The organism is Allobosea sp. P2_A10 (assembly GCF_056405115.1).
In genome coordinates, this window is record NZ_JBFUCS010000016.1 from 1 (window position 1) to 53,502 (window position 53,502).

Annotated in this window: 62 protein-coding genes and 2 pseudogenes (1 of these 64 only partly in view); 35 read left to right on the forward strand and 29 right to left on the reverse strand. The window is 64.9% G+C overall.

Annotated elements, in window-relative coordinates:
• The first annotated feature begins 154 nt into the window (after positions 1-154).
• Both AC1DZY_RS20110 and AC1DZY_RS20115 read left to right on the forward strand, forming a co-directional pair.
• Positions 155-550: a hypothetical protein gene (locus tag AC1DZY_RS20110; RefSeq protein ID WP_476821928.1), complete on the forward strand. Its 396-nt coding sequence runs from the start codon at positions 155-157 to the stop codon at positions 548-550.
• On the forward strand, positions 543-1,205 hold the full coding sequence (locus AC1DZY_RS20115; protein ID WP_476821929.1) for an SOS response-associated peptidase: 663 nt from the start codon (positions 543-545) through the stop codon (positions 1,203-1,205). The genes AC1DZY_RS20110 and AC1DZY_RS20115 overlap by 8 nt, the downstream gene beginning before the upstream one ends.
• 169 nt (positions 1,206-1,374) lie before the next feature.
• Here AC1DZY_RS20115 and AC1DZY_RS20120 read toward each other — a convergent pair whose 3' ends face one another.
• From AC1DZY_RS20120 to AC1DZY_RS20150, 7 genes are all read right to left on the reverse strand, one after another.
• The gene (locus AC1DZY_RS20120; RefSeq protein ID WP_476821930.1) at positions 1,375-1,662 is read right to left on the reverse strand and encodes a hypothetical protein; all 288 of its coding nucleotides are present in this window, start codon (positions 1,660-1,662) and stop codon (positions 1,375-1,377) included.
• Positions 1,659-1,793, reverse strand: coding sequence for a hypothetical protein (locus tag AC1DZY_RS20125; RefSeq protein WP_476821931.1), 135 nt, complete (start codon positions 1,791-1,793; stop codon positions 1,659-1,661). Before AC1DZY_RS20125 ends, AC1DZY_RS20120 begins: the two co-directional genes overlap by 4 nt.
• Positions 1,786-2,169, reverse strand: a complete 384-nt coding sequence (locus AC1DZY_RS20130) for an A1S_2505 family phage non-structural protein (protein WP_476821932.1) — start codon at positions 2,167-2,169, stop codon at positions 1,786-1,788. Before AC1DZY_RS20130 ends, AC1DZY_RS20125 begins: the two co-directional genes overlap by 8 nt.
• Positions 2,169-2,495 (reverse strand): hypothetical protein, encoded by a 327-nt coding sequence (locus AC1DZY_RS20135; protein WP_476821933.1) that lies wholly within the window; start codon positions 2,493-2,495, stop codon positions 2,169-2,171. Before AC1DZY_RS20135 ends, AC1DZY_RS20130 begins: the two co-directional genes overlap by 1 nt.
• 81 nt (positions 2,496-2,576) lie before the next feature.
• The gene (locus AC1DZY_RS20140) at positions 2,577-2,810 is read right to left on the reverse strand and encodes a peptide chain release factor-like protein (RefSeq protein ID WP_476821934.1); all 234 of its coding nucleotides are present in this window, start codon (positions 2,808-2,810) and stop codon (positions 2,577-2,579) included.
• Positions 2,810-3,214, reverse strand: coding sequence for a hypothetical protein (locus AC1DZY_RS20145; protein ID WP_476821935.1), 405 nt, complete (start codon positions 3,212-3,214; stop codon positions 2,810-2,812). Before AC1DZY_RS20145 ends, AC1DZY_RS20140 begins: the two co-directional genes overlap by 1 nt.
• 5 nt (positions 3,215-3,219) lie before the next feature.
• Positions 3,220-5,274, reverse strand: a complete 2,055-nt coding sequence (locus AC1DZY_RS20150; RefSeq protein WP_476821936.1) for a DNA cytosine methyltransferase — start codon at positions 5,272-5,274, stop codon at positions 3,220-3,222.
• 240 nt (positions 5,275-5,514) lie between these two features.
• Between AC1DZY_RS20150 and AC1DZY_RS20155 the strand changes: the two genes are divergently transcribed.
• The 3 genes from AC1DZY_RS20155 to AC1DZY_RS20165 all read left to right on the forward strand — a co-directional run bounded on the left by AC1DZY_RS20155 (position 5,515) and on the right by AC1DZY_RS20165 (position 6,901).
• Complete coding sequence (locus AC1DZY_RS20155) at positions 5,515-5,730, forward strand: alkylphosphonate utilization protein (protein ID WP_476821937.1); 216 nt, start codon at positions 5,515-5,517, stop codon at positions 5,728-5,730.
• Between the two features lie 249 nt (positions 5,731-5,979).
• Positions 5,980-6,522, forward strand: a complete 543-nt coding sequence (locus AC1DZY_RS20160; protein WP_476821938.1) for a hypothetical protein — start codon at positions 5,980-5,982, stop codon at positions 6,520-6,522.
• A 163-nt stretch (positions 6,523-6,685) separates the two neighbouring features.
• On the forward strand, positions 6,686-6,901 hold the full coding sequence (locus AC1DZY_RS20165) for an alkylphosphonate utilization protein (RefSeq protein ID WP_476821939.1): 216 nt from the start codon (positions 6,686-6,688) through the stop codon (positions 6,899-6,901).
• Positions 6,902-6,921: 20 nt separating this feature from the next.
• Here the strand turns inward: AC1DZY_RS20165 and AC1DZY_RS20170 are convergent, their stop codons facing one another.
• Entirely contained in the window at positions 6,922-7,209 is a 288-nt protein-coding gene (locus tag AC1DZY_RS20170) for a hypothetical protein (RefSeq protein ID WP_476821940.1), read from the reverse strand.
• A 269-nt stretch (positions 7,210-7,478) separates the two neighbouring features.
• Between AC1DZY_RS20170 and AC1DZY_RS20175 the strand changes: the two genes are divergently transcribed.
• From AC1DZY_RS20175 to AC1DZY_RS20220, 10 genes are all read left to right on the forward strand, one after another.
• Positions 7,479-9,167, forward strand: a complete 1,689-nt coding sequence (locus tag AC1DZY_RS20175) for an ArnT family glycosyltransferase (RefSeq protein WP_476821941.1) — start codon at positions 7,479-7,481, stop codon at positions 9,165-9,167.
• Between the two features lie 87 nt (positions 9,168-9,254).
• Positions 9,255-10,004, forward strand: a complete 750-nt coding sequence (locus tag AC1DZY_RS20180; protein ID WP_476821942.1) for a glycosyltransferase family 2 protein — start codon at positions 9,255-9,257, stop codon at positions 10,002-10,004.
• The gene (locus tag AC1DZY_RS20185; protein ID WP_476821943.1) at positions 10,004-10,348 is read left to right on the forward strand and encodes a lipid-A-disaccharide synthase N-terminal domain-containing protein; all 345 of its coding nucleotides are present in this window, start codon (positions 10,004-10,006) and stop codon (positions 10,346-10,348) included. Before AC1DZY_RS20180 ends, AC1DZY_RS20185 begins: the two co-directional genes overlap by 1 nt.
• Positions 10,349-10,699: 351 nt before the next feature.
• Positions 10,700-11,725 (forward strand): amino acid ABC transporter substrate-binding protein, encoded by a 1,026-nt coding sequence (locus AC1DZY_RS20190; protein WP_476821944.1) that lies wholly within the window; start codon positions 10,700-10,702, stop codon positions 11,723-11,725.
• 166 nt (positions 11,726-11,891) lie between these two features.
• Complete coding sequence (locus tag AC1DZY_RS20195; protein WP_476821945.1) at positions 11,892-12,914, forward strand: amino acid ABC transporter substrate-binding protein; 1,023 nt, start codon at positions 11,892-11,894, stop codon at positions 12,912-12,914.
• 151 nt (positions 12,915-13,065) lie between these two features.
• A complete protein-coding gene (locus AC1DZY_RS20200; protein ID WP_476821946.1) occupies positions 13,066-14,088 on the forward strand; it encodes an amino acid ABC transporter substrate-binding protein in 1,023 nt (340 codons plus the stop codon).
• Between the two features lie 102 nt (positions 14,089-14,190).
• Positions 14,191-15,384 (forward strand): amino acid ABC transporter permease, encoded by a 1,194-nt coding sequence (locus AC1DZY_RS20205; RefSeq protein ID WP_476821947.1) that lies wholly within the window; start codon positions 14,191-14,193, stop codon positions 15,382-15,384.
• 10 nt (positions 15,385-15,394) lie between these two features.
• The gene (locus AC1DZY_RS20210) at positions 15,395-16,774 is read left to right on the forward strand and encodes an amino acid ABC transporter permease (RefSeq protein ID WP_476821948.1); all 1,380 of its coding nucleotides are present in this window, start codon (positions 15,395-15,397) and stop codon (positions 16,772-16,774) included.
• Positions 16,775-16,793: 19 nt separating this feature from the next.
• Positions 16,794-17,585: an amino acid ABC transporter ATP-binding protein gene (locus tag AC1DZY_RS20215; protein WP_476822053.1), complete on the forward strand. Its 792-nt coding sequence runs from the start codon at positions 16,794-16,796 to the stop codon at positions 17,583-17,585.
• A gap of 191 nt (positions 17,586-17,776) precedes the next feature.
• On the forward strand, positions 17,777-18,061 hold the full coding sequence (locus tag AC1DZY_RS20220; protein WP_476821949.1) for a hypothetical protein: 285 nt from the start codon (positions 17,777-17,779) through the stop codon (positions 18,059-18,061).
• A 141-nt stretch (positions 18,062-18,202) separates the two neighbouring features.
• Here the strand turns inward: AC1DZY_RS20220 and AC1DZY_RS20225 are convergent, their stop codons facing one another.
• Both AC1DZY_RS20225 and AC1DZY_RS20230 read right to left on the reverse strand, forming a co-directional pair.
• The gene (locus tag AC1DZY_RS20225; protein WP_476821950.1) at positions 18,203-19,372 is read right to left on the reverse strand and encodes a glycerophosphodiester phosphodiesterase; all 1,170 of its coding nucleotides are present in this window, start codon (positions 19,370-19,372) and stop codon (positions 18,203-18,205) included.
• A gap of 105 nt (positions 19,373-19,477) precedes the next feature.
• On the reverse strand, positions 19,478-19,621 hold the full coding sequence (locus AC1DZY_RS20230) for a hypothetical protein (protein ID WP_476821951.1): 144 nt from the start codon (positions 19,619-19,621) through the stop codon (positions 19,478-19,480).
• A 166-nt stretch (positions 19,622-19,787) separates the two neighbouring features.
• On the opposite strand from AC1DZY_RS20230, the gene AC1DZY_RS20235 reads away from it, so the two are divergent.
• Genes AC1DZY_RS20235 through guaA form a run of 4 tightly spaced genes read left to right on the forward strand, consistent with a single transcriptional unit; the run spans position 19,788 to position 23,383 of the window.
• Positions 19,788-21,092 (forward strand): RsmB/NOP family class I SAM-dependent RNA methyltransferase, encoded by a 1,305-nt coding sequence (locus AC1DZY_RS20235; RefSeq protein WP_476821952.1) that lies wholly within the window; start codon positions 19,788-19,790, stop codon positions 21,090-21,092.
• Between the two features lie 17 nt (positions 21,093-21,109).
• Positions 21,110-21,337, forward strand: coding sequence for a FitA-like ribbon-helix-helix domain-containing protein (locus AC1DZY_RS20240; protein ID WP_476821953.1), 228 nt, complete (start codon positions 21,110-21,112; stop codon positions 21,335-21,337).
• The gene (locus AC1DZY_RS20245; protein WP_476821954.1) at positions 21,330-21,764 is read left to right on the forward strand and encodes a type II toxin-antitoxin system VapC family toxin; all 435 of its coding nucleotides are present in this window, start codon (positions 21,330-21,332) and stop codon (positions 21,762-21,764) included. Before AC1DZY_RS20240 ends, AC1DZY_RS20245 begins: the two co-directional genes overlap by 8 nt.
• Positions 21,765-21,823: 59 nt before the next feature.
• On the forward strand, positions 21,824-23,383 hold the full coding sequence (gene guaA, locus AC1DZY_RS20250; protein WP_476822054.1) for a glutamine-hydrolyzing GMP synthase: 1,560 nt from the start codon (positions 21,824-21,826) through the stop codon (positions 23,381-23,383).
• Positions 23,384-23,410: 27 nt separating this feature from the next.
• Here guaA and AC1DZY_RS20255 read toward each other — a convergent pair whose 3' ends face one another.
• Positions 23,411-24,019, reverse strand: coding sequence for a phosphoribosyltransferase family protein (locus tag AC1DZY_RS20255; RefSeq protein ID WP_476821955.1), 609 nt, complete (start codon positions 24,017-24,019; stop codon positions 23,411-23,413).
• A gap of 132 nt (positions 24,020-24,151) precedes the next feature.
• On the opposite strand from AC1DZY_RS20255, the gene AC1DZY_RS20260 reads away from it, so the two are divergent.
• The 4 genes from AC1DZY_RS20260 to AC1DZY_RS20275 all read left to right on the forward strand — a co-directional run bounded on the left by AC1DZY_RS20260 (position 24,152) and on the right by AC1DZY_RS20275 (position 27,024).
• A complete protein-coding gene (locus tag AC1DZY_RS20260; protein WP_476821956.1) occupies positions 24,152-24,649 on the forward strand; it encodes a peptide deformylase in 498 nt (165 codons plus the stop codon).
• Positions 24,650-24,665: 16 nt separating this feature from the next.
• On the forward strand, positions 24,666-25,013 hold the full coding sequence (locus AC1DZY_RS20265; RefSeq protein WP_476821957.1) for an ArsC family reductase: 348 nt from the start codon (positions 24,666-24,668) through the stop codon (positions 25,011-25,013).
• Positions 25,014-25,084: 71 nt separating this feature from the next.
• The gene (tgt, locus tag AC1DZY_RS20270) at positions 25,085-26,236 is read left to right on the forward strand and encodes a tRNA guanosine(34) transglycosylase Tgt (protein WP_476821958.1); all 1,152 of its coding nucleotides are present in this window, start codon (positions 25,085-25,087) and stop codon (positions 26,234-26,236) included.
• Positions 26,233-27,024 carry a hypothetical protein gene (locus AC1DZY_RS20275; protein ID WP_476821959.1) on the forward strand — a complete coding sequence of 264 codons (792 nt, stop codon included), beginning with the start codon at positions 26,233-26,235 and terminating at the stop codon, positions 27,022-27,024. Before tgt ends, AC1DZY_RS20275 begins: the two co-directional genes overlap by 4 nt.
• Here the strand turns inward: AC1DZY_RS20275 and AC1DZY_RS20280 are convergent.
• Complete coding sequence (locus AC1DZY_RS20280) at positions 26,935-27,918, reverse strand: DMT family transporter (protein WP_476821960.1); 984 nt, start codon at positions 27,916-27,918, stop codon at positions 26,935-26,937. The genes AC1DZY_RS20275 and AC1DZY_RS20280 overlap by 90 nt on opposite strands.
• Before the next feature lie 189 nt (positions 27,919-28,107).
• Here AC1DZY_RS20280 and AC1DZY_RS20285 point away from each other — a divergent pair, with 189 nt between their 5' ends.
• Positions 28,108-28,767: a hypothetical protein gene (locus AC1DZY_RS20285; protein ID WP_476821961.1), complete on the forward strand. Its 660-nt coding sequence runs from the start codon at positions 28,108-28,110 to the stop codon at positions 28,765-28,767.
• A 9-nt stretch (positions 28,768-28,776) separates the two neighbouring features.
• On the opposite strand, the gene eno is transcribed toward AC1DZY_RS20285, so the two are convergent.
• Entirely contained in the window at positions 28,777-30,060 is a 1,284-nt protein-coding gene (eno, locus tag AC1DZY_RS20290; RefSeq protein ID WP_476821962.1) for a phosphopyruvate hydratase, read from the reverse strand.
• Between the two features lie 127 nt (positions 30,061-30,187).
• Between eno and queF the strand changes: the two genes are divergently transcribed.
• Complete coding sequence (queF, locus tag AC1DZY_RS20295) at positions 30,188-30,643, forward strand: preQ(1) synthase (protein WP_476821963.1); 456 nt, start codon at positions 30,188-30,190, stop codon at positions 30,641-30,643.
• A gap of 18 nt (positions 30,644-30,661) precedes the next feature.
• Here the strand turns inward: queF and AC1DZY_RS20300 are convergent, their stop codons facing one another.
• Entirely contained in the window at positions 30,662-31,879 is a 1,218-nt protein-coding gene (locus AC1DZY_RS20300) for an MFS transporter (RefSeq protein ID WP_476821964.1), read from the reverse strand.
• Entirely contained in the window at positions 31,872-32,741 is an 870-nt protein-coding gene (kdsA, locus tag AC1DZY_RS20305; protein ID WP_476821965.1) for a 3-deoxy-8-phosphooctulonate synthase, read from the reverse strand. The genes AC1DZY_RS20300 and kdsA overlap by 8 nt, the downstream gene beginning before the upstream one ends.
• A gap of 262 nt (positions 32,742-33,003) precedes the next feature.
• On the opposite strand from kdsA, the gene clpS reads away from it, so the two are divergent.
• From clpS to AC1DZY_RS20330, 5 genes are all read left to right on the forward strand, one after another.
• Complete coding sequence (gene clpS, locus AC1DZY_RS20310; RefSeq protein WP_476822055.1) at positions 33,004-33,342, forward strand: ATP-dependent Clp protease adapter ClpS; 339 nt, start codon at positions 33,004-33,006, stop codon at positions 33,340-33,342.
• A gap of 61 nt (positions 33,343-33,403) precedes the next feature.
• A complete protein-coding gene (clpA, locus tag AC1DZY_RS20315) occupies positions 33,404-35,923 on the forward strand; it encodes an ATP-dependent Clp protease ATP-binding subunit ClpA (protein ID WP_476821966.1) in 2,520 nt (839 codons plus the stop codon).
• Positions 35,924-35,927: 4 nt separating this feature from the next.
• Positions 35,928-36,206 (forward strand): hypothetical protein, encoded by a 279-nt coding sequence (locus tag AC1DZY_RS20320; RefSeq protein ID WP_476821967.1) that lies wholly within the window; start codon positions 35,928-35,930, stop codon positions 36,204-36,206.
• A 167-nt stretch (positions 36,207-36,373) separates the two neighbouring features.
• Positions 36,374-37,099, forward strand: a complete 726-nt coding sequence (locus AC1DZY_RS20325; protein WP_476821968.1) for an AzlC family ABC transporter permease — start codon at positions 36,374-36,376, stop codon at positions 37,097-37,099.
• Positions 37,096-37,452, forward strand: a complete 357-nt coding sequence (locus AC1DZY_RS20330; RefSeq protein WP_476821969.1) for an AzlD domain-containing protein — start codon at positions 37,096-37,098, stop codon at positions 37,450-37,452. The genes AC1DZY_RS20325 and AC1DZY_RS20330 overlap by 4 nt, the downstream gene beginning before the upstream one ends.
• A 4-nt stretch (positions 37,453-37,456) precedes the next feature.
• On the opposite strand, the gene AC1DZY_RS20335 is transcribed toward AC1DZY_RS20330, so the two are convergent.
• Genes AC1DZY_RS20335 through AC1DZY_RS20350 form a run of 4 tightly spaced genes read right to left on the reverse strand, consistent with a single transcriptional unit; the run spans position 37,457 to position 40,384 of the window.
• A complete protein-coding gene (locus AC1DZY_RS20335) occupies positions 37,457-37,897 on the reverse strand; it encodes an HIT family protein (RefSeq protein ID WP_476821970.1) in 441 nt (146 codons plus the stop codon).
• A gap of 20 nt (positions 37,898-37,917) precedes the next feature.
• Positions 37,918-39,150 carry a GNAT family N-acetyltransferase gene (locus AC1DZY_RS20340; RefSeq protein ID WP_476821971.1) on the reverse strand — a complete coding sequence of 411 codons (1,233 nt, stop codon included), beginning with the start codon at positions 39,148-39,150 and terminating at the stop codon, positions 37,918-37,920.
• Positions 39,147-39,911 carry a glycerophosphodiester phosphodiesterase family protein gene (locus AC1DZY_RS20345; RefSeq protein WP_476821972.1) on the reverse strand — a complete coding sequence of 255 codons (765 nt, stop codon included), beginning with the start codon at positions 39,909-39,911 and terminating at the stop codon, positions 39,147-39,149. Before AC1DZY_RS20345 ends, AC1DZY_RS20340 begins: the two co-directional genes overlap by 4 nt.
• Positions 39,911-40,384 (reverse strand): RidA family protein, encoded by a 474-nt coding sequence (locus tag AC1DZY_RS20350; protein WP_476821973.1) that lies wholly within the window; start codon positions 40,382-40,384, stop codon positions 39,911-39,913. Before AC1DZY_RS20350 ends, AC1DZY_RS20345 begins: the two co-directional genes overlap by 1 nt.
• Before the next feature lie 186 nt (positions 40,385-40,570).
• Here AC1DZY_RS20350 and AC1DZY_RS20355 point away from each other — a divergent pair, with 186 nt between their 5' ends.
• A complete protein-coding gene (locus AC1DZY_RS20355; RefSeq protein ID WP_476821974.1) occupies positions 40,571-41,410 on the forward strand; it encodes a cell envelope integrity EipB family protein in 840 nt (279 codons plus the stop codon).
• Here the strand turns inward: AC1DZY_RS20355 and AC1DZY_RS20360 are convergent.
• Positions 41,367-42,722, reverse strand: a complete 1,356-nt coding sequence (locus AC1DZY_RS20360; protein ID WP_476821975.1) for a DNA polymerase IV — start codon at positions 42,720-42,722, stop codon at positions 41,367-41,369. The two genes, AC1DZY_RS20355 and AC1DZY_RS20360, sit on opposite strands and share 44 nt — an antisense overlap.
• Positions 42,719-43,006, reverse strand: a complete 288-nt coding sequence (locus AC1DZY_RS20365) for a DUF3572 domain-containing protein (RefSeq protein WP_476821976.1) — start codon at positions 43,004-43,006, stop codon at positions 42,719-42,721. The genes AC1DZY_RS20360 and AC1DZY_RS20365 overlap by 4 nt, the downstream gene beginning before the upstream one ends.
• A 143-nt stretch (positions 43,007-43,149) precedes the next feature.
• Between AC1DZY_RS20365 and AC1DZY_RS20370 the strand changes: the two genes are divergently transcribed.
• Positions 43,150-43,518 carry a response regulator gene (locus AC1DZY_RS20370; RefSeq protein ID WP_476821977.1) on the forward strand — a complete coding sequence of 123 codons (369 nt, stop codon included), beginning with the start codon at positions 43,150-43,152 and terminating at the stop codon, positions 43,516-43,518.
• A gap of 18 nt (positions 43,519-43,536) precedes the next feature.
• On the forward strand, positions 43,537-44,913 hold the full coding sequence (locus tag AC1DZY_RS20375) for a PleD family two-component system response regulator (RefSeq protein WP_476821978.1): 1,377 nt from the start codon (positions 43,537-43,539) through the stop codon (positions 44,911-44,913).
• 261 nt (positions 44,914-45,174) lie between these two features.
• Here the strand turns inward: AC1DZY_RS20375 and AC1DZY_RS20380 are convergent, their stop codons facing one another.
• Complete coding sequence (locus AC1DZY_RS20380) at positions 45,175-45,375, reverse strand: hypothetical protein (protein ID WP_476821979.1); 201 nt, start codon at positions 45,373-45,375, stop codon at positions 45,175-45,177.
• Positions 45,376-45,807: 432 nt separating this feature from the next.
• Between AC1DZY_RS20380 and AC1DZY_RS20385 the strand changes: the two genes are divergently transcribed.
• A complete protein-coding gene (locus AC1DZY_RS20385; protein ID WP_476821980.1) occupies positions 45,808-46,020 on the forward strand; it encodes a hypothetical protein in 213 nt (70 codons plus the stop codon).
• 223 nt (positions 46,021-46,243) lie between these two features.
• On the opposite strand, the gene AC1DZY_RS20390 is transcribed toward AC1DZY_RS20385, so the two are convergent.
• A protein-coding gene (locus AC1DZY_RS20390; RefSeq protein ID WP_476821981.1) for an IS630 family transposase occupies positions 46,244-47,310 on the reverse strand; the annotation gives its coding sequence in 2 pieces (ribosomal slippage) (positions 46,244-46,818 and positions 46,818-47,310; 1,068 coding nt in all).
• 132 nt (positions 47,311-47,442) lie between these two features.
• On the opposite strand from AC1DZY_RS20390, the pseudogene AC1DZY_RS20395 reads away from it, so the two are divergent.
• A pseudogene (locus AC1DZY_RS20395) lies at positions 47,443-47,676 on the forward strand (IS3 family transposase); the annotation flags it as partial.
• 143 nt (positions 47,677-47,819) lie between these two features.
• On the opposite strand, the pseudogene AC1DZY_RS20400 reads toward AC1DZY_RS20395, so the two are convergent.
• The 6 genes and pseudogenes from AC1DZY_RS20400 to AC1DZY_RS20425 all read right to left on the reverse strand — a co-directional run.
• A pseudogene (locus AC1DZY_RS20400) lies at positions 47,820-48,585 on the reverse strand (IS5 family transposase).
• 97 nt (positions 48,586-48,682) lie between these two features.
• A complete protein-coding gene (locus AC1DZY_RS20405; RefSeq protein WP_476821982.1) occupies positions 48,683-49,678 on the reverse strand; it encodes an ABC transporter ATP-binding protein in 996 nt (331 codons plus the stop codon).
• Positions 49,675-50,697, reverse strand: coding sequence for an ABC transporter ATP-binding protein (locus AC1DZY_RS20410; protein WP_476821983.1), 1,023 nt, complete (start codon positions 50,695-50,697; stop codon positions 49,675-49,677). The genes AC1DZY_RS20405 and AC1DZY_RS20410 overlap by 4 nt, the downstream gene beginning before the upstream one ends.
• Positions 50,694-51,575: an ABC transporter permease gene (locus AC1DZY_RS20415; RefSeq protein WP_476821984.1), complete on the reverse strand. Its 882-nt coding sequence runs from the start codon at positions 51,573-51,575 to the stop codon at positions 50,694-50,696. The genes AC1DZY_RS20410 and AC1DZY_RS20415 overlap by 4 nt, the downstream gene beginning before the upstream one ends.
• Complete coding sequence (locus tag AC1DZY_RS20420; RefSeq protein WP_476821985.1) at positions 51,572-52,510, reverse strand: ABC transporter permease; 939 nt, start codon at positions 52,508-52,510, stop codon at positions 51,572-51,574. Before AC1DZY_RS20420 ends, AC1DZY_RS20415 begins: the two co-directional genes overlap by 4 nt.
• 14 nt (positions 52,511-52,524) lie before the next feature.
• Positions 52,525-53,502 carry the 3' portion of an ABC transporter substrate-binding protein gene (locus AC1DZY_RS20425; RefSeq protein ID WP_476821986.1) on the reverse strand. The gene runs 609 nt beyond the window's last position, so only the last 978 of its 1,587 coding nucleotides appear in the window; the start codon falls outside the window, past its right edge; it ends in the stop codon at positions 52,525-52,527.

The window sequence follows — 53,502 nt, forward strand, 5'->3', positions numbered from 1 at the left end:
GAGTTGAGTTTGGCGGCGACGCGCTGGCTGCAATCCGCGCTCTCCTGGACGATCAGGCGACGCTCATCGCCGATGCCCAGGAGGCGATCTCGCGCGGCTATTTGCGCGGCCGGTTCGCCGATGGCGCCCGACGCCAGCAGGTAGACGATGAACCGTGAGCGGCAGCGACGATCCGCCGGACCTTGCGACGCAGCTCTACCGCTATCCATGGGTGGTGCTGCGGCTGCGCTGCCATGTCTGCCCGCGCCATGCCGAGGTGCGCCTAGCGGCGCTGGCGGCGCGCTACGGCCATCGCGTGCCGGTTCGGCATGTGCTGCACGCCTTCATGTCGGGCTGCCCGTGGTGCCCGTTCACGGAACTGCGCAAGCCGCAGAAATACGGCATGCGCTGCGGGGCCTATCTGCCGGACCTGAACTCAGGTTGGCCGCCCGATCTCCCTCCGGCGATGGCCGGGCTGAACTTGATCGATGGCGGCAAGGACGACATGCTGCCGGCCGAGCCGAAGCGCGATCAGCGTCGGCGCAGGGTAGGCGGATCGGACGATGTGTAACCTCTACAGCATGACCCGCTCGGTCGACGCGATGCGAAAGCTGTTCGCGAAGTTCGACGCGCCGGACACTAATCTGCCGCCGCTGCCGGGCATCTTTCCGGACTATGCCGCGCCGATCATCCGCAACCAGGGTGAAGGCGTCCCCGCGCTCGCGATGACGCGCTGGGGCATGCCATCGCCGCAGTTCGCGCTCGCTGGCAAGAAGACCGATCCTGGCGTCACTAACGTCCGCAACACCAAGTCGCCGCACTGGCGGCGCTGGCTTGGGGTCGAGAACAGATGCCTGGTCCCGTTCTCGAGCTTCAGCGAGTTCAACAAGGCCGAGGGCGGCGACATCTGGTTCGCCTTCGACGAAAGCCGCCCGCTGGCCTTCTTCGCCGGGATCTGGACGCCGCAATGGAAGAGCGTGCGCAAGGTCCGGGAAGGCGAGGTCGAGGCCGATCTCTTCGCCTTCCTGACGACGGAGCCGAACGCCGAGGTCGGCGCGATCCACCCCAAGGCCATGCCAGTGATCCTGACGACGCCGGAGCAGTGCGAAACCTGGATGACGGCCGAGTGGCCGATCGCGAGCTACCTGCAGCGCAAGCTGCCCGACGAGAGCCTGCAGATCGTCGCGCGCGGCGGCAAGCGGGACGGGGTCCAGCTTATCGGGTGAGCCACACCCCGATCGCCAGCGCGACTGCGGCCATGCCAAGCGCAAGGCCGATGCGGCGCCGTAGGCGTGACCTGATCCCGAATAGGTCAGGATCCGGAAGGTGAGACGCGCGCGGCGGCAGAGGCTCGACCGGGCGAGGGGTGGCTTCAAAATCCATCAGCGTTGATCCTCACCCCTCCTTCACAGGAAGGGCCTCGATGGCGGTGGCGATGCGCTGCTGCGCCGATGCAAACCCTTGCACGAACTCTAGGCCCGGTCCGCCGATTGTCGTTGGCTCCCTCGCCGCCCCCGCCGCATCTCTCAGCGCAGCCGAATAGCCGGCGGCGAAGGTGCTGGGCGCGACAAGGAGGGCATCCGCGATAGCCTCAGCGAATGCCGGCCCCGGCCCCAGCTTCCCGCCGTGGCGAGCATGCCATGCAGCCCATGCCGCTGCGATCATCTCGGGGGTGGCCGTCAAAGCCCCTTCTCCTTCAGCGCGGCGAGAGCGGAACGGGCCATCTCCTGTAACTGATCGCGACTCCTGTTGAGGTTTGCGATATTCTCCAGCGCCTCCACCTCTCCCTCGCCCGCAGGCACGTCGTCAGCCATGTGCTTCGTCCTTCTGCTGGGCGGCGAGGGCTGCCGTGAATTCGTCGGGCAGGATGACGTTGCGAGGGCATGGGGCATCGAACATCCAACCAATGTCGCGTGGCTGATACCCCGCCAACCCACAGCCGATGGGCGTGACCTTGAAAGTCAGATGCGGGTGCGAAAGCGCAAACTCGATGAACGTCACAACGTGATTTGCGATGTCATCGAGCGGCAAGGTGCGGATATTTTTGTCCTTCGTCGGGATCGCGTAGCTTCGCCCTTGCAGGCCTTCACCACGTCCATAAATCGCGCCGTGGTGCTGCCGCGCATGAAGCGCAGCGCCTTTGCCGTGACGCCCGGCGCGGTTGCTTCCGAAGACGAAAATCTCGCTCATCAGTTCTCTCCTCTCGGGATATCGAGCGCAGCCAGGGGCGGGGTGGGGTCTGCGAGAGCCGTCTCAGCCTCGCTCGGTGCCGCGTCTGGGGCATCATCGAATGCCTCAAGAAGTTGCATGAGAATGGCCCGCATGCGCTTGTCGGTGGGCTTCCCACGCGTCACGACGTAGATGGCCCCCTTGCTATCCGACGACATGGTGATGACCTTGGCGTCTCGAAAAGCGAGAGCATCAATCAGAACGTGTTCGGTCGGTGGCATGTAGCCTCGGTTCCATGCGTCGTAATCGACAGGCGACAATACTGGGCCTTGACGCGCACCACTCATCGTCATCCTCCTACGGCCACGTTGGTTTCGTACCGCTCTCGACAGCGCCAAGGGCGAAGACGGAGAGGGCTTGGCGRGGGGTCATGAGCGAAATCTCGGATGCGTGAGAGCCGACAGGATCATGTCCTCAGYGATTGCTTTATTGCGATGCTGCGATCGGCCGACGTTGACGAACGCTACCGTCCCGCTCGGCAGATGTGTTATCCTGACGCCACTGTGCCCGGAGCCGACCTGTTGCCCGCCGCGCCGGTCCATGCCCTCGATTGGGTAAACCTCGATCAAAATATCCTTCGGGTCGATCTCGCTCAGCCCCATCACCGCCGTCCTCCCGCGAGAGCGAAGGAGCCGCCGGAAGCCAAAAGCCGTTCAGGGCATAGGAAGGCAACGCGGCCTTTGGGGTTGTTCCGCCACTGCTTGTCGAGAACCGTCAGCATCTCTGATGAGAGATCGAAGGCAGCCGCAACTTGGTCCAGAAGATCCCCCCAAAGGAGCCCGTCCTCGTGGACGCTCATGCCAAGCTCAAAGGCAAAAATGTTGACGCTGTAGTCGCCAGCCATCCGCAAGGCGACATCGACACTCGTCCAGCCGCGAGCATCCATCTCCTCGGCCAAGAAATATGCGAGTGGCAACCGCCCACCCGCTTCCGGGGAGGGGGAAGGGGTGGGGCCGGACAGCCCACCGGGGGTGGAGGTGTTCGCGTCAGGAATCGGATGCTTCATGGCCGTCACTCCGCAGCTTCGAGGAACAGAGACATCGGGGAAGGGCGCTTGGGGCCGGCCCGATCGCGGGGACGGTAGTTCGCCGCCACGATGTCGCGTGCTTCCGAGGGACAGACGCTGTTCCCGCACATGTAGCCCTGCTGCTCGAGCGTGAAGCTGATGATGGTGCCGTCCTCCAGGATGCCGCGGTCGATCACGTAATCGGGTCGGAAGCCCTGGGCATTGAAGCGCTCGCGCGGGGTCAGCATCCGCATGCCGATATCGACGATCGCGTACAGCACGCCGGCAACGGTCACTGTCACCAGGCCGTGGCGCGGCTTGGTCGAGACGGTGTGCAGCGGCTCGTCAACCGATTGCGAGGGCAGGCCCGTCCCGAAGTATTTGGCCAGGAAGGCGTAGACCGTGGCGGCGTGGTTGCCGCCGGCCGACGAGGTGCGAGACGGCTCCTCGATGCTGGCGTCGCGCCGATCACTGCCCCGCATGTTGAGCATATGAGCGGCGACGATCTGCTGCTGGGCGCCTGCTGTGGCGATCGTCGAAAGCGGCTCTTCTGCCGAGTGCGCCGGAGCGCCTGGGCGCGGGCCGCCATTGTGCTGCGCGAGGAAGGCAGCGACGACCGCCGCCTTGCCCGCGCCGCCGGCAGTGACGGTGCCCACAGGCTCGGCCGCGTCGGCCCCGACAGAGTTGCCGAACTGGCGCGAGATGAAAGCCGACACTACGGCGGCATTTGCACCGCCGGCCGTCATCGTGTGCGTCGGCTCGTCGGCCGCGCTGAAGGGCTTCTGCGCGTTGCGCATCGTGGCGAGGTGGACCGCCGCGAGGCTGCCTTCATTTCCGGTCGGCACGATGACCGGTGCCGGCTCCTCGACAGATCGCGTGCGCGGCTCCTGGCCGGGCCGCTCGCCATAACGGGGCACGAGGTAGGGCGCGACGAGGCAGAGGTCCGCCTTCGCTGTCTGCGTCAGGATCGGCTCGTCACCCGGGCGCGGCTCTGTCTGCGCAGCGCGGCCGCCGCAGCCGACCAGGACAGGGGCGACGATCGCGTTCTGATCCTTCGGCGACGCGCAGATCGTCTGCAACGGGTCGGCCGCATCCCGAACGCCGCCGCCTTGCTGGGCATAGGTGACGAAGGGCGTAACCAAGGCGTCGTCGCGCTTGCCGGTGACGGTGCCGAGCGGCAGGTCGACGTCGCGGTCGCGAGCGTGCGCCCGGCCGGTATAGTTCACCTTGACCACGAACGGCTTGGCCGAGTTGACGACGTAGCGCATCGTGCCCTTGGCGACCCGAGCCATCGTGTTCTCGGCCAGCGGCCGGATCGCGCGGATCCCGAGTTTCACCTTGATCTCCGCCGACGTGTCGAAGATCGAAGGGCAAGGCAGGCTGAAGTCGATGATGTCGGCCGCGGTGCGCCACGGCTTCAGCTGGCCGGCGGCGATCAGCGCGGCGTCTCCAGCATCGTTCGGATTGCCGTGCCGGCGCTCAGGCCAAGCGATCGGCTCGCCATCGCAGCGCATGACCATGTAGAGCCGCTTGCGGATCGTCGCCGCACCGCTCCACCAGGCCCGCCGCTCGCGCCACTCGACGACATAGCCGAGCGCCTCCCATGCGCGGACGAACTCCTTGAAGATCGAGCCCTTCTGTATCGGGCAGCGCTTGCCCTCCGCCGTGAGCGGTGCCCAGTCCTGGAATTCTTCCACATTTTCCAGGAAGACAACGCGCGGCCTCTGCCACTTCGGCATCTTGTTGACCCAGCCGAAGCACGACCAGGCCAAGCCGCGAATGTTCTTGTCGCGCGGCTTACCGCCCTTCGCTTTGCTATGATCCTTGCAGTCGGGCGACATCCACAGCATCCCGACGGGGTTGCCGCCGCACATGCCGATCGCGTCGATCTCCGTGACATCCTCGACCAGGTGCCGCGTGCCCGGATGGTTCATCCGGTGCATCGCCAGCGCGAACCGGTCGTGGTTCACGGCGATATCGGGATCCCTGCCGATCGCGGCCTTGATGCCTTCGCTGGTCCCGCCACCGCCGGCGAAGGAGTCGATCACGATCTCCCTCATGATCCGCGAGCCTCGCGGGAGGGAACGAAGAATCGCGCGCAAGCGTTTCCAACTCGCGCCTCGATCGCCTGGCGTTCGAGGGGCCGCGCAGTTGGAAGCGCCGTTGACGAATCGCAGGAAGCGAAAAGCCTTCTAAGCTGCTGGTCGCTGGTTCGAATCCAGCCGGGCTCGCCACTTCCCCCACGCCTCGGCCTGCCGCGAACGGGCGCCTTCAGGATCGACCATGAGCCGGAAAACCGCATGAGCGACGTCAGAGACAGCAACGGTACGGTGCTGAAGGATGGCGATTCCGTCACTCTTATCAAGGACCTCAAGGTCAAGGGCACCTCGGTGACGCTGAAGCGCGGCACGCTGGTCAAGAACATCCGCCCGACCGCCGAGCCCGGCGAGATCGAATGCAACGCCGACAAGGTCAAGGGCCTCGTCCTGAAGACGGAGTTTCTGAAGCGGGCCTGAGGCAAAGGGATTATCTCGGCATGACGACCGACGGGTCGTCTTTGATGTAGCCTTCTATGAGAGGCCACCAGCAGCGACGCAGCGATTGATCGCCTTGCGCCATATGGGCGTCCGGCATGTGCTCGTCGCCGCGCCAGCTCCAAACCGCTTCGTATAGGTGACCACAGTTCAAGCGTCGTAACAGCCTTGCGTCTGCGCGCGGGCGGCAAATTGCTGTAGAGGCATCTGCGGTTTGTCAGCGAGGTTAACGTGTCAAAGTTCGATTTGAAGGTCGTCTTGGACGACGTGCGGGCGCGAGACACCGCGCTTCTAAACATGATCGTGGCAATCGACAGGCAGGCACTGGCGCTCTTCAGGATCTACGTGACGCTTGCCGTTGCTCTGGGGTCCGCTGCGGTCGCGGGGGCATATTCTTCAACTGCGAATGTGAACAGCTGGATTGTCTGGGGAGCTGGTTCAGCTGCCCTGGGGCTCGCTGTCGGGTGTCACTTCTGCATCACGACGGTCCGCTCAGCCAAACTTGGCGTTCCGGGCAAGAACGCGGATTTTTGGAAGTGGGCGCTTCGTGATGACATCTCTGAAGAGGCCATGGTCGACGCCTACCTCAAATATTCTGATGATGCCCAACAGCAGAACTACCGCGTCAACGATCAATCGACGCGGTCGATGAGGATTGCGAAACGACTCGGGGTCGCTTCGGTGGTCATTGGCGGATCAATCGCAATAGCAGGTGCGACGGGGCTAGCCTCTAAGGCCTGGTCGGCCTTGGCGGCCGTGGCGAATCTCGGGTGATCATTCGATCTGGCGGCGGCGGTGGCGGCGGGGGTGGCGGGGGAGGCGGCGGCTCGTTATTCGACATGCGCTTGCCCTTGATTGCTGCTGTTCAGCATCGACGCGATATCAGCACGCCGCACAGTTGCGAGTCGAGTGGATGGTCGACTGTTCAGGATCGACCATGAGCGACGTCAAAGACAGCAACGGTACGGTGCTGAAGGATGGCGATTCCGTCACTCTTATCAAGGACCTCAAGGTCAAGGGCACCTCGGTGACGCTGAAGCGCGGCACGCTCGTCAAGAACATCCGCCCGACCGCCGAGCCCGGCGAGATCGAATGCAACGCCGACAAGGTCAAGGGCCTCGTCCTGAAGACGGAGTTTCTGAAGCGGGCCTGACGCTGCGTCCTTTGCGAAACTCACTCCTCTCGTCCCCAGTTCCGCAGCTTCCTGATAGCCCCGGCCGGGTCGGTCGGGCGGCGCTTCCATAGCCCGCGCGCCAGCCCAAACGCAAAGAACAGCGCGAAACTCGGCAGTGCGGCCGCGATCGGCGCGGTCACCAGCCCCATGGCGCATCCGCCGGAATCGCCGACACCGCATTTCGGATCGAAGATCATCGCACCGATCACCAGAAGGGCGACGACCAGCGGGCCGAGTAGCAGGCCCCAGAGCCCGGCCCGCAAAGCCGCCAGAAGAAGTTTGCCCATGTCGGCCTCCGCGTTCACGCTCAAGGCTAGCGCCGGCCGCCGCCCATGTCATGCATCCGGGATGCATGCGCCGCGCTTGCGATGGCCGGGCAGGCGGCCTAGAACCGCGCCGGCCATGGCATTTGCGATGGCTTTGCCTTGATCGCGCCCGAAAGGCCCGCCATCCCGGCAGCGTCCCCCTTGCCGGCCTTCGTCGGCGCGCCGGGGCCGATAGCCCCGCCGTTTCGGCATGTCACACGCGCGACCCTTGCCGGTTGCAGGGATAGACCATGGTTTCGCTCCGGCCCGCGATCGACCGCCTGACGGCAATGGCCAGCGCCAGCCATCTGCGGGCCTGCGCCTTCCTGCTGCTGCTTTCGCTTGCCGCGTTCCTGCCGGGCTTCGTCACGCTGCAGCCGCTCGACCGCGACGAACCGCGCTTTGCGCAGGCGTCGAAGCAGATGCTGGAGACCGGCGATTTCGTCGACATCCGCTTCCAGAGCGAGGCGCGGCACAAAAAGCCGGTCGGCATCTACTGGCTCCAGAGCGCCGCGGTCTCGGCCGGTGAAGCACTGGGCGTCGAGCGTGCCCGCACGCAGATCTGGCTTTATCGTCTGCCGTCGCTGGTCGGAGCCGTCGCGGCGGTGCTGCTGACCTACTGGGCTCTGCTCGCCTTCGTCAGCCCACCGCTGGCGTTGCTCGGTGGCGCGTTGATGGCGGCCTGCGTGCTGCTCGGCGTCGAGGCCCGCATCGCCAAGACCGATGCGGTGCTGGCTGCTTGCGCGGTTGCGACCATGGGCGCGCTGGCGCGAACCTGGCTCGATTGGACGCGCTCGCTCGCTTTCGTACCCGACCGCCGCAACTGGCTGGTGTTCTGGAGCGCAACCGCGCTCGGCCTGCTGATCAAGGGGCCGATCGTGCCGATGGTCTGGGGGCTCGCCATCCTGGTGCTGAGCCTGAACCTGCGCTCCTTCCGCTGGCTTAAGCCGCTGCGCTTCGGCTCCGGTCTGCTGCTCTGCCTGATCGTTGTCCTGCCATGGTTTGCCGCCATCGCCGTCAAGACCGGCGGCAGCTTCTTCGCCGAGAGCGTCGGCAACGACATGCTCGGAAAGGTCGCGGAAGGTCAGGAAAAGCACTGGGGGCCGCCCGGCCTCTATCTGTTGATTTTCTTCGGCACCTACTGGCCGGCGGCGGCTTTTGCCGCGATGGCGGTCCCCTTCGCCTGGGTGCGCCGCCGCGAGCCGCAGATCCTGTTCCTGCTCGCCTGGATCGTGCCATCGTGGATCGTCTTCGAGGCGGTCCCGACCAAGCTGCCGCACTATGTCCTGCCGCTCTATCCGGCGATCACGGCGCTGCTTCTGCTGGCCGTCGTCAATGGCGGCGTCGATCGTTTCCGGCGCGGCGCGGTCGCCACCGCCGCTCTGGTGTTCCTCGTCCCGCTCGCGCTGGTGGGTGCGATTCTCTACGGCAACTGGACGCTTGATGCGACGCTGCCCTATGCGGCGTTGCCGGCTTTGGGCCTGGCTTTGATCGTCGCCTGGCTGGTGGTCGCCGCCTTTCGGCGCGGCGACCTCGAAGGCGCGCTCTGGCGCAGCGTGCTGGCGAGCCTGCTGCTCGGCCTCGGCGTCTACGGCTTCTCGGTCGAAAGCCTGCGCTCGCTCAGACTTTCGCCGCGACTTGCCGAGACCGTCGCGGCGGCAGGCTGCGCTGACCCGAAGGTCGTGACGCTCGGCTATCGCGAGCCGAGCCTCGTCTTCGTCACCGGCACCGATCTCGCCATGGCTCCCGACGGCGCGGCGGCCGCAGCGTTCCTGAAAGAGCCTGGCTGCCGCATCGCTTTCGTCGAGCAGCGTTTCGCCGGGCAGTTCCAGACGGCGCTGGCTCAGTCCGCCCTGACGCCGCGGCTGCTCACGACCCTGCGCGGCTTCAACCTCAATGGCGGGCGGCGGCTTGAGATCGCCGTCTTCCTGCGCCAGTAAACCTGCCATGATGGGTGCGATGATTGGTTCTTGCCCTGCTGGCCGGCTTGACGCAGTTTGCGCGCCGCTTCCCCGGATGATGTTTCCTTGACCGATCCAACCGCATTTCAAACGCCGATTCTCAGCGTCGTCGTTCCCGTCCGTAACGAGATAGGCAATGTCGGGCCGCTGCTGGCCGATATCGAGACGGCCTGCGCCGGGCTCGCGGCGTTCGAGGTCGTCTATGTCAATGACGGCTCGAGCGACGGCACCCATGCCGCGCTGGTCGCGCTGGCGGCGAGCAGACCCTGGTTGCGCATCGTCAGCCATGCCCAATCCTGCGGCCAGAGCGCGGCCGTCAGGACCGGCGTGCGCCATGCCCGCTCGGCCGTGGTGGCGACGATGGACGGCGACGGCCAGAACGACCCGTCCTTCCTGCCGGCGATGCTGGAAGCCTTGCAGCAGGCGGGGATGCAGGCCGGCCTCGTCCAGGGTCAGCGCGTCGGGCGCAAGGACACCGGCTTCAAGAAGCTGCAGTCTCGGATCGCCAACGGCGTGCGCGGTCGCCTCCTGAAGGACGGCACCCGCGACGCCGGCTGCGGCTTGAAATGCTTCCGCCGCGAGGCCTATCTCGCACTGCCCTATTTCGATGCGCTGCATCGCTTCATGCCGGCTTTGATGGTGCGCGAGGGATACAAGGTCGTGCATCTCGATGTGCGCGACCGGCCGCGCCTGACCGGCGTCTCGAATTACGGCTTTTTCGACCGCCTCTGGGTCGGCATCCTCGATCTCGCCGGCGTCTGGTGGCTGATCCGTCGCCGTAAGCGCGTGCCGCAGGTGATTTCGGAGACCAGGTGATGCTGATCGACCTTCAGCACAAGATTGGTGGCTATTTCCACGACGTCTTCATCAACAATGTCGACTGGTGGGTGTTGCTGGGCGTCGTCGCGCAGGGGCTGTTCACGATGCGCTTCGTCGTGCAGTGGCTGGCGAGCGAGAAGGCCAAGCGCTCGGTGGTGCCGATGACGTTCTGGTGGTTTTCGATCGGCGGCGGCGCGCTCCTGCTGATCTACGCGCTTTATCGCCGCGATCCGGTTTTCATCGTTGGCCAGGGCTTTGGCCTGTTCGTCTATCTCCGCAACCTCCAGTTCGTGTTGCGGGCGAAGGCGCGGGGCGAGGACACCAGCGCTGGGCCGGGTTGAGGTCTGCCGCCTTCACGCCATGGCGCGCCGGCGAAGTCCAGAGTCGTCGCCACGCGCCAGACTTTGCAGTTGAAGGGCAGCACCGGGATCAGCCGGTGTACGGCTTCGATTCTCGCGCCACGGGTCAGGCTTGACCACCTGTTGAAACTCGCATGTGATGCGATCGGTGGAACGGGGCGCCACCGACGATGCAGCCGTTGCTTGACGCTCAGGAGCGGCTCTGGCAATCGACGTAGCGGAAACGTCGCTCAAATTATGTGCAGTCGGGTCAGGTTTCTGCCCAGGGCTGGCGATGCAACCGGACGGCCCGCCGGCATGGCCCGGCGGGAGACCTCAACGGGAGAGATATCTATGAAGACATTCATTGCAGCCGCGATTGCAGGGCTCGGGCTCGCGATCTCCGCCACGGCGGTGTCGGCGCAGGCGCCCTCGACGCTGTCGCAGGTCAAGTCGCGCGGCACCCTGAACTGTGGCTCAAACACCGGCCTCGCTGGCTTCGGCGTGCCCGACGCGCAGGGCAACTGGGTCGGCCTCGACGTCGATATGTGCCGCGCCGTCTCGGCCGCGATCTTCAACGATCCGGCCAAGGTCAAGTTCATCCCGCTCTCGTCGAAGGATCGCTTCACGGCGCTCCAGTCGGGCGAGGTCGATCTGCTCGTCCGCAACTCGACCTGGACGATGTCGCGCGACACCTCGCTCGGCCTGCTGTTCGCCGGCGTGAACTACTATGACGGTCAGGGCTTCATGGTCCGCAAGAAGCTCGGCGTGACCTCGGCGCTGCAGCTTTCGGGCGCTTCGGTCTGCACCCAGCAGGGGACGACGACCGAACTCAACCTCGCCGACTTCTTCCGCGCCAACAACCTGAAATACGAGGTCGTCGCCTACGCTTCCGCCGACGAGACGATCAAGGCGTATGATGCTGGCCGTTGCGACGCTTTCACCACGGACGCGTCTGGCCTCTATGCCGAACGCCTGAAGCTGACCGCGCCCGACGATCATATCGTCCTGCCGGAAATCATCTCGAAGGAGCCGCTTGGACCTTCGACCCGCAACACCGACGTGCAGTGGTTCAACCTGGTGAAATGGGTCCACTACGCCATGATCAATGCCGAGGAACTCGGCGTGACCAAGGCCAATGTCGACGAGATGATGAAGTCGCCCAACCCCGAGATCAAGCGCCTGCTCGGCACCGAGGGTAAGTTCGGCGAAGGCCTCGGCCTGACCACGGACTGGGTCTACCGCATCGTCAAGAACGTCGGCAATTACGGCGAAAGCTTCGAGAAAAACGTCGGCACTGGCTCGCTTTTGAAGATCGCTCGCGGTCAGAATGCGCTCTGGACCAAGGGCGGCCTGCAATACGCCCCGCCGATCCGCTGATTGAACTTGGCGGGCGCCGGGATCACCGGCGCCCGTCTCGATTTGACGAAACGTAATATTTCTCCACGCCACGAAAGGATAACGATCGGACCGTCTGGCTTGGTCCGGGACTTGCTACATCTTCGAGAACGGGAAGGAACCCGTTCCGCCAACAGGGGAAACAACCATGAAGAAATTTTTCGCCGCTGCTCTCGTAGCGGCTGCAACCACGGTCTGCGTCGGCGGGGCGCAGGCACAGACTGCGACACTGGCTCAGGTCAAGAGCCGCGGCATCCTGCATTGCGGTTCGGGAACGGGCCTTGCGGGCTTCGGCATCCCCGACGCCCAGGGCAACTGGACCGGCCTCGACGTCGACATGTGCCGCGCCGTCGCCGCCGCGATCTTCAATGATCCGCTCAAGGTCAAGTTCATCCCGCTTTCGGCGAAGGACCGCTTCACCTCGCTGCAGTCGGGCGAGGTCGATCTGCTTTCGCGCACCACGACCTGGACTCTGTCGCGCGACACTTCGCTCGGCCTGAACTTCGCCGGCATCAACTATTTCGACGGCCAGGGTTTCCTGGTCCGCAAGAAGCTCGGTGTCGATTCCGCGCTGAAGCTCGCCGGCGGCTCGATCTGCACGCAGCAGGGCACGACGACCGAGCTGAACCTCGCTGACTATTTCCGCGCCAACAAGATGAAGTACGAGGTCGTCGCCTTCGCCAGCAACACCGAGACCGTCAAGGCCTATGAGTCCGGCCGCTGCGACGCCTTCACCACGGACGCGTCGGGCCTCTATGCCGAGCGCCTGAACCTGACGACCCCGGCCGACCACATCGTGCTGCCGGAGATCATCTCGAAGGAGCCGCTCGGCCCGGTCGTGCGCCATGGCGACGATCAGTGGCTCGATATCGTGAAGTGGGCTCACTACGCCATGCTGAACGCCGAGGAGCTCGGCATCACCAAGGCCAATGTCGACGAGATGCTGAAGTCCGAGAATCCGGAGATCAAGCGCTTCATCGGCACCGAGGGCAAGTTCGGCGAGCCGATGGGCCTGACCAATGACTGGGCCTACCGGATCATCAAGCACGTCGGAAACTACGGCGAGGTCTTCGAGAAGAATGTCGGTCAGGGCTCGCTCCTGAAGATCGCCCGTGGCCAGAACGCGCTCTGGACCAAGGGTGGTCTGCAATACGCGCCGCCGATCCGCTGACGCTTTGCGGGAGACGGGCATCGGTGGTTTGCGCCGATGCCCGTCGATCCCGGACACACACGCTCGCGCCCCGAATGGCGCCCGCGTGGTCCGGGACTTGCTATGCGATTTGGCTGCGGGCTCGATCCCGCCGCTGAAACAGGGGAACGTAATGAAAAAATTGGTAAAATCAGCTTTGGTGGTCGCGTCGATCGCGCTCGGCGCCGGCGCGGCTGCGGCGCAGACCACCACGCTGAGCCAAGTCAAGGCGAGGGGCGTCGTCACATGCGGCACCAGCCCGGGCCTTGCCGGCTTCGCCATGCCCGATGCCCAGGGCAATTACTCGGGAATCGACGTCGATCTCTGCCGCGGACTGGCCGCCGCGATCTTCAACGACCCGCTGAAGGTCAAGTTCGTCCCGCTCTCGTCGAAGGATCGCTTTACCGCGCTTCAGGCCGGCGAGGTCGATCTGCTTTCGCGCACCACGACCTGGACGCTGTCGCGCGACACCTCGCTCGGCCTGAACTTCGCCGGCATCAACTACTATGACGGCCAGGGCTTCATGGTCCGCAAGAAGCTCGGCGTCGATTCCGCGCTGAAGCTCGCCGGCGCCTCGGTCTGCGTCGCCCAGGGCACGACGACCGAACTGAACCTCGCCGACTTCTTCCGCGCCAACAAGATGAAGTACGAGGTCGTCGCCTTCGCCGGCGGCGATGAGACGATCAAGGCCTATGAATCGGGGCGCTGCGACGTGTTCACCACCGATTCCTCGGGCCTCTATGCCGAGCGTCTGAAGCTGCAGGTCCCGACCGACCACATCGTGCTGCCCGAGATCATCTCGAAGGAGCCGCTCGGCCCGGTCGTGCGCCATGGCGACGATCAGTGGCTCGACATCGTCAAATGGACCCACAACGCCATGCTGAACGCCGAGGAACTCGGCATCACCAAGGCCAATGTCGATGGCATGCTGAAATCGGAAAACCCCGAAATCAAGCGCTTCGTCGGCACCGAGGGCAAGTTCGGCGAGCCGATGGGCCTGACCAATGACTGGGCCTACCGGATCGTCAAGCATGTCGGCAATTACGGCGAGGTTTTCGAGAAGAATGTCGGGCAGGGCTCGCTCCTGAAGATCGCCCGTGGCCAGAACGCACTCTGGAACGCCGGCGGCCTGCAATATGCGCCGCCGATCCGCTGATGCGTTTCGCCGCGAGAGATTGAGATCATAGAAACGACCGGCGGCGGCGCTGACCTGCCGCCGGTTCATCGGCCGCCGCTAAAACAAAAAAGGGCGTAACAGGTGTCGACCATTCCGACCGAGACGGCTCAGCCAGGCAAAGCCTCGCTGCTCTACGATCCCAAGATAAGGGGCTATATCTACCAGATCGCCCTGCTCGCCATTGTCGGCTTCCTGATCTATTCGGCCGCCTCCAATGCCATCACGAACCTTCGCGCGCAGAAGATCGCCTCGGGCTTCGGCTTCTGGCACAACGCCGCGGGCTTCGACGTCAACCAGAAGCTGATCCCGTTCTCGGCCTCGGGTTCGACCTATGGCGAGGCCTTCTATGTCGGCCTGCTGAACACACTGCTCGTGGCGTCGATCGGCATCGTACTCTCGACCTTCCTCGGCTTCTTCGTCGGCGTGTCGCGCCTGTCAAGCAACTGGGTCCTGTCCAAGCTGGCGATGGTCTATGTCGAGGTCATCCGTAACCTGCCGCTGCTGCTGCAACTGTTCTTCTGGTACAATGCGGTGCTGAAACCGCTGCCCAATCCGCGCCAGTCGATCGAACTGCCGGCCGGCTTCCTGCTCAACAACAGGGGCCTGTATATTCCCGATCCGCAACTCGGGCCGGGCGGCAGCCTCATCGTCTGGACCTTTCTGATCGGCATCGTCGCCTCGATCGTCTTCCGGTTCTGGGCCGCCAGGCAGCAGGAGGCGACGGGCAAGCAGTATCCGGTCGGCTGGGTCGCGCTCGGACTGATCATCGTGCTGCCCTTCTTCGTCTATCTCGTGACGGGGCGGCCGGTCTCGTTCATCTATCCGGAACTCGCCGGCTTCAACCTGCGCGGCGGCATCCAGATCTTTCCGGAGTTCGTGGCGCTGCTGCTGGGCCTCACGACGTATACGGCAGGCTTCATCGCCGAGGTGGTCCGCGCCGGCATCCTGGCTGTCTCTAAGGGGCAGACCGAAGCCGCCAACGCGTTGGGCCTGCGCGCCGGGCCAACGCTCAAGCTCGTCGTCATTCCTCAGGCCATGCGGGTCATCATCCCGCCCCTGACCTCGAATTACCTCAACCTGACCAAAAACTCTTCGCTGGCGGTCGCGATCGGATATCCCGATCTCGTCCAGGTCTTCACCGGCACGGTGCTGAACCAGACCGGGCAGGCCGTCGAGGTCGTCGCCATCACCATGGCGGTCTACCTCACGATCTCTCTGGTGACGTCGATGTTCATGAACATCTACAACAAGCGCATGTCGCTGGTCGAACGGTGAGGGCGCAACGATGACCGACGCAACAATCGAAAACGCCCCCTTCGCCTTCGTCCGCAAGGAGACGCTGCCTCAGGAGACCCCGCCGCTCTCGGTCGCAGGGCCGATCGCCTGGATCCGGAACAACCTGTTCTCCGGGCCGGTCAACTCGCTGATGACGCTGGTGTGCATCTACATCGTCGTCACCAGCGTGCCCGAACTGGTGAAGTTCTACTTCGTCGATGCGGTCTGGAGCGGAACCAACCGCGACGCCTGCCTCGCCGACAAGGTCGGCCGGCCGGTCGGCGCCTGCTGGGCCTATATCGGCGACCGCTTCCAGTATTTCGTCTACGGCTCCTATCCGGTGCCGCAGCGCTGGCGCGTCGACATCGTCTTCGTGATGTTCGCGCTCGGCATCCTCTGGATGCTCTGGGACCGGATGCCGCTGAAGAAGGTCGGCTTCTTCTACTTCTTCGTCCTGCTGCCGATCAGCGCCTATCTGCTGCTGCTAGGAGGCCCCAATGCCGAAGGCTTCCTGCGCTGGCTCATCGGCCTGACGCTCGCACTCATGGTGATGTATACCGTGCTGTCCTTCGCGCCGGGGCTGTCGCGGTTCTGGATCGGCGAGGCCTTTCTCGCTGTCGAGGAGGCCGCGCCGCCGTGGAAGCGGTTCTATCGGCCCAAGCGCCTCGTGCTGCTTTCGCTCGTCCTGTTCGGCTTCATCGCGATCCTGGCTCAGACGGCGGGCCTTCCCCGCGTCGACACCGGGCTCTGGGGCGGCATGATGGTGACCTTCCTGATCGCGGCGGTCGGCATCGTCTTCTCGCTGCCGCTCGGCGTGGTGCTGGCTCTCGGGCGGCGCTCGAAGTTGCCGATCATCCAGCTGATGTCGGTCGTATTTATCGAGTTCGTCCGCGGCGTGCCGCTGATCACCGTGCTGTTCATGGCCAACACCATGCTGCCGCTGTTCGTGCCGCAGGAGTACTCGCCGGATCGCCTGCTGAGGCCTCTGGTCGGCGTCGCCCTCTTCGCCGCCGCCTATATGGCGGAGGTCATCCGCGGCGGCCTGCAGGCCATGCCGAAGGGCCAGTACGAGGGCGCGATGTCGCTGGGCCTCGGCTACTGGCAGATGATGCGGCTGATCATCCTGCCGCAGGCGCTCAGGATCGTCATTCCCGGCATCGTCAACACCTTTATCGGGCTGTTCAAGGATACGACGCTGGTCACCATCGTCGGTATCTTCGACTTCCTGCGCACCATCGAGGCGACCCTGGTCGATCCGACCTGGGCGACGCCGACCACCCGCGCGACAGGCTATGCCTTCGCCGCGGTCTTCTATTTCCTGTGTTGCTGGGGCATGTCGCGCTACTCGATCTCGGTCGAGAAGCGGCTTGCCGCCGGTCAGAAGCGCTGAGAGGACCAAAAACATGGCCATGGCAGAAACCACACCTCACGCCCGTCCCGCGGCGCTGAAGCAGACCTCGCTGAACACGCCCACCGCCGTCGAGATGATCGGCGTCAACAAGTGGTATGGCGAATTCCACGTGCTGCGCGATATCAACCTGAAGGTCTCGCGCGGCGAAAAGCTCGTGATCTGCGGGCCGTCGGGCTCCGGCAAATCGACCATGATCCGCTGCATCAACCGTCTGGAAGAGCACCAGAAGGGCAACATCATCGTCGATGGCACCGAGCTCACCAACGACCTCAAGAAGATCGACGAGATCCGCCGCGACGTCGGCATGGTGTTCCAGCACTTCAACCTGTTCCCGCATCTGACGATCCTCGAGAACCTGACGCTGGCGCCGATCTGGGTCCGCAAGATGCCCAAGAAGGATGCCGAGGAAATCGGCATGCACTATCTGCGGCGCGTCAAGATCCCCGAGCAGGCGCTGAAATATCCGGGCCAGCTCTCGGGCGGCCAGCAGCAGCGCGTCGCGATCGCCCGCTCGCTCTGCATGAGCCCCAAGATCATGCTGTTCGACGAGCCGACCTCGGCGCTCGACCCGGAAATGGTCAAGGAGGTGCTCGACACCATGGTCTCGCTTGCCGACGAAGGCATGACCATGCTCTGCGTCACCCACGAGATGGGCTTTGCCCGTCAGGTCGCCGACCGCGTCATCTTCATGGATGCCGGCCAGATCGTCGAGATGAACGAGCCCAACGCCTTCTTCAAGAACCCGCAGCACGAGCGCACCAAGCTCTTCCTGAGTCAGATTCTGCACTGATCCATCGCTGATCTTCGCTGGATTCAAGACGGCGCGCCGGGCATTCCGGCGCGCCGTTTGTTTTGCGGTTTAAACTTCCGGTTATTGCCTCTGTACGAGCTGTTCATTGCGTCAAGCAGCGGCCTTGAAATGGCCTATCGGGAACAATGCGGTCGCGAAGCGGTTTCCTCTCCAACTTGGAGGACAAAACCATGAAACGCCTGATCCCCGCTTTGATCGCCGTAACCCTGCTCGGCGGCACTGCCTATGCCCAGTCGATCAACATCGGCCCCGGCGGCGTCGGCATCGATACGCGCAGCCCCGGCGAACGCGCGGTCGAGCGCGATATCCGCCGAGACGAGCGCGCCCGCGAACGTGACCGTCAGGATCGCCGTGACCGTCGGGTCGAGCGCCGTGGCGACGACTGCCGCACGATCACCACCCGCGAGGAAACCCCGCGCGGCGTCGTGCGCCGCGAGACCCGCGTCTGCGATTGACGCCTATCGCGAGGACGACCGCTTCCGCCCTGGCGGCGTAGCTGATCCGATACTCGCCGTGACAAAAAAGCCCATCCGGCACACGCCGGATGGGCTTTTGGATTTCTGGAGGCCGAACCGCTTCCGCAATGGGCCGGTCCGCTATTTCCCGTCGCGCGCCTTCACGGCCGCGTCGGGAAAGTCGGAGAACAGTCCGTCGATGCCGAGGTCGAAGAACGCCTTGTACTCCGCGGCCGGGTCGCCTTTGTAGTTGGAGGCAAGCCGCTTGGGCTCGCTACGGAACGTCCAGCTATGGACGGAGAGGCCGACGGCGTGGGCGTCCCTGACGACGTTCGTCGGTGCGATCAGCACGCGGTCCCGCTCGTCGATGACGCCGTCCTTGTTGAGGTCCTGCGGCTTGCCGTCATCGCCGAGCATCTGCCTGCCGGCCATGATGTAGGGTTTCCACGGCGCGATGATATCGGCATAGGTGCTGACCTCTTTCAGCCCTTCCGGCGTCACCAGATCCTTGAAGGTGCGCTTGTCGCCGGTCACGATGAAGTCGTAGGGCTTGTCGAACGGCGCGGCGAGCACGATGCCGCCATCCTTGTCGACATCGTCGGCATCGACGAGTTGGCTCAGGCGCAGCTGCGTCTTGCCACGCAGATAGCGCAGATTGGCGGTCTCGAAACTCTGGATGATGACCGGGGAGGTTTTTTCGGTCCAGCCGGCAGCCTTGAGCTGGTCGAGCAGCCGGTCCTCCAGCGGAAGGCCGATCGCGGCATGGAAGATCGAATGCTTGGTCTCCGGATAGATGCCGATGACGCGGCCGACCCTGGCGCTTTCGGATTTGGCGAGATCGATGATCTCCTGGAAGGTCGGGATCTCGCATTTGCCGTTATGAGACTGGTCGCGGTCTGCGAAGGCCTGTTTGGCGCGCAGCGTCTTGATCTCGGCCAGCGTGAAATCGCCGGCGAACCAGTCGGTCGTATCGACGCCGTCGATTTTGCGCGTGGTCTTGCGGCTGGCGAATTCGGCCCGGGTCGAGACGTCCGTCGTGCCGCTCATGATCGGCTCGTGGCGCGCGATCAGGACACCGTCCTTCGTCGCGACCAGATCGGGCTCGATGAAGTCGGCCCCTAGCTCGATGGCGAGCTTGTAGCTTTCGAGCGTATGTTCGGGCCGGTAGCCGCTGGCGCCGCGATGCCCGACGATCAGGGCCTTCTGGCCCGAGAGCGTGGGGGCGGCGGTTTGCGCCAGCGCGATATGCGGAGTCGCCATGGCAAGTCCGAGGCCGGCCGCCAGGCCGGCCGAGAGCAGGGTCTTCATCATCGCATCGATCCTTGGTCGCGTTGTTTCGGGCGCGACCCTGATCGGGCGATGTGACAGGCGGTTGAAGCTGCGCCGCCTGGCATCATGAAGCGATGGTCGTTCGCCTCAGCGGCGCGGGCCGTTCTCGAGCGTGGACTTGGCGTCGAGGCGCTTTGCCGGCGGCGGGGTCAGATCCTGCTGCGGGGTGGCGCAGGCGGCAAGGCCCAGGGCGAAGAGGCCGGCGAGAACAAGACGGCTGGCGCGCAGCATGGAACGATACCTTTTTGTCGTAGCGTGGCTGTTGCCACGTCTTTCGGCTTGTGGAAGGACCGCGTCAAGAGCTTCGGGCAGGGTCGGCCATGACCCTCCGTCATGATCGAACTGGTCCAATGCGAGATCGCGTCCCCGTGCCCAACCTCAATACTGCCTCAATCCAATGACACCTGCCGCCCGCATCAGCGCCGCCGTCGAGGTGCTCGACGACATCATCCAGCGCCGCCGGCCGGCTGCCGATGCCCTCAAGGACTGGGGGCTGTCGCGGCGTTTCGCCGGCTCCAAGGATCGCGCCGCGATCGCCTCGCTGGTCTATGACGCGCTGCGCCGCAAGGCTTCCTCCACTTACGCGATGGCGTCGGAGACGCCGCGTGCGCTGGTGCTGGGCATGCTCGGCCGGGTGCGCGGCATGAGCGCCGACGAGATAGCGAGCCTCTGCTCTGGCGAAAACCATGCGCCGCCGCCGCTTGATGCCGAGGAACAGGCCAGGCTGGCGGCCTTTTCGCTCGACGGCGCGCCCGACTGGGTGCGCGCCGATGTTCCCGAATGGCTCTGGTCGGCGTTTTCGACGACATTCGGCGCGGATGCGATCGGCGAGGGACAGGCGCTGGCCGGCCGGGCGCCTGTCGATATCCGCGCCAACCGCCTGCGCTCGAGCCGCGAGGCGCTGCTGCACGATCTCGCCCATCTCGCGCCGGAGAGCGGGGCGTGGTCGCCAGACGCGCTGCGTTTCCAGCCCGGCCATGACGGGCGCGGGCCGTCGTTGCAGACCGAAGCGCCGTTCTTCGCCGGCGCCTTCGAGATCCAAGACGAGGGCTCGCAACTCGTCACGCTGCTTTCGGGCGCAAAACCCGGCCAGATCGTGATCGATCTCTGCGCCGGCGCAGGCGGCAAGACGCTCGCACTGGCGGCGCTGACGAACAATGAGGGGCGCATCTTCGCGACCGACCTCGACAGCCGTCGCCTCGCGCCGCTGCATGATCGCCTGGCGCGTTCGGGCGCGACCCATGTCGAGATCCGCATCCCGCGCTCGCGCGGTCATGAGCCTCTGGCCGATCTTGCCGGTCAGGCCGATCTCGTCCTCGTCGACGCGCCCTGCACCGGCTCGGGCACCTGGCGGCGCAATCCCGACGCCAAATGGCGCGTGCGGCCAGGCGCGCTGGCCGCACGCATCAAGGATCAGGCCGAGGTGCTGGCCCGCGCCGCGCGACTGGTTAAGCCCGGCGGTCGCATCGCCTACATCACCTGCTCTGTGCTACCCGAAGAAAATGACGGGGCGGTGGCTGCGTTCCTCCAGCGTCACGCTGGCTTCGCTATTATGCCGTTGGCCGAGCTGCTCTCATCCGGCCAGGGTGATTTCGGGTTGCTGGCGCGCTTTGCCACAGAGTTCGGCATGCAGTTTTCGCCGCGGCGGACCGGCACGGATGGTTTCTATCTGGCCGTATTGCGGTACGATGGCTCCAAGTGAAACAGGAAGCTATTGCAATGGCAAAGCTTGTGATCGACGATGTGGACGATGAGATATTGGCGCGCCTAAAGGATCGCGCAGCGGCGCGATCACAGTCGGTCGCCGAGATGGTCAGAGACATCATCGTCCGTGCGATGCCGTCACAAGAGGCTGCTTCCGAGGCGTTCCGCAGGATACGTGCGCTGACGCCTCCTGTACCGCAAACGGACAGTACGGACATCATCCGGCAATTGCGCGATGAATGAATTGTTGGTGCTGGACGCCAACATCATTGTGAAACTCCTTGTCGAAGAACCACGGTCGGACATCGCTCAGCAGATATTCGACGACGAGCGCTTCGTTTTCTATACGCCGGCGCACGCGCTGGCCGAGGTGGTGGAAGTCCTCTGCCGAAAGATTCGGCTACGCGAAGCCGATGAACAGCAATTGCGGCAGGCGCTCATCTGGTTGCCCGGCTCCTTCCTTACTGTCCCGGTCGAGACCTTACTTGAGCGCGCAGTGGACCTTGCGCTTAAAAATGCAATCGGAATCTATGATGCATTGTATGTTGCGCTGGCGTTGGACCGCGACATCCGGCTGGTTACGGACGATCAACGCCTGGCAAATCGCTTGAAAGGCTCATTGGCAGGTGAGCGGATCGTTCTGCTCACAGATGCGTTGCATGTGCTCTGAAAGCGCCAAAATCGAAATCGAAGTTGAACGACAGCGCGCATATCGTTACGCCGCTCGGCATGACACAGCCGCACGACTCCATCCTCATCATCGATTTCGGTAGCCAGGTGACGCAGCTCATCGCGCGGCGTGTGCGCGAGATCGGCGTCTATTGCGAGATCGCGCCGTTCCAGTTGGCCTCGGAGGCGTTCCAGCGCCTGACGCCCAAGGGCGTGATCTTCTCCGGCGGCCCGGCCTCGGTGCCCGACGAAGGCTCGCCACGGGCGCCAGAAGCAGTGTTCTCGTCGGGCCTGCCATTGCTCGGCATCTGCTACGGCCAGCAGACCATGGCCCAGCAGCTCGGCGGCAGGGTCGAGAGCGGCCATGCCGCCGAATTCGGCCGTGCCGACGTCTCGATCGTTACGCCGTCGGCGCTGTTCGAGGGCATCTGGGAGGAGGGCGGCCGCTACCCCGTCTGGATGAGCCATGGCGACCGCGTCACGCAGCTGCCGGCCGGCTTCTCGGTCAAGGCGACCTCCGAGAACGCGCCCTATGCGGTGGCGAGCGACGAAGCCCGGCGCTTCTACTCGACCATGTTCCACCCTGAGGTCGTGCACACGCCCGATGGCGCGAAACTGCTGCGCAACTTCGTCGTCACCATCTGCGGCTGCGTGCCCGACTGGAGCATGTCGGCCTATCGCGCCGAGACGATCGCCAAGATCCAGGCGCAGGTCGGCAAGGGCCGCGTCATCTGCGGGCTGTCCGGCGGCGTCGATTCCGCCGTCGCCGCCGTGCTGATCCATGAGGCGATCGGCGACCAGCTCACCTGCGTCTTCGTCGACCATGGCCTGATGCGCGAGGCCGAGGCCGAACAGGTCGTGACCCTGTTCCGCGACAGCTACAACATTCCGCTGGTTCACGTTGAAGCCGAAGAACTTTTCCTCTCCGAGCTCGCCAAATGCGGCGCCGACCCGGAAGCCAAGCGCAAGACCATCGGCCGGCTCTTCATCGAGGTCTTCGACGAGGAGGCGCGCAAGCTCGGCGGCGCGGATTTCCTGGCGCAGGGCACGCTCTACCCCGACGTGATCGAGAGCGTCTCCTTCAGCGGCGGCCCCTCGGTGACGATCAAGTCGCACCACAATGTCGGCGGCCTGCCCGAGCGCATGAAGATGAAGCTCGTCGAGCCGCTGCGCGAACTCTTCAAGGACGAGGTCCGCGTCCTCGGCCGCGAGCTTGGCCTGCCGGAAGCGTTCGTCGGTCGCCATCCTTTCCCCGGCCCGGGCCTCGCGATCCGTTGCCCCGGCGAAATCACCCGGGAAAAGCTCGACATTCTGCGCAAGGCCGATGCGATCTATCTCGACGAGATCCGCAGGGCCGGTCTCTACGACGTGATCTGGCAGGCTTTCGCGGTGCTGCTGCCGGTCAAGACGGTGGGCGTGATGGGCGACTACCGCACTTACGACCATGTCTGCGCGCTGCGCGCCGTCACCTCGGTCGACGGCATGACGGCCGATTTCTATCCCTACGACATTGCCTTCCTCGGCCGCACCGCGACCCGCATCATCAACGAGGTCAAGGGCATCAACCGCGTCGTCTACGACGTGACCAGCAAGCCGCCCGGCACGATCGAGTGGGAATGACCCGCGGCGGAAGGCGGCGGGTGGCGCCTAGCTTTTGGACACAGGGGCTTGGTCGGTAGCCGGAAGCTCCTTGAGGATTTGGACGCTGACGCCCTGGCGTTCCAGCCTTTCGCGCCCGCCCATTCCTTCCAGTGCGAAGACGAAAAGCGCCGTACTGCACTGCGCGCCGAGACGTCGCAGCAATTCGACTGTCGCGAGAGCGGTCGAGCCGCTCATCAGGCAATCGTCGATCACGGCAAAGCGCCTTCCGGCCAGCTGACTGCCTTTCGAGACCACCACGCCATTGCCGAGTTCGTAATTCGCCATCAGGTTGCCGATGACATTCGTCCTGATGGAGCCGACCTTGCGGATATCGAGGAAGCCGAGGCGCTGGCGATAGGCGATGGCTGCGGTAAAGCCGAACCCGCCCATGTCGATGCCGGCCAGAACCTCGATATCCGCCGGCAACCGGCGCGCCAGTTCATCGACCAGGACATGCGCGATCTCGGGATCGGTGGTCATCGGCGCGGTGTCGGGGAAGTTCACGCCGGGGCGCGGGTGATTGCGCCAGACGCGATAGGTCACCGGCAACCTCTCGCCGTGCTCCAGCGCGATCTCGGTGGAGCATTCGGAGATGCTCAGGGCGTTACCGGTCATCTTGCGTCTGTCCTACGATTTCATGCAGAGGTGATGACGGCGGTGGCGGGCGGCCAGCTCGAATCAATTTGAAAAAAGCCGCCTTAACGATGGCGCAAAGTATGGTCGAAACTCCCTTTCGGTTGTGTTGAGATGACGGTGCAACCGATCCTGAGATTTCCTGATGCCCGGCTGCGGCGCGTGGCCGAGCCCGTCACGCGTTTCGACGACGCCCTTCACGCGCTTGCGGCAGATCTCGTCGAGACGATGCGGGCGGCGCCGGGCATCGGCATCACGGCTCCGCATCTCGGCATCGCGCTGCGTGTCGTCGTGATCGAGCTGCCGGGAGAGGACGTCGTCCGAACCTATGTCAACCCGCGCATCATCCAGGCCTCGGAGGAGACGGCCCGTCACCCCGAAGGCAGCGTGTCGATGCCGGGCGTCACGGACGAGGTCGAACGTTCCGCCCAGGTGCGGGTGCAGTATCGGGGCATGGACAACGTTGAGCATATCGAGGATGCCGATGGCCTGCTCGCGGTCTGTCTGCAGCACGAGATCGACCAGCTCGACGGCATCTTCTGGATCGAGCGCCTATCGCGCCTGAAGCGCGACCGGCTGATCAAGCGCTATGACAAGCTGGCGCGGCGTTGAGGCAACGGGGACGGCAATGGCGATTACGATCTATGGCATCAAGAACTGCGACACGATGAAGAAGGCCCGCAACTGGCTGGAGGGGAAAGGCGTCGCCCACAGCTTCCACGACTACAAGGCTGGTGGCATCGACGCGGCCTCGCTGGCGCGGTGGGTAGGCGAGCATGGCTGGGAAACGGTGCTTAACCGCGCTGGCACCACCTTTCGCGCGCTGCCGGACGGTGAAAAGACCGGCCTCGACGCCGACAAGGCGATCGCGCTGATGCTGGCGCAGCCCTCGATGATCAAGCGACCGGTTCTCGACCTCGGCGGACGCACCATCGTCGGCTTCAAACCGGAGACCTATGCCGCCGCGCTCGGCTGAGCTTCGCCTGCATGGCGGTCTCGCGTGGTCGTGGCCTTTTGCCGAAGGTCCGTCCGCGCTAAGCCCGCGCCATGACAACTCCTAGCTTGCAGACCGATTTCAGCTTCCACCGTCTCGGACAGGACGGCGCCGCCCGCACCGGCGAGATCCGGATGCCGCGCGGCGTGATCCGGACGCCGGCCTTCATGCCGGTCGGCACGGCCGCGACCGTCAAGGGCATGTATCCCGAGCAGGTCCGGGCGCTCGGCGCCGATGTCGTGCTCGGCAACACCTATCACCTGATGCTGCGGCCCGGCGCGGAGCGGGTGGCCAAGCTCGGCGGCCTGCACAAATTCATGAACTGGCCGCACCCGATCCTGACCGATTCCGGCGGGTTCCAGGTGATGTCGCTGGCGAACCTGCGCAAGCTGACCGAGGAGGGCGTCACCTTCCAGTCCCATATCGACGGCTCGCGGCACATGCTCAGCCCTGAACGCTCGGTCGAGATCCAGAACCTGCTCGGCTCCGACATCGTCATGCAACTCGACGAATGCGTCTCGCTGCCTTGCGAGGACGCGGTCGCCGAAAAGGCGATGCGGTTGTCCTTGCGCTGGGCCGAGCGCTGCAAGACGGCCTTTGGCAATCCAGCGGGCCGGGCGCTCTTCGGCATCGTGCAGGGCGGGGTGGTCCCGGCGCTCAGGACCGAAAGCGCGCGCGAGCTCGTCGCGATGGATTTGAAGGGTTATGCGATCGGCGGCCTCGCCGTTGGCGAGCCGCAGGACGTCATGCTGGCGATGATCGAGACGGTCGAGCCGCATCTGCCGCAGGAAAAGCCGCGCTATCTGATGGGCGTCGGCACGCCCGACGATCTCGTCGAGGCCGTCTGCCGCGGCATCGACATGTTCGACTGCGTGATGCCGACACGGGCCGGCCGCCATGGCCAGATCTTCACCCGCTTCGGCCGCATGAACCTGAAGAACGCAAAACATGCCGACGATCCGCGCCCGATCGACGAGCGCTCGTCCTGCCCGGCTGCCAACGGCTACGCTCGCGCCTATCTCCACCATCTCGTCAAGGCCGAGGAGATGCTCGGCAAGATGCTGCTGACCTGGGTCAACCTCGCCTACTATCAGGAACTGATGGCAGGTTTGCGCGCCGCGATCGCAGCCGGATGCCTGACCGACTTCGTCGCCGAGACCAAGGAAGGCTGGGCGAGGGGCGAACCGGCTGGCGAAGCCGCGTGATCGATCCTTGGCTGGGGTTTCTGCTCTTCAAGATGGCGGTCGCGGCCGGTGTGGTCGTCGGCTGCTCGCTGCTGGCGGAGCGCGCCGGACCGCTGGTCGCGGCGATGATCGCGACGCTGCCGATCTCGGCTGGACCGGTCCTTGTCTTCCTTGCAATGGATCATGATGCGAGCTTCATCGCAGCCGGGACGCTCGGCAGCATGGGCTCGAACCTGGCCAATTCCGGACTTTCGCTGGCCTACGTCCTGCTGGCGCAGCGCCATGGCATGGTCTTGAGCCTCGGCGCGGCATTGGCGGCATGGGTTGCTGTCGTGTTCGGCCTGCGCGTCGCCGAGCCGCCCTTCGCCGTGATGCTGGTAGCGACGCTGCTCGTCTTCGGCGCGCTGCATGCGCTGTTCCAGCCATATCTCGCTGCACGTCCCAGGACGCCGCCGCGCCCGCCCTGGTATGCGATTCCCCTGCGAGCGGGCGGCGTCGCCCTGCTGGCTGGAACAGTCACGACCATCAGCAATCATGTCGGGCCTGCCTGGTCGGGCGCTCTGGCCGCGCTGCCGATCGTGCTGTCGAGCATGATCGCGATCCTGCATCCACGCATCGGCGGGCCGGCGATGGCGGCCGTGATCGCCAACAGCGCGCTTGGGTTGATGGGCTTTGGCGTCGCGCTCGGCTTCGTCCATCTGACGGCGGTCGCGCTCGGCTCAGGCCTGTCGCTGGCTCTCGCGCTCGCCATCGGCTGGAATCTCGCCTTGATGGGGCTCAAGCGCGGCGCGCGCCGAGCGCCGCCATGAGGCGATGAACAGTCCGCCGATGATCAGCGAGATCCCGGCGATCTGCAGGCCGCTGGGAATTTCGCCGAGAATCGGAATGCCGAGCAGGGTTCCGATGACGGGGATTGTGGGCGGAAACCGGCCGACGACGGCCGGTCCCAGTACGCGAGCGGCCCAGCTCCAGATCCACAGGCCGAGGATAACATTGAAGATGCCCTGGTTGATCCCGTGCAGCACGATGACCCACCACGGCGCGACGTCGAAGCCGCGAAAATAGAACAGCGCGTAGAACGGCAGGTAGACCAGCGAAAGCACGGAGACGACCGCCGTCGCCTTCAGCGCATCGACCCGCCAGTGCTGGATCAGCAGGGGATAGCAGCCCCAGATCAGCCCGACGCCGATAAAGCAGAGATCGCCGAGCAGGATCGTCGGATTGGTGTGCGTGCTGCCGGCGATGCCGAGCGAGATCAGGCCGGCAAGCACTGCGCAGACGCCTAGCAGCAACTGGCGCGTCAGTTTCGCGCCGAACAGGATGACGCCGCCGACAATGCCGATAACGGTGACCAGCCCAGGGCCGATCGTCGCGCCATGGGCGGCTGGCGCATAGGTCAGGCCCGTCAGCAGAAGGTAGCTCATCGGGAAGCCGCTCATCACCGCCAACGCGAGGCCACGGCCCCAGCCGACGCCGCCGCAGGACGAGAGTGGTTTCGAGAGAAACGCCGGCAGCAGGATCAGCCCGGCGGTGCCGAAACGCAGCGCCAGAAGGTCATGCGAGGTCAGGCCGTTGAGCACGGCGTGCCGGCTCACCACGAAATTCAGGCCGAAGATCAGCATGGCCACCGCCATGCCGCCGAACGCCAGACGCCAGCGCAGCAGCGCCCTGGCCGCAGCGACGTTCTCGGGAATGGGCGCCAACTGGTCCATGCTCCGGCTTAGCGCCAAACCCGGAGCCGCCGTTATGCACCTGCGCGCATGGCGCCTGCGCGCCCTTTTCGCAGTGCAGCAGAAACACGACGATACATTCGGTCTCAATTGCTCCCTGCTTCGGCCTTTCTCGCGCCGGAGGGTGAGCGCCCTGTGAGACCGTCAACAGGAAGCCTCTCGATGCAGCAACCGTCCTTAGTCCGTGCCTCCGCCCGCCTCTGCAGCCAATTTGGTAGTCAGGTCGTGATTTCGGCTGCGGCCTCGGCCGTCGCGGCCGTGCTGCTGGCGGCTCCGGCGATGCTGTCGACTCCGGACGGCGCGGCGAAGACCATGCTTGTGCAAAGCGAGCAGTCGGGTTGGATCTCGCCGATCGCGGCGGACGGCAAGATCAGGGACCGCCATCACGATGCCGTGGCCCTCGTCACGTCGTCAGAGCGCGCACCCGGCCAAGGGTTGCTTACTCCGGCCATGATCGCGATGCCGATGAGCGTGAATTGGCCCGAGAGCAGTTTCGATGAACGCCTCGTCGCGGAAAAAGCCGCGCCGGCGCCCGTTCGCGCACGGATAGCGGAACTGCACGTCACTGCGCCGCAGCCGGTCCCTGTCCGAAAGGCCGCGCCGGTCGCGGAGCGGCCGAAATCGGCGCCGGTTCAGCTGATAGTGTCGGCAAGCGCTCGTCCGGCGCCGGCTGCGCCGGCGTTGCAGACTGCCGCCCTCGAAGAATCTGGGCCAGGGCCTATCGGGCGCGTCGGCGATGTGATGACGAGCGCAGTGGGCACGGTCGGCGCGGCAGGGATCTGGACGCTGTCGCGCGCCTCGAGCCTGCTGCCGCGCCTTTGAGGCTCGTGCTCAGGCCAGCGCCTTGAGCGCGGCGCGGCCGGCATAGACCGCCTGCGCGCCGAGCTCTTCCTCGATGCGCAGGAGCTGGTTGTATTTCGCCGTCCGGTCGGAGCGGGCGAGCGAGCCGGTCTTGATCTGCCCGCAATTGGTCGCGACCGCGAGATCGGCGATCGTCGCGTCCTCGGTCTCGCCCGAGCGGTGCGACATCACGGCGGTGTAGCCGGCGCGCTGCGCCATCTCGACGGCGGCCAGGGTCTCGGTCAGCGTGCCGATCTGGTTGACCTTCACCAGGATCGAGTTCGCCGTCTTCTCCTTGATGCCGCGCGACAGGCGGGTGACGTTGGTCACGAAGAGATCGTCGCCGACGAGTTGGCACTTGCTGCCGACGAGGTCGGTCAGCACCTTCCAGCCCTCCCAGTCGTCCTCCGACATGCCGTCCTCGATCGAGACGATCGGGTAATTGGCGACGAGCTTGGCAAGATACTTCGCCTGCGCCTTGGGATCGCGCGTCTTGCGCTCGCCTTCATAGACGTAAGCGCCATCCTTGAAGAACTCGGTGGCGGCGCAGTCGAGCGCCAGCGCGATGTCCTCGCCGGGCTTGTAGCCGGCCTTTTCGACCGCCTGCATGACGAAATCGAGCGCTGCTTCCGCCGATTTCAGGTTCGGCGCGAACCCGCCCTCGTCGCCGACATTGGTGTTGTGGCCGGCGTCGTGCAGCGCCTTCTTCAGCGTGTGGAAGATTTCCGAACCCATGCGCAGTCCCTCGGCGAAGGAGGGTGCGCCGATCGGCATCACCATGAATTCCTGGAAGTCGATCGGGTTGTCCGCATGGGCGCCGCCATTGACGATGTTCATCATCGGTACGGGCAGGACGCGCGCCGAGGTGCCGCCGACATAGCGGTAAAGCGGCAAGCCCGATGCTTCGGCCGCGGCCTTGGCGACGGCGAGCGAAACGCCCAGAATCGCGTTGGCGCCGAGCTTGCTCTTGTTGGGGGTGCCGTCGAGATCGATCATCGTCTGGTCGATCGCAGCCTGGTCCTCCGCATCCATCGCGACGATCGCCTCGGCGATATCGACATTCACGGCCTCAACGGCCTTGAGAACGCCCTTGCCGAGATAGCGGCTCTTGTCGCCGTCACGCAGTTCGACAGCCTCATGCGCGCCGGTTGAAGCGCCTGATGGTACAGCGGCGCGGCCCATCGAGCCGTCTTCGAGCACGACATCGACCTCGACGGTCGGGTTGCCGCGGCTGTCGAGGATCTGGCGGCCGATGATGTCGATGATCGCGGTCATGGAAAGCTCCTGAGCGGACGAAACGGGAATGATGGCGCGCTTCTAGCCAACGCAGGCGCGCAACGGAAGGGGCGGGTGGCGTTCCTTGCTGCAACGCCATAAAAGGCCGCCTTCAAGGAGCAGCGCCATGACCCTCGACGCCTCGACCCTTCAGCTCGGCCACGCAACCGCCATGCCGGCCTCGCCCGCCGAGGCCAGGCTCGACCGCGTGCCCAATCCCCATCCCGGCACGGGTTATCTCGCCCGCTTCACCTGCCCCGAGTTCACCTCGATATGCCCGGTCACGGGGCAGCCCGATTTCGGCATTCTTGTGATCGACTATCTGCCCGGCGACTGGCTGGTCGAATCGAAATCGCTGAAGCTCTATCTCGGAGCCTTCCGCAATCACGGCGCATTTCACGAGGACTGCACCGTCGGCATCGGCAAGACGCTGGTCGACCTGCTTGAGCCGGTCTGGTTCCGCATCGGCGGCTACTGGTATCCGCGCGGTGGCATCCCGATCGACGTATTCTGGCAGAGCGGCGAGCCGCCCAAGGGGGTCTGGATTCCCGATCAGGGCGTCGCGCCGTATCGCGGCCGCTGAGCCGACGCTCGGCCGGGTTCAGGTCCGGCTTCCGGCCAGCGGCAAAATGCGCGGCGTAATCTGACCCAGCACCGCGATCGCGATCGCAAAGATGATGATCGCCGGCGCGGTGCCCAGCAGATGCATCGCGATACCCATCACGACAGGTCCCGTCGCCTGGCCGAGAAAGAAGCAGCACGCGAACAGCGCGACAGCCGAGCCGCGCACCGATGGAGCAAGCTCCGTCGCCTGCGCCTGGAACGTCCCGTGCAGCAGGAAGAAGCCGAAGCCCTGCACGCTGAACAGGATGATCGCGGTCCACCACGGCCAGTCGAAGGCAAACAGGGCAAGCGCTCCCGCGCAGATCGCGCCGCCGGCGCGGGTCATCATCGAAGGCCCGACGCGCTCGACCAGGATGCGTGTCGATAGCCCGTAGACGAGGCAACCGAAGCCCATGCCGGCGATGGCGAGGCCCGCTTGCGCAGGACCGACGCCCGAACGCTCGAACAGGATCGCCGCAACATAAGCCGGGATGCCGAACAGGAGGACGCCTTCGATGATGACGATGCTGTAAAGCAGCTTGGTCTTGGGATTGGCGAAGACGATCCCGTAATTGGCGAGCGCGCCCGACAGGCTGAGCGGCCGGCGCGTGACGTTGCGCCGCGGCTTCAGCACGATGGCGACCAGCGCCGCCGCAAGACTGGCGATGAGCGCAGCCGCAAGGAAAGGCGCGCGCCAGCCGGCATGTGTCGCGATCAGCCCTGAGCAAGCCGAGCCCGCCATCTGCCCGACGATCATCAGGACGAGAAACTGTCCGAGCGCGATCTGCCGTTCCTTCATCGGCGCCCGGTCGCCGATTGCTGCCATCGCGATCGGGATCACGCCGCCAGACGCGATACCCGTGGTCGCGCGCACAAACGCCATGACCTCGAACGACCAGGAAAAGGCAGCGACAGTTGAAAGGGTGGCCAGCACGATCAGGCAGATCAGGATGGTGCGGACCTTGCCAATCGAATCCGCAATGGGACCAAGAAAGGGCTGGCCCAGCGCATAGGACAGCGCGAAGGCCGTCACCATCACGACGACCTGCGGAATCGTGCGTGAAAACTCGTTCGCCAGCGTCGGGATCAGCGGGTCGACGATCCGCATCGTGAAGGTCGACGCGAAACCGCAGGCTCCGAGAACGAGAATGAGGCGGCGAAGGGCGGCAGGCGAGGGCGCGGCGTCGGGCTGTGCGGCTTTTTGGCTTTCAGACATAAGCCAGCGTAGGCAAGGGATGCGCCTTGGCAAGGCGATCGAAGCCTTGCAGCCCTGCGATCAGCGCAGGGAAGTCGGCCAGCGGCACCATGTTGGGGCCGTCGGAGGGCGCCTTGTCGGGGTCGGGATGGGTCTCGATGAAGACGCCGGCGACGCCGACCGCCACTGCAGCGCGCGCCAGCACGGGCACGAATTCGCGCTGTCCGCCGGAGGAGGACCCCTTGCCGCCCGGCTGCTGCACGGAATGCGTCGCGTCGAAGATCACCGGCGCGCCGATCTGCGCCATGATAGGCAGGCTGCGCATGTCCGAGACCAGCGTATTGTAGCCGAAGGAGGCCCCGCGCTCGGTCAGCATCACATTCGCGTTGCCGCTCTCGGTGATCTTGGCTGCGACATTGACCATATCCCAGGGTGCGAGGAACTGACCCTTCTTGACGTTGACGACCCGGCCGGTCTTGGCGGCCGCGACCAGCAGGTCGGTCTGGCGGCACAGGAACGCCGGAATTTGCAGCACGTCGATGACCTCGGCTACGGCCGCGCACTGGCTCGCTTCATGCACGTCGGTCAGCACGGGCAGCCCGGTCCGCTCGCGGATTTCGGCGAAGACGGGCAGGGCGGCTTCGAGTCCCATGCCGCGCTGGCCTCGCGCGCTGGTGCGGTTGGCCTTGTCGAAGGAGGTCTTGAAGACGATGCCGATGCCGAGCGAGGTCGATATTTCCTTGAGGGCAAATGCCATTTCGAGCGCGTGGTCGCGGCTCTCCATCTGGCAGGGGCCCGCGATCAGCGCCAGCGGCAGGCTGTTGCCGAAGCGGACCGGCTTGGCGAGGTCGGCGCCGATGGTCACGATGGCGTTTGCGGTCATGAGATTGGTCCCGGCTGGCGAAGGGCCGCCGGGCTTATGTCGCTCAGACCGCCCGGGTCAAGCAGGAGGCTGCACCGACAAGCTCGGCGCGATCGCGCCAAACACACTGGCGAAGCAGCACGGAGGTCTGTAAATTCCAACGCGAAGCATTATCTCGATGCAAATGCAGGATCACGGATTGAGACGTTCAGCAGCGATGGGCGATGTGGCAAGGTCGGGCGCGGCAACGCGTGCCGAAGACCCGTCACGCCTGCCGCCCGGTATGGCCGACCGACCAAAGCGCCCCGGCTCTCCCGCCGATGGCGGGCGCGACGCCGGCACCGCGGTGCTCACCCGCACGCGGACACGCAAGCCCAATCTCTACCGCGTGCTGCTGCTGAACGACGACTACACSCCRATGGAATTCGTCGTTCACGTCCTCGAACGCTTCTTCCAGAAGGATCGCGCCGCGGCGACGCAGATCATGATGCATGTGCACCAGAACGGCGTCGGCGAGTGTGGCATCTTTACCTATGAGGTCGCCGAAACGAAGGTGACGCTCGTGATGGACCTTGCGCGCAAGCACATGCATCCGCTGCAATGCGTGATGGAGAAGAAGTAGTCTTGAGATTCGATGGTCCGGCCTCGACCACCCTTCTGAAAACGGAATAGGAGCGCTATCCGTGCCGAGTTTCTCGCGCAGTCTCGAACAGGCGCTTCACCGGGCTCTCGCCCTCGCCAATGAACGCCACCACGAATACGCCACGCTGGAGCATCTGCTGCTGGCCCTGGTCGACGATCAGGACGCCGCAGCGGTCATGCGCGCCTGCAGCGTCGATCTCGATACGCTCCGGCGCAACCTCGTCGACTATATCGACGCCGAACTGACCAATCTGGTCACCGACGGGCGCGACGATTCCAAGCCGACGGCGGGCTTCCAGCGCGTGATCCAGCGTGCCGTGATCCATGTCCAGTCCTCGGGTCGCGAAGAGGTCACCGGCGCAAACGTGCTCGTCGCGATGTTCGCCGAGCGCGAGAGCCACGCCGCCTATTTCCTGCAGGAGCAGGACATGACGCGCTACGACGCGGTCAACTACATCAGCCACGGCATCGCCAAGCGCCCGGGCGCCGGCGAATCGCGGCCTGTCCGGGGCTCCGAGGAGGAACCCGAGCAACAGCGCGATGCGCGCGCGACCGATCAGAGCAGCGACACCGACAAGGACAAGAAGAAGAAGGAAAGCGCGCTCGACGCCTATTGCGTCAACCTGAACCGTAAGGCGCGCGACGGCCGCATCGACCCGCTGATCGGCCGCGAGGCCGAGGTCCAGCGCACGATCCAGATTCTCTGCCGCCGGCAGAAGAACAATCCGCTGCTGGTCGGCGACCCTGGCGTCGGCAAGACCGCCATCGCGGAGGGCCTGGCGCTCAAGATCATCCGCGGCGAAGTGCCCGAAGTGCTCGAGGACGCGACGGTGTTTTCGCTGGACATGGGCACGCTGCTCGCCGGCACGCGCTATCGCGGCGATTTCGAGGAACGCCTCAAGCAGGTGATGAAGGAGATCGAGGGCCACCCCAAGGCGATCATGTTCATCGACGAGATCCACACGGTGATCGGCGCTGGCGCGACCTCGGGAGGCGCGATGGACGCCTCGAACCTGCTGAAGCCCGCGCTCGCTTCGGGCGGCTTACGCTGCATCGGCTCGACCACCTACAAGGAATACCGCCAGTATTTCGAAAAGGACCGCGCGCTCGTCCGCCGTTTCCAGAAGATCGACGTCAACGAGCCCTCGATCCCCGATACGATCGAGATCCTGAAAGGCTTGAAGCCGTATTTCGAGGAGTTCCACAAGCTCCGCTATACCAATGACGCCATCAAGGCCGCTGTCGAACTCTCGGCGCGCTACATCCATGACCGCAAGCTGCCAGACAAGGCGATCGACGTGATCGACGAGACCGGCGCGTCGCAGATGCTGGTCGTCGAGGCCAAGCGCAAGAAGGTCATCGGGGTGAAGGAGATCGAGGCTGCGATCGCGACGATGGCGCGCATCCCGGCCAAGACCGTCTCCAAGGACGACGCCGAGGTGCTGCGCAATCTCGAACAGACGCTGAAGCGCACGGTCTATGGCCAGGAGAAGGCGATCGAGGCTCTGTCCTCGTCGATCAAGCTCGCCCGCGCCGGTCTGCGCGACGGCGAGAAGCCGATCGGCTGCTATCTCTTTGCCGGCCCCACCGGCGTCGGCAAGACCGAGGTCGCCCGCCAGCTCGCAACCTCGCTGGGTGTCGAACTCGTCCGCTTCGACATGTCCGAATACATGGAGCGCCACACGGTCTCGCGGCTGATCGGCGCGCCTCCAGGCTATGTCGGCTTCGACCAGGGCGGCCTTTTGACCGACAAGATCGACCAGCATCCCCATTCCGTGCTGCTGCTCGACGAGATCGAGAAGGCCCATCCCGACCTGTTCAACATCCTGTTGCAGATCATGGATCACGGTAAACTCACCGACAACAACGGCAAGCAGGTCGATTTCCGCAACACGATCCTGATCATGACGACCAATGCCGGCGCCGCGGACATGGCGCGCAACGCTTATGGCTTCACCCGAACCAAGCGCGAGGGCGAGGATACCGACGCGATCAACAGGCTGTTTGCGCCGGAGTTCCGCAACCGGCTCGATTCCGTCGTGTCGTTCGGGCATCTGCCCAAGACGGTCGTCGCCCGCGTCGTCGACAAGTTCGTGCTCCAGCTTGAGGCGCAACTCGCCGACCGCAATGTCACGATCGAACTCTCCGACGAAGCGCGTGAGTGGCTGGTCGAGAACGGCTATGACGAGGCGATGGGCGCAAGGCCGATGGCCCGCCTGATCCAGCAGACGATCAAGACGCCGCTCGCCGACGAGGTGCTCTTCGGTCGGCTCAAGAATGGCGGCGCGGTCAAGGTCGTGGTGGTGCAGTCGGAAACCGGCATCAAGGTGCTCGGTCTCGAATTTCCCGAAGGGCCGGTCAAGCCCAAGAAGGAGAAGGCCGTCGCAGCGGCTGGCGAGAAAGGTGACCGCAAGCCGCGCGCCAAAGCCTCGGTGGCCGACAAGCCGGTGTCCGGCGGGCCTCGCCGCTCGCCCAAGGCCGACGATGGCGGCCCCACCGACTCGCCCAAGGCGCAGCGCCCGGTGCGCTCCGTGCCGAAGGTTCCACTGACCAAGGCCTGAGCCCGTGTTCTTCAAACGCAAACCTGCCGGCATGCTGGCTCAGACGGCCGAACCCGCACCGGAGCAGCCGGTGCGGGAGACGAGGCAGCGGCTCGGCTGGTTCGAAAAGCGCGAGCGGCGCAGGCGGCGGCGGAAGGCTTTCGAGGAGGTGCTGGGCTGGATCCTGGTTCCGGCTTTCCTCTACCTGATCTATCTCGGCGTGAAGGCCGTGGGCGGTGTCCCCAAGGAACTGATCGATTTCGGCAACGAACTGATCGGGATCGTGATGAAGGGCGGGCGCTGAACGGCGCGCGCGAAAGCCGGACGCATCATTGCAACCGGCGCAGGGCCGCCCGCGCGACGCCGGATATCGGTTTACCGGCGATGGCAGGATAGAACCGGTACGATACCGGTCTGACAAGGCCAGCCTTCTTCATCGGCGACGGATTCGGCACGCGTGCAGATACAGTCATGAGAGTGTCGCCCGATTGGGGCTGGCAGCGCGTCGCGCTGGCCGGCATGCGCGACGCGCTGTCTTTCCCCGCCTGGATGGTCGGCTTCGGTCTCGTCGGCATCGGCTCGCTGGCGCGCGATGTCGGCTATCCCGTTGAGGTTGCGGTGCTGTCGACCATGCTGGTCTGGGCGGGGCCGTCGCAGGTGATCTTCTTCGCCTCGATCGCGGCCGGCGCGGCCTGGAGCGCGATCGCGGTCGCGATCGGCTTCGCTTCGCTCCGTTTCCTGCCGATGACGGTCGCGATCCTGCCGCTGCTTCGCAAACCAGGCCAGAGCATCGGGATGCAGCTTGTGCTCGCGCATTATGTTGCTGTGACCGGTTGGGCCGAAGGCCTGCGCCGCCTGCCGGCCGTGCCGCCGCCCCAGCGCGTCGCCTATTTCATCGCCTTCTGCCAGACCTGCATGACGGTGAGCGCGCTCGGAACCTTCGCGGGCTATTATCTGCTGGGCGCCCTGCCGGTGCCGCTCGCCGCCGGCCTGCTCTGCTTGACGCCGATCTTCTTCCTGACCTCGCTTGTGGCCGGCGCCCGCGCCCGCAGCGATGCGATCGCCATAGCGCTTGGCCTGGCCTTCGCGCCGGTGGCGGACCGCTTCGTCGGCGGAGGTTTCGACCTGATCGTGTCCGGCCTGATCGGTGGCAGCATCGCCTTCGCGCTCGGCCGGAAGCGGGCGAGACCGGCATGACGCAGCCCATCGCCTGGCTCGACGGTCCGCTCTGGCCCTATCTCGCCCTTATTCTGTTCGCGTTCCTGCCGACGGAAATCTGGCGCTGGCTTGCCGTCGCACTGGCGCGTCGGGTCGATCCCGATTCTCCGCTACTGGACTGGGTAAGGGCGGTCGCAACGGCCTTGCTGGCAGGCGTCGTGGCGAAGCTGATCATCGCGCCGCCCGGCGTTCTGGCGGTGGCGCCGCTGGCGCTGCGGGTCGGTGCGCTCGCCGTGACGGTTGCGATAATCCTCACAAGCCGCAGTCGTATCGTTCCGGCCGTCCTTGCCGGCGAGGCGACGCTGATGGCGGGCATCTGGCTGCTGAACTAAGCCGCTACCCGCGGCTATAAGCGGTCTTCAGCGCCATCCGGATTTTTTCGGCGTTCGACGCCAGAACCTCCGGCTTCTCCATAGCGCCAGTGTGGGGACGCAAGCTCACGCCGTCATGGCGCGGCATGACATGGACATGCAGGTGGAACACGACCTGCCCGCCAGCCGCCTCGTTGAACTGCTGGATCGTCACGCCATCGGCGGCGAAGGCGGCCTTCACCGCACGCGAAAGCTTCTGGACGGTCAGCGCCACGGCCTTGAGTGCATCGGCTGGCGCATCCAGCACGTTCCGGCAGGCGGCTTTGGGGATCACCAGCACATGCCCGTCGGCGCGCGGCATGATGTCCATCAGCGCCAGCGTCTCGGCGTCTTCGTAGACCGTCTGCGAGGGCAACTCCCCACGCATGATGCGGGCGAAGACGTTCGAGGGGTCGTAAGGCGTCATGGCGGGCATCCATCGGTTGCTCAGGCTTCGCCACCCTTGCGGAACGGGCTTTCCGCCGCAAGCGCCTCCTGCGCCTGCGCGATATGTCGGCGTTCATTGGCGAGATAGGCGGCGACCGCGCGTCGCAGGCCGGGATCGGCGAGATGATGCAGCGAGCGCGTCACGACCGGGCGATAGCCCCGGGCCAGCTTGTGCTCGCCCTGCGCGCCGGCCTCGACCCGCACGAGCTTGTGGGCGATCGCATAGTCGATCGCCTGATGGTAGCAGAGCTCGAAATGCAGGAAGGGATGCTCCTCGATGCAACCCCAGTTGCGGCCATAAAGCGTGTTGCCGCCGCGAAAATTGATCGCGCCAGCGATGTAGCGGCCGGCCCGCCGCGCCATCACCAGCACGATGCGCTCGCCCATCGCCGCACCAACGGCGGAGAAGAAGGCGCGGTTGAGATAGGGCCGGCCCCATTTGCGCGCGCCCGTATCCTCGTAGAACGAGTGGAAGTCGTCCCAGACGGCTTCGGTCAGCTGTGGCCCCGACAGCGCTTCGACGGTGATGTCGTTCGCCAGCGCCTCGCGCCGTTCGCGCTTCAGCGCCTTGCGCTTGCGCGAGGCCAGCGTCGCTAGGAAATCTTCATAGCTTTCAAAGCCTTCGTTGCGCCAGTGAAACTGGAGATCGTGACGCTCGATATAGCCGGCCTCGGCGAGCGCGCTCGCATCAGGCTCCTGAGCGAAGGTGACATGGACCGACGATGCATCGGCCTGATTGCGCAGGGCGTTCAAACCGGAAATCAGACCGGCTCGGCCTTCACTTGCGCGAGGCCCGTCCGCCACCAGCAGGCGCGGACCTGTCGCCGGCGTGAACGGGGCCGCCACCTGCAGCTTGGGATAATACTGTCCGCCGGCTCGGCCATAGGCGTCCGCCCAAGCATGGTCGAAGACATACTCGCCCTGGCTGTGGCTCTTGAGGAAACTCGGCGCCGCCGCCAGCAATGCGCCCGCGGCGTCCTCGACCAAAAGATAGGCCGGCGACCAGCCCGTCCGCCCGCCGACGCAGCCGCTCTCCTCCAGCGCGCGCAGGAAGGCATGCGAGACGAAGGGATTGTCCGGATCGATCGCAGATCCGGATGGATCCGCAATAACCTCGCCCAGCGCCGCGTCCAGGGCGGACGGATTCGCGCAGGCGTTCCATGCCGCGGCAGGCACGGTTTTCAGCGACGTCGCGACGCGAACCCTGAGGTCGTCGCGCCCGTCAGTGCTCAAGGCGTGAAACCCTCGAAGACCATCTGGTCGGCATGTCGTGCGGCCCGCTCGCGATCCTGCGCATTGCGAACCGTCCAGCTCATCACCGGCAGGCCCAGCGCCTCCCGACAGAGATAGGGCGCGGCCGACGGCAAGTCAGCGACCTTCCACGACAGAAAATCCGGCTGGCTCTCGCCGAAATGCAGCAGGTTGGCGAAGGCGTGCTTCGTTGCCGCGTCGAGATGGTCGTAATCGGCATAGGCATAGTCGCTCATCGCGACGATGCCGCGCGGAAGGCCCGGAGCGAGCGTCCGCAGCGCCGTCACGATGCCGGGATCAAAGGATTTCAGGACGATAGGCTGGTCGGGATAGGCTTTCAGCACCTCGGCCGTACGTTTGGTCAACGCGAGATCGCCGTCGAATCGGCTTTTCACTTCGACGACGACAGACACGCGCCCGCCGATGGCGTCGAGGAACGTCTTGAGCGTCGGAATTCGGTCGGAACTGCCTTTCAACTCGATTTTGGATAGCGCCCCGGCCGTCCGGTCTGCGACGCGACCCGTCTCAGGCGTCAGGCGGTCGAGCACGAAATCGTGAAACACCATGGCCTCGCCGTCGGCGCTGAGCTGGACATCGCATTCGATTCCGAAATTGCCCGAGATAGCGGCCTGCGCAGCGGTCAGGCTGTTCTCGATCACGCCGGCTGCCTTGTCGTGCAGGCCGCGATGGGCGATCGGGCGGGCGACCAGCCAGCCGAGATCGGGCTTGCCGGATATGCGCATCAGGCGATCTCGAACATCGCCTCGACTTCGACGGCGGCGTCCGCCGGCAGTTCGGCGACGCCGATGGTGGAACGGGCGTGGCGACCCTTGTCGCCGAGCACCGCGACCATCAGGTCCGACGCGCCGTTCATGATCGCCGGCAAGGCGGCGAAATGCGGCGTGGCGTTGATGAAGCCGCCGAGCCGGACGCAGCGCGCAATCCGGTCGAGATCGCCACCGAGCGCGGCCTTCGCCTGCGCCAGCACGTTGATGGCGCAAAGCCTTGCCGCCTCAAGCCCGRCTTCGTTGAAGATTTCCGCGCCGAGCTTGCCCTTGTGGGCATCCGATAGCTTGCCGTCGAGGCCAAAGCAGAGCTGCCCTGAGATCACCAGCAGATTGCCGGTGATGACATAGGGCACGTAGTTCGCCACGGGCGCTGCCGGCGAGGGCAGGGTAATGCCGAGTTCGGCAAGCTTGGCGTCGATGGCGCTCATGATTTTCAGGCTCCGCATGCGTGGCGAACGCTTTCATGGCCGATGGCTGCGTGGACAGCAAGCATGCCGCCATGTCCCGTCGGCAGCCCCGGCAGGCGTTGCGATAAGCCGGGTGCACGCCTTGTTTGCGCCATTGCCGCATTGCACCTAGATTCGTGAGGGCAACGAAACGGAGCGGCGGTCGTCATGAACATGAACGGTTTCGGCCTGACAGGCGGTCTTGGCGTGGTGGCGATGTTGGCCGGCATGGCCGCGACAGCCCACGCGCAGCCGGCGGCCCGCGTCGTGCTCGCGCCCCACCGTGCCGTCTACGATCTGGTGCTCGATCCGAGCAAGCCGGCCAAGAGCATCGATTCGGCGCGTGGGCGCATTGCCTTCGATTTCACGGGCGATGCCTGCGAAGGCTACGCGCTCTCCTTCCGGCAGGTCACGCAGCTGACCATGTCCGAGGGGGGGCCGCGCACGATCGACGCCCGCACCACGAGCTTCGAGGCCGGGGACGGCGGCAATTACCGCTTCAAGACCGAAAGCTCGACAGGCGAGGCGCCCAACGAGATCGTCGACGGCACGGCCGAGAAATCCACCGGCGGCTACAGCGTCCGGCTGCGCGCGCCGAAGGCCGAGACCCACCGCGAGGATGCAGACGCGCTGTTCCCCAACGCCCAGATGAAGGCGGTCATCGAGGCGGCGCGCGCCGGCAAAAACACGCTCAACGTCAGGCTCTATGACGGCGCCAACAGCGGCAAGGAGGTCTACGACACGCTGTCGGTGATCGGCAGGCGGATCGAGAGCAAGCCGTCGGAAGAGCCTCTGCAGAAACCGGAATTCGAGAAGCTCGCGCGCTGGCCGGTGACGATCTCCTATTTCAAGGTCGGCTCCGGCGAAACCACGCCGTCCTATACGATCGCGTTCGAGCTCTACGAAAACGGCGTCACCGGCGCGGTCAAGCTGGACTATGGCAGCTTTGCGCTGAGCGGCACGCTCACGCGTCTGGATCTTCTGCCTCAGGCGGATTGCGCGAAGTAGCGCCGGAATCGCGCCGCCGCTCGGGCGCGCGCAGGCTCAAGCCCTTGCCGATCGAAGCGTCGCCGAAGCGGGCGCGCAATTTGTCGAGCGCGCCTTCCATAGCCTTCAGCCTGGGCGTCGCGACATCGGCGAGATCGCCATGGTCGGCTTCCTCCGGGCTGCTGAAGTCGCTCGCGCCGATGCCGATCAGGCGGTAGCGCTGGCCGGTGCATTCGCGCCGCAGCAATTCGCGGCCCGCAGTGAACAGCCGGCCGGCGAGCTGGGTCGGCTCCGGCAGCCGGCTTGCGCGGGTGATCGAGTGGAACTCGGCCGTCTTCAGTTTCAGCGTAATGGTTCGCCCGGCAAGCGCCTGCGCCTTCAGCCTTTTCGAGGTCTTCTCGCAGAGCCGCCACAGCACCGGCTCCAACTCGTCGAACAGCGCCAGATCGACATCGAGCGTGGTTTCGCTGGAGACGCTCTTGGTCTCCCGCTCGGGCGTGACCTTGCGCTCGTCGATGCCGTTGGCGAGCTTCTTCAGGCGCGGTCCGTCCTTGCCGGCGAGCCGGAAGAGCTTTTCGACCGGCGCCTCGCGCAGATCGCCGATCAGGCGAAAGCCGGCTTCAGCGAGCTTGGCGGCGCTGGCCTGGCCGATGCCGGGGATCAGGCCGACGGGTTTGCCGGCGAGAAATGCCACGGCCTCGGCCCGGCCGATGATCGAGAAGCCGCGCGGCTTGTCCATGTCAGAGGCGACCTTGGCGAGAAACTTCGCATAGGACAGGCCAACCGAGATGCTGATCCCGATCTCGTTTTCGATGCGGCGCGCAAACCGGGCGAGGCTGAGCGCCGGGCTGGCATGGTGCAGCCGCTCGGTTCCGGAGAGATCGAGGAAGGCTTCGTCGATCGAGATGGGTTCGACCAACGGCGTCAGCTCCTGCATCAGCTGGCGAACCTGTCGGCCGACCGCGACGTATTTGGCCATGTTCGGCTTGACCACGACAGCCTCGGGGCAGGCCTTCAGCGCCTTGAACATCGGCATGGCCGAGCGCACGCCATAGGTCCGTGCGATGTAGCAGGCCGTCGAGACGACGCCGCGCTTGCCGCCGCCGATGATCACCGGCTTGTCGAGCAGGCTCGGATCGTCGCGCTTCTCGATCGCGGCATAGAACGCGTCGCAATCGATATGGGCGAGGCTCAAGGCATCGCGTTCGGCATGCCGCAGCAGGCGCGGCGAACCGCAGGCCGGGCAGCGGCGCAGAGCCGTGCCGCCGTCCTCGTGGTCGCAAAGGCAGTCGCGGCACAGGATACGCGGTTGCAAGGCGGGAGGCCCGGTCACGGAATGTCGCCCGGCGGTCCTGACAGAACCTGACGCGCCGAGCCGATGATTTCCGGATTCAGGCTTAAATTTCCGGCAAATTCGAGCAGAAGCGAATCGTTGCCGGAAAGATGATCGAGCACTGCCAGCAGAAAGCCCGGTTCTTGCGCCGCAGCCCTCAGATTGGCCGGTCCGAGCCCGGTTGTGGCCAAAAACGGCTCCAGCCGCTCCGGTTCCGAGGCCAGAAATGCAAGGCCCTGCAGCGCCAGCGTCTCGGCCTGTTCGGGGGTCAACAGTCTTGCCATGATGATCTTGCGCCTTCGAGTCGAGGATCGGGTTTGCGTTTCGTCAACGGCTCGCGTGCTAGCGTCAATCTTGAACGAGGCCGCCAGCTTGGAAAGTCCGGGTCGAACCGGTTCTGCCCGTGGCGCGAATGAGAGGCGGCACCATGAAGACCGTTTTGATCGTCGAGGACAACGAGCTCAATATGAAGCTCTTCAACGATCTGCTCGAGGCCCATGGCTATGCGACGCTGAAGACCGCCGACGGCATCGAGGCGATCGAGCTCGCGCGCACCCATCACCCCGACCTGATCCTGATGGACATTCAGCTGCCGGAGGTCTCCGGGTTGGAAGTGACGAAATGGATCAAGGAGGACGACGCCCTGAAGTCCATCCCCGTCATCGCCGTCACCGCCTTTGCGATGAAGGGCGACGAGGAGCGGATTCGCGAGGGCGGCTGCGAGGCTTACCTTTCCAAGCCGATCTCGGTCGTGAAGTTCCTCGAGACCGTCCGCGCCTATGCCGGCCCGGCCTGATTTCCTGAAAGCAAGCCCATGTCAGCCCGCGTTCTGGTCGTCGACGACATCATCACCAATGTGAAGCTGCTGGAAGCGAAGCTTTCGGCGGAATATTTCGATGTCGTCACGGCCCTGAACGGACCCGAGGCGCTGGCGATCTGCGAGCGCGGCGAGGCGGATATCGTCCTGCTCGACGTCATGATGCCTGGCATGGACGGTTTCGAGGTCTGCCGAAGGCTGAAGGGCGGCGCTACCACCGCCCATATCCCGGTGGTCATGGTGACCGCGCTCGACCAGCCCAGCGACCGCCTCAAGGGTCTCGACGCCGGCGCCGACGACTTCCTGACCAAGCCGCTCGACGACACCGCCCTGTTTGCCCGCGTGCGCAGCCTCGTGCGGCTGAAGTCGATGACCGACGAACTGCGCAACCGCGCTCTCGCCTCGCGCCGGCTCGGCATCGCCGACCCGCTGGCGGCCGCTGCGTCCGAAACCGGGCTGAACGGCCGCATCCTGCTGATCGAGGATCGCCCGACCGTGACCGAGCGGCTGCAGGTTGCGCTCTCGGCCTTCCATGTCGTCGAGGTCGAGCCCGATCCGCATCAGGCCCTGGTCCGCGCTGCCGAAGGCGAGTTCGACAGCGTGCTCGTCAGCCTCGACCTGAAGGCCTATGACGGCCTGCGCCTGTGCAGCCAGCTGCGTTCGCTGGAGCGGACGCGGAACATTTCAGTGCTGATGCTGGGAGAAGCCGAGGATCGCGCCCGCATCCTGCGCGGGCTCGAGATCGGCGCGCATGACTTCCTGATCCGCCCGATCGATCGCAACGAACTGCTGGCGCGGGTGCGCACCCAGGTTCGCCGCAAGCGCTTCACCGAGAAGCTTCGCGACAGCGTCCAGTCCTCCATGGAAATGGCGGTGATGGACCAACTCACCGGGCTGCATAACCGCCGCTTCATGGACAGCCGCATGGGCTCCATGTTCGACGAATCGGCGCTGCGCGCCCGCTCTCTCGCCCTGCTCGTCCTCGACGTCGACCGTTTCAAGACCGTCAACGACACCTGGGGCCACGATGCGGGCGATGAGGTGTTGCGCGAATTCGCCGATCGCGTCCGCTCCTGCACGCGCGGCATCGACCTCGTCGCCCGCATGGGTGGCGAGGAAGTGGTCGTCGTATTGCCCGACACCACGCTGGACGCCGCCTATGCCGTCGCCGAGCGCATTCGCGAGCGGGTCGAGGCTGAGCCCTTCAACATCCACCGCAACACCCGCACGATCACGGTGACGGTGTCGATCGGCGTCGCCGGTCGTCGCGCCGGCGATGTATCCTCGGCGGAGATGATGAAGCGTGCCGACGAGGCGCTGTACCGGGCCAAGGATTCCGGCCGCAACCGCGTGATCGTCGCCAACGCGGCGTAAGACCGATCCGTTTGGTTTCCAGGTAAGGTTAAGTCCCGATGAATATTGGTGAATCGATCCGATTGGATTGATTCCCGGCTTTGCGGCTGTAGGGTCGATCTTAAGGCAGCGGCCGCAGTTTGGCCGCTCCGAGACGCCCCTCGGGTGCTCAGGTCCGCCGCATCTCCTGGGAAACCGGAGGGCTCGGCCGGTCGGCAGCGGACATTCTGGCCTCCTCAGAACCGCGACCGGCCGGCCACCTTCCATCCGGGGAGGGCGCGCTCAGAAGTAGCGCGAGAGCAGCGCCGGCACGCCGTAGCCCAGCGCCGCAAACAGCGCGAGAATCCCGAGCAGCATCAGCGCCGCCTTGACCCTGCTCAAGGCAAAGCGCGAGGAATCGACCTCGACGATCAGTTTGAGGAAGCGCCGCAGCGGTCCATGCGACCTTGTCTGGTGCTCGACATCGTTGTCGCCGCTGTTCAACGCGAAGTCCTGATCCGGGAGACGAAAGAAAAGGGTGCCGCACGATACGCGCCGCCGCGCATGCGCCAGCCGGCGGCGAAACGACGCCGGATATCGCTTTACATTGCGCCAGAGCGCGCATTCGCGCCGTGACATATTCGTCGCATATGAAAGCAAATGCGAACGTGGCCGCATCCAGGCGGGCGTTGGCGATGTTGCGGTGCAACAGGCCAATCCCCGCGCCTTGCCCTCTGTGATATTCTGATGACGATTCGCAGCCTTGCCTTGTCGTCGGTTGCGAAGATGCTGGCCTGACATCCTCAAACAATGGAGCGACCCATGCGTATTATCGCATTGGCGCTCTGTCTCGCGGCATCACCGTGGGGCGGAGGGCTTGTCTACGCGCATAGTTGGTACCCGTACGACTGTTGCAGCGATCGCGATTGCTGGCCGATGGGGCTGGATGCCGATGCGAGAGAACCTGAACCGCGCATCGTTCCGGGCGGTTACAGGACCCATGATGGGCATTTCGTGCCGGAAAGCGCGACGCGCGTCTCGAAGGACGGACGCTTCCATGTCTGCCGCAGTGGCGGAACCCTGACTGGAACCGTCATCGCGCCGTCGCAGCGCCCGTTCTGCCTGTTCGTGCCCAAGCCGTCCTACTGAGGAACGGCCAAGTCGAAGTCCGTGGTCAGAACAAAAGAAAAACCGCCCGGAGAGGGCGGCTTTCGGCAGGCTTTGCTATGCCCTTAAGGAAACCAGGATAACTTTATCTTGGTAATTTTCCAATCGAAATCCGCCGAACTGGACTGAAACAATCCGTGACAGCTAAACTACTGCTGTCAACGAATTATCATTTTCCAGTTGTTTCATGTCATACCAATGGCCCTTATGATTGACCGACATGGGCCCATTCTCGCATCCCGATGGATGTGATGGTCTTGGGCTGATCGACGAGGCGGTTCCATGCCTCGCATGCGGCGTCGATGATGTCGTCGTAGCTGTCAAAGACGCGGTTTGAGAGCCAGTTGGCGCGCAGATACTGCCAGATGTTTTCGACCGGGTTCAGTTCGGGCGAGCGCGAGGGCAGGAAGATCAGCGAGATGTTTTTCGGCACGACAAGCCTGGCCGTGGTGTGCCATCCGGCACGGTCGAGCAGCAGGACGGCATGGGCGCCCTTTGCGACCGTCACGGCGATCTCGTCGAGATGGGCCTGCATGGCGTGGGTGTCGGCGAAGGGCATGGCGAGCGCGGCGCCGACACCGCGAGCCGGGCAGATCGCCCCAAACAGATAGGCGCTCTCGTAGCGTTGATCGGCAGGCTGGCGCGGCCTGGTCCCGCGCCTGGCCCATTGCCGGACCAGACCGTTCTTCTGGCCTATGCGGGCCTCGTCCTGGAACCAAAGTTCAATCGACTTGCGCCTGGGCAGATGGACGAGATGGGCCTTCAGCGTCGTCGCGAAGCTTTTTTAAAGGCGTCGATCGTGCGCTCGTCCTGAGCCGGATGGTGCGGCCGCGCGCTGATATGGGAGAAGCCGATCTGCTTCAAAAGCTTGCCGATCGTGCGCTCGTGATAGTCAACGCCGAAGCGCTCGCGGACGACCTTCTGCAGATCGATGCGCCGCCAGCGCACCACGCCATCGACGGCCCGGTCGGGGCCGGTCTCGACGATCGTCGCCAAGGCGGCGAGTTGATCGGTCGAGAGCCTGGGCGGATGCCCTTTCGACGGGATGTCCTTCAGCCGGTCGGGGCCGCCTTCGTTGAACCGGTGAACCCAGTCGCGCAGCGTCTGGCGATCCATGCCGCCGATCCGCGCCGCCTGATCCCGATCCATGCCGTCGAGAACAGCCGCCAACGACAAAAGCCGGCGGCTCTGATTGGAGTGTCTGGCTACGGCCGCAAGCCGTCGCAGGTCGAAAGCCGAGTAGTCCGTCCGAAGCTTCACCGCAGCTGGCATGGCGCGAATCCTCCTCGCGCCCATGGAATCAGCGAAACCGACCGCTGAAAAGACCCCGTGAGTCAGCCGCGATGCCCGTTGGTATTATTTCATGCGGTGCCAATTTTTTGTGACCCTGCGTGATCCGGGCAGCACAACCTTGAGCACGCGATGAGCCAGCGTGGAAACTGCCACGACAATGCGGTGGCGGAGAGATTCTTCAATCTGCTCAAGCGCGGGCGGATACGCCGAAGAACCTATCGAAACCGGGATGAGGCACGGCAGGACGTGTTCGAATATATCGAGATGTTTTACAACCCGAAGCGCAAGCACGTCCGAAACGGTATGCTGTCACCCGTCGAGTTCGAAAGGCAGCAGAAAATCTGAACCGCAGGCGTCCACAAAACTCGAGGCTATTTACCTTTGGCTCCCAGAAACACCGACTTTTGCAACGACATCGGTCCATTACAGCCGCCTGGAACGGCCGCTTTCGGGCATAGGCACCGCCGCCATCCGAAACCGCAAACATCCTAGGCCGTCGACTCATTACGTCGTAGCCAGATCCTGACGCATGCGAGCTTGAGACCTGCCAGGAAGTTCTCCGCGAGCTTGTCGTAGCGGGTGGCGATGCGGCGTAACTGTTTGATCTTGTTGAAGAAGCGCTCGATCAGGTTCCTGTCCCTGTAGAGGTGGCGGCTGAAGCAGATCGGGTCCTTCCGATTGCTCTTGGGCGGGATGTTGGCCCAGGCTCCGCGTTCGCCGACGAGCGCGCGCAGGGCGTTGGCGTCGTAGCCCTTGTCAGCCAATAGCATCGCGCCGGAGCGAGGTAGCCCGTCAGCTCTGCGGCGCTGGCGATGTCACTGGCCTGGCCCGCCGTCAGCTTGAGCTGGATCGGGCGCCCTTTCGCATCGACGAGGGCGTGGATTTTGGTGGTGAGCCCGCCTCGCGAGCGACCGAGACAACGATCTCGACCCCCCTTTTTCCGGTTGCACCCTGCTGGTGGACCCGCACGACCGAGGTGTCGATCATCTGGACGTCGCCGTCGTAAGCCTTTGTGATCGCGTCCATCAGGCGATCCCAAACGCCGGCTTTGCGCCAGCGATTGAAGCGATTGTAGATCGTCGTCGGCGGGCCGTAACGCGCCGGCACATCCGCCCAGGGCGCGCCCGAGCGAAGCACCCAGAAGATACCGTTCAGGACGCGCCGATCATCGACCCGCGGCACGCCGCGCGGCTTGTTGGGAAGATGCGGCTCGATCGCCGTCCATTCAAAATCGCTGAGTTCGTAGCGTCCCATAGCCAAGCTCCTCTTTCGGAGCTTGAATCACGAAATCGCCGCCGCTGGAATCGGCCCGACCCGCTTATGGGTTTACGGCCTAGCGAAACGATCCGTGCTAGCTGGCGCGGATCGGGTTTGGCTCTGCGAAATGGCAGGCGGCGGCATGGTCGGACGCGACCGCCTTCAGTTCTGGCCGTTCGCTCCGGCAGCGCGCCACCGCGATCGGGCAGCGGCTGTGGAAGGCGCAGCCGCTCGGTGCATTGCTTGGGCTTGGAACATCGCCATTGAGGACGATCTGTCGCCTCGGCGCATCCGGGTCCGGGTTGGGCGCGGCCGAGAGAAGCGCCTGCGTGTAGGGGTGGTGCGGCGTGTCGTAAACCGGACGCTTGGGACCGATCTCGACGATCCGCCCGAGATACATCACGGCCACCCGCGTCGCGATATGGCGAACGACGGCGAGATCGTGGGCGATGAACAGGTAGGTCAGGCCGCGGCCTTCCTGAAGATCCTGCATCAGGTTGATGACCTGTGCCTGAACCGAAACGTCGAGGGCGGAGACCGGCTCGTCGGCCACGATGAACGACGGACCGGCCGCGATCGCCCTGGCGATGCCGATCCTCTGGCGTTGACCGCCTGAGAACTGGCGCGGGTAGCGGTCCATGACGGACGCCGACAAGCCGACCTGATGCAGGAGTTGCGCAACCATCTCGCGTCGCGCCGGGCGCGAGGGCGCCAATCCGAAAGCGTCGATCGGTTCAGCGACGATGTCGGCTACGCTGCGGCGCGGGCTCAATGAGCCGAACGGATCCTGAAAGACCATCTGCATCCGCTGACGCATCGCACGCAGGGGGCGCGCGCCAAGCCCGGTGAGGCTGACGCCTTCGAACAGCACCTCGCCGCCGCTGGGCGGGATCAATTGAAGGATGAGACGGCCCAGCGTGGATTTTCCGCACCCTGACTCGCCGACCAGCGCCATGGTCTCGCCACGCCTGATGTCAAAGGACACGCCATCGACGGCGCGGACATCCCGCGCGCTTCGTCCAAGGCCCAGGCCAGCTTTCGCGCCGAAGACCTTATGCAGGTCCCTAACCGACAAGAGGACGTCGTTCATCGGGCCAACACCTCCGCTCCGCTCGGCGTGGCCGCTTCCTGCAGCAGCCAGCAGGCAGCCTCATGTCCGGGCCCGATCCGTACCGCCGGAGGACGGTCCATCGCGCAACGCGGGAGGCTTTCGGTGCAGCGCGTGTGGAAGGCGCAGCCGGCGCGCAGCGGCCCGGGCGGAGGCACGTTGCCTGGAATTTGGTGAAGGCGCCGGCGCTCTTCGTCGAGCCGCGGGATCGATTGCAGCAGAGCGCGCGTGTAAGGGTGCGACGGCCTGCGGAAGATATCGCGCACGCCGCCGCTTTCGACGACCCGACCCGCATACATGACGACCACTCGCTGGCAGGACTCCGCCACGACGCCCAGATCATGCGTGATCAGGAGGGTGGCCGTTCCCAGCCTGGCCTTGAGATCGCGCAGGAGCGCCAGCACCTGTGCCTGGATCGTGACATCGAGCGCTGTCGTGGGTTCGTCGGCGATCAGCAGCCGCGGGTTGCAGGCGAGCGCCATGGCGATCATGACGCGCTGGCGCATGCCGCCGGAAAACTGGTGCGGAAAAGCATCGATCCGCTGTTCCGGATCGGGGATTCCGACAAGTCCGAGAAGTTCGAGCACGCGCGTCCGGCGCGCAGCGGCACCGAGTGTCTGGTGCAGGAGGATGGCTTCGCCGATCTGGTCGCCGATACGCATCACCGGGTTGAGCGAACTCATCGGCTCCTGGAAAATCATCGCGATGTCGCGGCCCCGGATCTCGGGAAGCTGCTCCCGCGGCAGGGTGGTCAGATCGACGCCGTCCAGCAGCACCCGGCCACCTGCGAGGTGGCTGGGCGGCTCGGGCACCAGGCGCAGGATCGAAAGGGCCGTGATCGACTTGCCCGAACCCGACTCCCCCACCAGGCCGACCGTCTCTCCTGACCTGATGTCGAAGCTGACCTCATCGACCACACGCAGCCGCGCGCCCTTGGGGCCGAATTCGACGCTGAGCCCTTCGACCTGCAGCAGCGGGCGCGGTTCGGCGACGGCGTTCACGACGAAATCTCCGGATCGAGCACGTCGCGGATGGTGTCGCCCAGCAGGTTGAAGGCGAGCACGACGCCGGTGATGGCGAGGCCGGCGCCGATCACGGGCCAGGGCGAGCCGAACAGGTTGTTGAGGCCGTCGCGAATGATGTTGCCCCAGCTCGGCTGGGGCGCCTGCGTGCCGAGGCCCAGAAAGCTCAGCGAGGCCTCGAGCCGGATGGCCGAGGCGGTCCAGAGCGTCATCAGCACCACGATGGGTGCTGCAATGTTCGGGATGATGTGCCGTACGATAATGCGAAAGGTCGTGACGCCCGAGGCGACGGCGGCCTCGACATAGGGCTCTGCCCGCACCGTCAGGGTCTGCGCCCGGGCCACGCGCGCGAAATTCGGGACGAACGCGGCGGCGAGCACGATCACGATGTTCCAGAACCCGCCCCCCAGAGCCGCGGCGATGATGATGGCGAGGAGCAGTTCGGGAAAGGAGATCAGCAGATCGATGATCCGCGAGATGATCCTGTCGACCAGGCCACCGAAGAAGCCGGCAACGACCCCGAGCGTGGTGCCGATTATGGCAGCCAGCAACGGCGCAAGCACGCCGATGATGAGGGAGTTCCGCGAGCCGTAGATCATACGCGACAGCACGTCCCGGCCGAACTGGTCGGTGCCGAGCCAGTGATCCCAGGATGGAACGCGATTGATCTTGGTGTAGCTCTGCGCGAGCGGATCATAGGGTGAAAGCAGCGGCGCGAAGGTCGCGATCAGGACGAAGAGCAGGATCAGGACGACGGCGGCCATGGTGCCGGGCCTGTCCAGAACGACCCGCCGGGCGATGGCGAGGCGGGACGGCTCGGGCGCGATCGTATCGATCTGGTCTGCGGCGACCGTCATGCCTGTACCCTCAGCCTGGGATCGACGGCGATGTAGAGCAGATCGATCATGAGGTTTACGCCCACGACGAGCAGCGCAAACACGATGATGCCGCCCTGGATGACGGCGTAGTCGCGTTCGCTGATCGCTCCGATCAGCAAGGTCCCGAGGCCTGGCCGGTTGAACACCAGTTCGACCGCCACCGAGCCCGACAGCGTGGCGAGCAGGCTGATGCCGAGACCGGTCGTCAGCGGCAGCAGGGCGTTGCGCAGCGCATGGCGGTAGATGACGCGGCCCTCGCGCGCACCTTTGGCGCGGGCCGTGCGGACATAGTCCTTGCCGAAGACCTCGAGCAGCGAAGTGCGCGTCAGCTTGCCGATGAAGGCGGCCTTGAGGAAGGCGAGGGTGAGCGCAGGCAGCATGATGTGATGCAAGCGGTCCCAGAAGCCTTCTCCGCCGCCATTGATTGGAAACAGTCCGAGATTCAGCGATAAACCGATGAGCAGCAGCGCCCCCAGATAGAAATCCGGCACGGCGTAGCCGATGAGGGAAAACAGGCGCACGCCTGTATCCGGCAGTTCGTTGCGGTGTGTCGCGGCGAGCACCCCGAGCGGCACGCCGATCGTGACGCCGATCAGGGTTGCCACGATGGTCAACTCGATCGTGAAGGGAAGCGCGTGGGCGAGAAGCGTCACGACCGGCTGGTTGTGCAGCAGCGAGCGCCCGAGATCGAAGGTCAGCACGCCCGCCAGAAAGTCGAGATATTGGCGCCAGAGCGGCAAATTGAGTCCGAACCGTTCGCGAAAGGCCGCAAGCTGTTCGGGCAGCGCGTTGTCGCCAAGGGCGGCGAGGGCCGGATCGCCCGGGAGAATCCGCATCGCCCCGAAGACAAGGGTCAGGACGAGCAGAACCGTCGGCACCGCATCGAAGAGGCGTTTCAGAAGAAACTGACCCATCCCGCCCTCGCTCCTCAGACGCGCTTGGTCGCGCGATGGAAACGCCAGCGCGCGTAGCCACCCTTCACCTCGTAGCCGAGGTCGATATTTCCCCGGCGCGCAACGGTGAAGGAGAGGGTCGACAGGCCGATGAGCGGAAGGTCGCGCAAGACCTGCAGCTCGATCTGCCGGCAGATCGCTTCGTAGTCTTTCAGACTCGTCGAGTTGAGGGCCTTGTCGAGCAGTTCGTCGATACCGGGCATGGCGACGCCGTAATGGCTGTAGTTTCCGCCGCCGGTTCCGTCGGCCGTGACCAGCGAGGCCTTGGCGAGCTGCTGCTGGTAAAGCTGCGTCGGGATTGGCGGATAGCTCGACGAGTGCATCGCCAACGTGTTCTTGTCGGAGCGATTATCGGCATGATAGGCTGTGTGATCCCCGATCTTGAGATCCATGTTGAAGCCGCCCTCGCGCAGTTGCTCCTGCACGATGAGCATGGTTGAGGCGTAGTCCTCACGACGGCTGCTGTTGGCGGAGAAATTCACGCCGTTTGGAAAGCCGGCCTCCGCAAGAAGCTGGCGCGACCTGCGTGGATCATGCGGATAGCGCAGCTCCGGCGGCAGCTCCTCGGTCGTGAAGCCGGCAGGAAAGCCGGCAGGCTGGAGGCAGGCCAGAACCCCGCCCATCGGCGCCAACGCCTGCGACACGGCCGGCCGGTTGATGGCATGCATCAGCGCCTGGCGGACCTTGAGGTTGCCGAAAGGCTGGCGGGTCAGGTTGACATGCAGCGTGTTGAACGAGCCCGGAGCGGTCATGTCCATCTTGACGGTGCGGTCGCGCTGCAGGATCGAGTCGACCCAGCCCGGCGCGCGGACGGCTTCCATCATGTCGATCTTGCCGGCGAGCAAAGCGAGCGTGCGGGCGGTCGTGTCGGCAATGTAGAGGCACTCGACATTGCCGATTTTGGCCTTCTGGCCCCAATAGCCCTCATGGCGCTTGAGGATCACCGCGCCATT

Excerpts from the sequence above, each read along its gene's own strand:
- AC1DZY_RS20115 (WP_476821929.1), top strand. The coding sequence starts at position 543 with ATGTGTAACCTCTACAGCATGACCCGCTCGGTCGACGCGATGCGAAAG.
- AC1DZY_RS20125 (WP_476821931.1), bottom strand. The coding sequence starts at position 1,793 with ATGGCTGACGACGTGCCTGCGGGCGAGGGAGAGGTGGAGGCGCTGGAG.
- AC1DZY_RS20130 (WP_476821932.1), bottom strand. The coding sequence starts at position 2,169 with ATGAGCGAGATTTTCGTCTTCGGAAGCAACCGCGCCGGGCGTCACGGC.
- AC1DZY_RS20135 (WP_476821933.1), bottom strand. The coding sequence starts at position 2,495 with ATGAGTGGTGCGCGTCAAGGCCCAGTATTGTCGCCTGTCGATTACGAC.
- AC1DZY_RS20145 (WP_476821935.1), bottom strand. The coding sequence starts at position 3,214 with ATGAAGCATCCGATTCCTGACGCGAACACCTCCACCCCCGGTGGGCTG.
- AC1DZY_RS20150 (WP_476821936.1), bottom strand. The coding sequence starts at position 5,274 with ATGAGGGAGATCGTGATCGACTCCTTCGCCGGCGGTGGCGGGACCAGC.
- AC1DZY_RS20155 (WP_476821937.1), top strand. The coding sequence starts at position 5,515 with ATGAGCGACGTCAGAGACAGCAACGGTACGGTGCTGAAGGATGGCGAT.
- AC1DZY_RS20165 (WP_476821939.1), top strand. The coding sequence starts at position 6,686 with ATGAGCGACGTCAAAGACAGCAACGGTACGGTGCTGAAGGATGGCGAT.
- AC1DZY_RS20170 (WP_476821940.1), bottom strand. The coding sequence starts at position 7,209 with ATGGGCAAACTTCTTCTGGCGGCTTTGCGGGCCGGGCTCTGGGGCCTG.
- AC1DZY_RS20175 (WP_476821941.1), top strand. The coding sequence starts at position 7,479 with ATGGTTTCGCTCCGGCCCGCGATCGACCGCCTGACGGCAATGGCCAGC.
- AC1DZY_RS20185 (WP_476821943.1), top strand. The coding sequence starts at position 10,004 with ATGCTGATCGACCTTCAGCACAAGATTGGTGGCTATTTCCACGACGTC.
- AC1DZY_RS20190 (WP_476821944.1), top strand. The coding sequence starts at position 10,700 with ATGAAGACATTCATTGCAGCCGCGATTGCAGGGCTCGGGCTCGCGATC.
- AC1DZY_RS20195 (WP_476821945.1), top strand. The coding sequence starts at position 11,892 with ATGAAGAAATTTTTCGCCGCTGCTCTCGTAGCGGCTGCAACCACGGTC.
- AC1DZY_RS20200 (WP_476821946.1), top strand. The coding sequence starts at position 13,066 with ATGAAAAAATTGGTAAAATCAGCTTTGGTGGTCGCGTCGATCGCGCTC.
- AC1DZY_RS20210 (WP_476821948.1), top strand. The coding sequence starts at position 15,395 with ATGACCGACGCAACAATCGAAAACGCCCCCTTCGCCTTCGTCCGCAAG.
- AC1DZY_RS20215 (WP_476822053.1), top strand. The coding sequence starts at position 16,794 with ATGGCAGAAACCACACCTCACGCCCGTCCCGCGGCGCTGAAGCAGACC.
- AC1DZY_RS20220 (WP_476821949.1), top strand. The coding sequence starts at position 17,777 with ATGAAACGCCTGATCCCCGCTTTGATCGCCGTAACCCTGCTCGGCGGC.
- AC1DZY_RS20225 (WP_476821950.1), bottom strand. The coding sequence starts at position 19,372 with ATGATGAAGACCCTGCTCTCGGCCGGCCTGGCGGCCGGCCTCGGACTT.
- AC1DZY_RS20230 (WP_476821951.1), bottom strand. The coding sequence starts at position 19,621 with ATGCTGCGCGCCAGCCGTCTTGTTCTCGCCGGCCTCTTCGCCCTGGGC.
- AC1DZY_RS20235 (WP_476821952.1), top strand. The coding sequence starts at position 19,788 with ATGACACCTGCCGCCCGCATCAGCGCCGCCGTCGAGGTGCTCGACGAC.
- AC1DZY_RS20240 (WP_476821953.1), top strand. The coding sequence starts at position 21,110 with ATGGCAAAGCTTGTGATCGACGATGTGGACGATGAGATATTGGCGCGC.
- AC1DZY_RS20245 (WP_476821954.1), top strand. The coding sequence starts at position 21,330 with ATGAATGAATTGTTGGTGCTGGACGCCAACATCATTGTGAAACTCCTT.
- guaA (WP_476822054.1), top strand. The coding sequence starts at position 21,824 with ATGACACAGCCGCACGACTCCATCCTCATCATCGATTTCGGTAGCCAG.
- AC1DZY_RS20255 (WP_476821955.1), bottom strand. The coding sequence starts at position 24,019 with ATGACCGGTAACGCCCTGAGCATCTCCGAATGCTCCACCGAGATCGCG.
- AC1DZY_RS20260 (WP_476821956.1), top strand. The coding sequence starts at position 24,152 with ATGACGGTGCAACCGATCCTGAGATTTCCTGATGCCCGGCTGCGGCGC.
- AC1DZY_RS20265 (WP_476821957.1), top strand. The coding sequence starts at position 24,666 with ATGGCGATTACGATCTATGGCATCAAGAACTGCGACACGATGAAGAAG.
- tgt (WP_476821958.1), top strand. The coding sequence starts at position 25,085 with ATGACAACTCCTAGCTTGCAGACCGATTTCAGCTTCCACCGTCTCGGA.
- AC1DZY_RS20285 (WP_476821961.1), top strand. The coding sequence starts at position 28,108 with ATGCAGCAACCGTCCTTAGTCCGTGCCTCCGCCCGCCTCTGCAGCCAA.
- eno (WP_476821962.1), bottom strand. The coding sequence starts at position 30,060 with ATGACCGCGATCATCGACATCATCGGCCGCCAGATCCTCGACAGCCGC.
- queF (WP_476821963.1), top strand. The coding sequence starts at position 30,188 with ATGACCCTCGACGCCTCGACCCTTCAGCTCGGCCACGCAACCGCCATG.
- AC1DZY_RS20300 (WP_476821964.1), bottom strand. The coding sequence starts at position 31,879 with ATGTCTGAAAGCCAAAAAGCCGCACAGCCCGACGCCGCGCCCTCGCCT.
- kdsA (WP_476821965.1), bottom strand. The coding sequence starts at position 32,741 with ATGACCGCAAACGCCATCGTGACCATCGGCGCCGACCTCGCCAAGCCG.
- AC1DZY_RS20325 (WP_476821968.1), top strand. The coding sequence starts at position 36,374 with ATGAGAGTGTCGCCCGATTGGGGCTGGCAGCGCGTCGCGCTGGCCGGC.
- AC1DZY_RS20330 (WP_476821969.1), top strand. The coding sequence starts at position 37,096 with ATGACGCAGCCCATCGCCTGGCTCGACGGTCCGCTCTGGCCCTATCTC.
- AC1DZY_RS20335 (WP_476821970.1), bottom strand. The coding sequence starts at position 37,897 with ATGACGCCTTACGACCCCTCGAACGTCTTCGCCCGCATCATGCGTGGG.
- AC1DZY_RS20345 (WP_476821972.1), bottom strand. The coding sequence starts at position 39,911 with ATGCGCATATCCGGCAAGCCCGATCTCGGCTGGCTGGTCGCCCGCCCG.
- AC1DZY_RS20355 (WP_476821974.1), top strand. The coding sequence starts at position 40,571 with ATGAACATGAACGGTTTCGGCCTGACAGGCGGTCTTGGCGTGGTGGCG.
- AC1DZY_RS20365 (WP_476821976.1), bottom strand. The coding sequence starts at position 43,006 with ATGGCAAGACTGTTGACCCCCGAACAGGCCGAGACGCTGGCGCTGCAG.
- AC1DZY_RS20370 (WP_476821977.1), top strand. The coding sequence starts at position 43,150 with ATGAAGACCGTTTTGATCGTCGAGGACAACGAGCTCAATATGAAGCTC.
- AC1DZY_RS20375 (WP_476821978.1), top strand. The coding sequence starts at position 43,537 with ATGTCAGCCCGCGTTCTGGTCGTCGACGACATCATCACCAATGTGAAG.
- AC1DZY_RS20385 (WP_476821980.1), top strand. The coding sequence starts at position 45,808 with ATGGGGCTGGATGCCGATGCGAGAGAACCTGAACCGCGCATCGTTCCG.
- AC1DZY_RS20405 (WP_476821982.1), bottom strand. The coding sequence starts at position 49,678 with ATGAACGACGTCCTCTTGTCGGTTAGGGACCTGCATAAGGTCTTCGGC.
- AC1DZY_RS20415 (WP_476821984.1), bottom strand. The coding sequence starts at position 51,575 with ATGACGGTCGCCGCAGACCAGATCGATACGATCGCGCCCGAGCCGTCC.
- AC1DZY_RS20420 (WP_476821985.1), bottom strand. The coding sequence starts at position 52,510 with ATGGGTCAGTTTCTTCTGAAACGCCTCTTCGATGCGGTGCCGACGGTT.